The following is a 54,774-nucleotide window of genomic DNA, read 5'->3' as shown; positions in this document are numbered from 1 at the left end:
CAAAGCGGGGTTCAGCGTGATGGAGCCGCGCGGAGAGCAACTGCCCCAGTACCGCTTCATCTTCAGAAGCTTTACCGGGGGCGGGACGGAAACCCACGGCAGATTGGCCGCCAGCCGCGCCGTCCTGACGTTGAAGTACGAAAGCGCCCGCTGGCGGTACCACCGCTGGAGAAGAAGCCGGACATCATCTGCGTCATCAGATGCGGCTGTCACTTCGAGCCTGCCGGCGACCAAGCGGACCGAACGGCGGGAGTTTGGCTCTACAAGGACCTTCAGCTTGTGGCGGCGACCGAGATAGAAGTGCGTCTCGCCGCTGCAATAGTCGCGGGGTAGTGCGTGCCGACGGAAGTCCTCAAATCGCTCAATGTGGTCCATGATCCACCGTGCACGCTTTTGGACGCCTGCCCGGATCTCGGTCTCCGGAGTACCGACCGGAGCTTCGACCACCAGCGTGCCCGTAGGCTCCACATGGATGCGAAGCCTGGCCGTCAGCCCCGGGTTATCCCTCACATCGTAGTCAGCGGACCTGGCACCATAGCGCAGCGTCAACCGCATCAACCGACGTCCCGGGTGAGCCCCGCCCGCGTCACCTCGACAACCTGATCGGTGATCGCTCGCGCCAGATCGAGGCCGGTCAGGGAGAACAGCCTCGGCAGAACCGCCTTGCGGATTGCGGCTTCAACGCTTGCAGGGTTGAGCGAGTTTTCCGCGACAGCGGTTTGGACGATGTGGTCGATGTCGACGGCGGCGGTGGTGAAGCTATCAACGTCTGGGCCAAGCGCGAGACCGTCGCCAACAGCGAGCCGGATGATGCCAAAATAGGCCGTGGCGTGGCGGTTGCCGTTTAGAGCGCTTGGCGTCCCATCCACCTTCCTCTGGCCGACCTGTTCCTCAACATCCTTGAAAAGCGCGTACTGTTTGAGGGGGTGGTCGAACAGGGCTGACGCCTCTGCGATGGCGGCCTTCAGCAGTTCTGAGAAGTGCCGTTGCGCAAACGGATCGTCGACCAGATCCTGCTCGATGGTGCGCGTCAGCCGGGTGCGGATGATGTCAGTCTCGTTGCGGGTCTTTTCCTCACTCCACTCCGCCGGCGCAATCTCCTTCGCCAACTCGTTGACGACCAGCACGTTGCCGTCGGAGGCGACGTCCTCGCCGATGACATACCGATCGACGATCTTGCGGATCTGGTCCTCGTAGGCGCTAAAATCGACGGTCTCGTGGGCATCCTGCTTCGCCATCCGACGCAGGTTGGAGAAGAATTTCAGGTCCCGCTTGTAGGTCGCGATCTGGGCCTCCGAGAACGCCCCATCCTCGAAGAATGACCGGGTCGCCAGGGCGGTCCGAAGCGCCATGCCAAACGCGGTCAACGCCTCGTAGAAGTCTTCACGGACCTTCTGATGGACGTCGGTGGAATGTCCCGCCTTGTCTGCCGCGTGCCTTGGCACCAGCACCTGCCGGTACTGCTCGATGTCACTTCGGTTGCGCACGCTGGCGAAGATCGCCCAGAGCGCATCGTGAAGCGCAGGCAGCTTTTTGTATTCGGTGCTGACGTTGGCGTAGAGGTCTTCGATGTCTTCGATGTCGAACCCGCCCTGGGTCTGATCGGCCAAAGTTTGGTACTCGGTGAGCGCCGAATCCAGCTCCTTCAGGATGCCGCGATAGTCGATCAGAAGCCCGAACTTCTTCTGCTCGTGCAGGCGGTTCACCCGGGCGATCGCCTGGATCAGATTGTGCTGTTTGAGCGGCTTGTCGATGTAGAGCACTGCGTTGCGTGGCTCGTCGAACCCGGTCAGAAGCTTGTCGACAACGATAAGCAGATCGGGCCGACCCTCGGTCGAGAAGTCCTCAATCATCTGGCGCTCGTAGGCCTCGGCGTCGCCGGGCACGTTGTCCTTCCACCACTGAAGCACCTCCGGCAGGTCGGCCTCATCCACCTCCTCGTGACCCTCGCGGGTGTCGGGCGAGGAAATGATGATGGCGCTGCTGACGAGGCCGGTCGCGTCGAGAGCCTTCTTGTAGCGGATCGCCGACAGCTTGCTGTCTGTCGCAATCTGCCCCTTCAGGCCCAGATCCAGATCCTTGAAGTTGGTCTTGAAGTGGACGGCGATGTCCCAGGCGATCAGGTCAATCCGGTTCCCTGACCCGTACACCGGCCCCTTCTTCCCGTATTTCGCCTTCAAGTCACTCTGCTGCTTCTCCGAAAGGCCGAGCGTAATTTTCTCGAACCAGTTGTCGATCGCTGCGTCGTTGATATCCAGAACCGGCCGTCGCTCTTCGTACAGCAGGGGCGTCACAGCGCCGTCACTTACGGCGTCGCGCATGGTGTAGGCGTGAATGATGCGCCCGAACTTTCCGGCGGTTTTGTCGTCCTTGAGCAACGGGGTCCCAGTGAAGGCCACATAGCTGGCGTTGGGAAGCGCCTGACGCATCCGCTCGTGGTTCTCGCCGCCCTGGCTTCGGTGTCCCTCGTCGACCAACACGATCATGTCGGGGCTGGCGTTGTGGCATTCCGGGAGCTTCGAGGCGCTCGCGAACTTGTTGATGATGGTAAAGATGATCCGCTCGGTTCCCTTGCCGATGCGGCGGGCGAGATCGCGGCCGGACGAGGCCTTGGCCTTGGCGCCCTCCTTGTCGGCCAGCCCGGAGCCGAAGGCGCCACCGGTCAGGAAGTTGCCGGCCAGTTGCTTTTCCAGATCGCGCCGGTCGGTCACCACGACGATCCGGCAGTTCTTCAGCGCCTGATCGAGGATCAGCGCCTTGCACAGCAGCACCATCGTGAAGCTCTTGCCGGAGCCGGTGGTGTGCCAGATGACGCCGCCCTCACGACCGCCATCGGGGCGCTGGGTACGAACCCGTTCCAGCAGCGCCTTGATCCCGAAATACTGCTGGTGACGGGCGGCGATCTTCCCGGCCTTCCGGTCGAACAGCATGAAGGACCGGGTGAAGTCGAGCAGGCGTTCAGGCGAGCATAGGCTGATCAACAGCCGGTCCTGACCCGTGACTTCCTGCTCCTCACTCCACAGGCTGACGAAGTGGGCTTTCACGTCCGAGAGCCTGTCGCGCAGCAGGGCGTCGCGGGGATCTGTCTCCAGCGCCTGGTTCTTGATCCGCTTGAAGTGGGCCTCGTCCAGAACCTCCTCGCGCCAGCGCCCCCAGAACTTCTTCGGCGTCCGGGTCGTGGCGTACCGTCCGTCCGTCATGCCGATGGACAGCAGCAGCTGGGCATAGGCGAACAGGCGTGGGATCTCGTCCTGACCCTGGTTTCGGATCATCTGGCTGATGCCTTCATCAACCATCGCTTTGTTCGGGTTTCCGCTGTCGGGCCGCTTGGCCTCGATGACCAGCAGGGGAATGCCGTTGACGTAACCAACGATGTCCGGCCGCCGTGTGTGGACGCCGCCTGTGGCCAGCAGCTCCACTTCCTCAGTGGCCGTGAAACGGTTGGCCAGAGGGTGCTGCCAGTCGATGATGGGCACCGTTACGCTGTGGCGCTTGCCGTCAACGAACTCGGTGACCGTCACACCCAGGGTCAGGGCGTTGTAGAGGCGCTCATTGGCGGTCAGCAGGCCTTCGTTCAGGGCCGGTGAGGCCAGTTCCCGCACGATCTGGTCGATGGCGTTGGTCGACAGCGGATAGGTCTTGCCCTTGTAGTCGAATGTCCGCGCACGCAGCTCTTCGACGAGCACGGGCAGGAGCAGTACGCCCTGATTGCCGCCTCGCGCCGCTATGCACTCGGCCGGGGACATGTAGCCCCATCCCATCGCGATTAGAGTCGCGAGGGCGGGCACGTGGGAAGAGTAGATCTCCGCAGTGTCGGGGGCGCGGTTCATGGAGCCCCCCAGACATTGGCGGAAGCAGCGTCGTAGAAGGCCACTTCGAGAGGATAAGCAGCGGTACGGAGCCGGGTGAGCGCATTGGCCCGCGCCATAATGCGCTGGCTGTCGGGCAAGTTTTCATCGCCATAGATGCCGACGTAGAGCTTGGGGAATCGGCCTCGGCCGATGCGGGTCAGGATGTGGTCGTCGTTTTCCGCCAGTGAGTGGCCGTAGATGAAGAGACAGTGCGTTCCGACTTTGACGTTGGCCGTAAACTGCTTGAAGCCCTGATACAGGTAGGCGTTGTGCCGGATCTTCGCCTTCTTCTGCGCGCTCGTACCCTCCGCTACGAATAGCGGATAGGCATCGGCTGCGATCGCCTCACGGGCTTGCTCGATCAGCCGTACCTGCTTTCGAACCCACGTGTACTTCTTCAGCTCTGAGCCGGAATCGAAGAGGTGGAGCGCCCCGTGCAGGAAGTGAACTTTCGCGTCGTGGGCTCCGGTTTCACCTTGCCAGACCACGTAGTCGGCGTCGGGATCGTCCTCGTCGTTCCCGAAACCGTCGTTCGTTACGAGCGCTACTGGGTCTCCGAACGGCATGTCGTCGTGCATCAGCGTCCAGTAGAGGAGGAGATCGTAGTTGAGGGTGAAGATTTGCCCGGCCTTCGGCCCCGCCAAGAAGTGAGCGAGGAAGCGACGGCAAGCCCAGAACCGCTGGTCAGCTATGTCAGACGGGATGTTGGGATGGTTGCCGGCGATCGTTTGAACGAGAACTTCCTTCAACGCAGCGGCATGCTCCAGCATCTTCGCCGCCGCAGCTGCGCCATGGGGGTCATAGGACGGAAGGATGCGCGCGGCGTTTTCAAGCGCGCGAATGGCGGCCTCAAAATCCTGCGTTGCCAAGGCTTGGAAGACCGCTTGAACCTCTGGGATATGTAAGAAGTCCGCCTGGGCGTAAAGCGAGCCATAGTGGAAGATGTCAGCTCGGCAGGCGATGCTGAATCCGTTGCCGAGGAGCAAGTGACGCTTGGCGAACCGCTCAGAGTCGGTGATCGCCTGTTCGAAGGTCATGAGAGGCATCAGGCAGCCTCGCCTTCGGTAAGCTCAACCCGCCGCTTGCCGGTCAGCAGCTGTTGCATCAGGGAAGCCTTCTCTTTGCGAAGGGCGTCGCACTGGTTGATCAGCATCTGTTCCGCGCGTTCGGCATTGTTGATGACGGCAGCAATGGCGACCTGTTCATCACGGCCGGGTGTGTGGAGCGAGGTGTCGAAGAAGTCGACGACGCTGACATTCAGCAGCCCGTGGTTGCGAGCGCCCTCCTGAGCGATGGCCGCGACTTCGCGGTTGAACATGCCGGCCTCGAAGTAATGCCGCATGAAGTCGTGGTCATAGTTCGCGCTCGCCAAGCGGAAGCAGATGTAGAGGCTGGACACGATGCCCCGATCATAGCGCTCGAGCGGCTTAAAAGCACCGAGCGGATATCCGTCGGAATAGCTCTTGTTGTACGCGAAATCGCCAAGCCTAAGCAGGGTATAGCCCCGGACGTCGTCGCTCGCGACAACCTTGTTGAAGTAGTCAGTCTGACTGACAAGCCCGTGCTGAGCTGAGATGGTCAGAACATTCGTGTCGCCCACGTCGTTCTTGTCGCGTACCCGGTTGAAGGCGTCGGAAAACTTGGTCCAGCTCCAGTCATCGGCAAATCCCGGCAGGCGGGTATGGCCGGTTAACAGCGTCTGCATGAGCGCCCTCTTCTGCTCGCGGGCGTTGGCGACAAGAGCTTCAACCGTCTCGATGGCTTCGTCCCAGGTGGACAGGATGTCAGCGATCCGTCGCTGCTCATGCAGTGGCGGGCACAGGATTTCGACCTTCCGCAGGTCGTCCAGCGTGATCTCCACGAAGGTACTTCCCTTTGTGGCCGCATTGATCAGCCTCTGTGTCGATGCGCCAGCGATCTGTTGCCGAACAAACTCTGAACTATGTTCCTTCGACACCGCGATCCGGGCAGTCCCTTGGGTCAAGTTTGCTTCCCGCAAGTCAGGGGGCACGACACTAGTCGCGCCCGTGTTCCCCCGCAGGGAGATCACGATGTTGCCAGGGACAACTTTCGACCTGCCAAATTTGGCGTGGATTGCCAGACTCGTCCTTTGAAGTCCCTCCGGGGCTATCCTGCCGCCGACATCAGAGCTCTTCAGGTACGGCACGCCGTTTGGATCGTGCGGTCCGGCTTGTACAATCCCGTAGACGATTTTCTCCGATGCCACGTCACGCAGCGGAAGTGAACGCCACCCGTCGGGGAGGCCTGGCTCTTTAGAAGGCGGGCTCACGACTTGCCCCCCTTCGCCAGTTTCGGCCGGCCCGCCTCGATAGCCTTCGCCTTGCCAATCGCTTCCACGAAGTGCTGCTCCACCACGCTGGGCGCGTTGATGGCGCGGGCGTGCCAGGCGTCGTACTCGGCATCGACCTTTTTGGCGGCGACCTTCGCTTGGATCCTGCCGGCACCAGCCAGCAGGGGGTGGTCGCCGAGCTTGAGGAAGTCGTCGAGCTTGGTGATCCAATCGACCATGTGCATGGGCTTGCGGTTCTTCGCCATGGCCTCGGCGAATTCCAGGAAGGCGACGGTGATGCGGTTCAGCGTCTCCATCTCCTCGGGCTCTAGGTAGTTCTTGGCCACCTGGGCATCGACGCGGGTTGGGAGTTGCCCGCGGCTCTCGCCGGGCCAGCTGGTGATGCCCATCATTGGCTTGGAAGCGTCGGCCCGGGCCATCTTCGTTTCAGCCGCAGTCTGGCCGTGCGCCGCGTGGTGCATCTTATTCTGCACCGTCTGGAAAAACTGCTGGCTGGTCTCCGCCTTGGGGTCGTAGTCCGCCGCGGTCGCGTAGATGTCGAGGACCTTCTTGTAGAACAGCTTCTCCGACGCCCGGATGTCCCGGATGCGGGCCAACAGCTCTTCGAAATAGTCGGTCTCTGGGTCCTTCAGCCGGGCGTCATCCATGACGAAGCCCTTGACCAGATACTCACTCAGGGCGGCGGCCGCCCAGCGACGGAATTGAGCGCCGCGTAGCGAGCGCACGCGAAAGCCGATCGCCATGATCATAGACAGGCTGTAGTGCGCGATCCGCCGAGACACCTCCCGGGTGCCCTCAGTTCGAACCTGTAAGTAATCGTTACAAGTTGCCGCTTCCTCCAGCTCGCCGTCCTCATAGATCGCGCGGATGTGCTGTGTGATCGCCTGCGGCGTCACTTGGAACAGCTCCGCGATCTCCGCCTGGCTGAGCCAGACGTTGCCGTCACGGGCCTGAAGGCGGATGACCGTGACGCCATCCTCCGTCTGGTACTGGATGATCTCGCCGGCCATCAGTAGCCGAGCTCCGTGAGGTAACCGTCCATCTTCCGCTCAAGCTCGGCCAGCTCTTCCTTGAGCCGAAGTCGTTCGGCGCGTACGGCGACGAGATCGATCTCGACCTCCTCCTCGAAGGTGTCGACATACCGGGGGATGTTGAGGTTCCACTCGTTGCCGGCGATCTCTTCCGGCGTGGCAAGGTGGGCGTACTTCGGCACGGAGACCCGCGCCTTGTAAGTGTTCACGATCTTGCGGACGTTGCTGTCCTCGCCTTCGACCGTCAGCTGGTTCTGGTTCTTACCCGCCTTGAACTCGCGCGAGGCGTCGATGAAGAGCACGTTCCGGTCCGACTTGGCCTTGCGCAGGATCAGGATCGCGGCAGGGATGCCCGTGCCGTAGAACAGCTTTTCGGGCAGGCCGATCACGGCTTCGAGCAGGTTCTCTTCGATTAGCTTGCGGCGGATCGCACCTTCGGCGGCGGCCCGGAAGAGAACGCCATGCGGCACCACGACGGCCATGCGGCCGGTCCGGGGCTTCATGGTCTCCACCATGTGCAGGATGAAGGCGTAATCGGCCTTGGTGCGCGGCGGCAGCCCGCGCCGGAACCGACCGAAACGATCGCTCCCAGCAGCCTCATGGCCCCACTTGTCCAGACTGAACGGCGGGTTCGCCACCACCACGTCGAAGTGCTTCAGCGTGTCGTCGCTGTCGAGGAGCTTGGGATTGCGAAGGGTGTCGCCCCACTCGATTCGGTGGTTGTCCTCGCCGTGCAGGAACATGTTCATCTTGGCGAGGGCCCAAGTGCTGCCGATCGATTCTTGGCCGTAGAGGGCGTATTTCTTCGACCCGTGCTTTGCCTGAACGCGGCGCCCACACTTCATCAGCAGCGAGCCGGAGCCACAGGCGGGATCACAGGCTTCTTCACCTTCGGCCATGTCCATAATGTCCGCCATCAGCTCGGACACCTCGGGCGGCGTGTAGAACTCGCCGGCCTTGCGACCCGCATCCGACGCAAAGTTCTTGATCAGGAACTCATAGGCGTTGCCGATGATGTCGAGCGTACCGATGCGCGACGGGCGCATGTTCAGCTCGGGCTTGGCGAAATCCTCCAGCAGGTGGCGGAGCAGGTCGTTCTTCTGCTTCTCCTCGCCCAACTTGTTCGAGTTGAAGCTGATGTCCTGGAACACATCACGCAGCTTGCCGATGTTGGCGTCCTCGATCGCGTGGAGCGCCTTGTCGATCCGCTCGCCGTTACCGGGTTCGTGCCTCCGGTCATGAAGGGCGTAGAAGCTCGCCCCTTCCGGCAGGACGAAGCGCTCGCTCCGCATCAGCTCGGTGATGAGCTCCGGCGCGTCGCCATACTCCGTCTCGTACTTGTCGTAGTGATCCTTCCAGACGTCACTGATGTACTTCAGGAACAGGAGGGTGAGGACGTAGTCCTTGTAGATATCGGGCGAGACGGTGCCCCGAAATGTATCGCAGGCGGCCCAAACGGCCTTGTTGACTTCGTCCTGGGTGATGGCGTCGGCCATTGGCTTTAATCCTCGATGCTGTGGTGTAGCGCGGCGGCAAGCGCGTTCATTTGGTGTTGGCGGTTTTCGATCAGGGCGGAGAGCTGGCGCTTCTCGCGCGCGGCACCCTCCGCGAAGGCGACGATCGCGACCTGACGGGCCAGCGACGGGACCACGATCTCCAGTCGCTCAATCACCTCGCGGCGGATATTCAGGATGTGCGAACCTGTCGCCTCGCGCTTGAGGTATTCCTGCGCCGTAGTCTGGTTGATCTGCCAAGCCAGAAACCCAGGGTCGATTTCGCGGGCCCGGAGACGCAAGACGAAAAAGTGCGGCGAGCAAACCGCCGGCAGTGGCACCTCCCCCAAGGCGACCGCATAGGTGCGAGCACCTCGGGTAGAAAATATCACATCGCCTTGGCCGAGAAAGTCGACACGCCTTGCGGGCGGCAGCTCCACTTTGGAGACGCCTGCCCAATCAATCCCGGCCTCCGGATCGACGTTTCGCATCTGGATGACGCCAACGTCTCCAGCAGGGAGCTCATCGACGCTCTTTCTCAAAGGGTGGCCGGCCGCAATTTCAGCCACCTCAACTAATACCGATTTTTGTGCAGCATGCGCTTTCATGCCACAAAAATGGATCGACAGCCGCCGAATGTCGAACACTTTTGGTGCATCATCGCGATTGATGCAATCACGACCGGTCCGGCTGGTGGAGACAGCGTTCGTTTCGCAGGCACCCGCCCCCCAGTGAATTCCGGATCAGCGGGCCGAGCCGCAGTGTGCAGCCCAGTCTGACATGACGATACGTCGTCGATTCAAAGCATCACCGCGTCGGTAGGACTGTTCTGTCTCATTTCCGATAACGTGCGCCAGGCACTCCTCTGCCAGCTCGCGCGGATGAGAGGTCTCGTTGCCGACCCAATCGCGGAAGGAGCTGCGGAACCCGTGCGGCGTCCCCCTCACACCCATTCGCTCCATGAGCTTCTTGAAGGTCATGTTGGAGAGCGGTCGACCTTCTTTTTCACCGGGGAAGATCAGCGTGTCCGCCTCAGCCCCGTACACCTCCCGAAGGGCCAGAAGGATCTCAAGACATGCCTCAGGCAGCGGCACACGGTGAACGCGTCCGGCCTTCATGTGCGTGTCGGAAATGGTCCAGATCGCCTTGCTCAGATCAACCTCTGACCACTTCGCCTTGCGAACATTTCCTGGCCGGCTGGCGGTGAGCACGGAAAACTGCAGCGCACGCGCTGCAGTACTAGTCTGGCTGCGCAACCGCTCCATGAAGACTGGAACGTCGGCGTAGGGCATCGCCTCATGGTGGCGCGTCGTCAGCACGGGTCGAGGTAGCAGAAGGTCGAGATGACCCTTCCAGCGCGCAGGGTTTTCGCCTGTTCGATGCCCGCTGGCCTTGGCCGCATCCAGCACCTTTTCGATGTAGCCGCGCGCGACTTCCGCCGAGCTCTGCTTATCGATCCAGATGGGTTTCAGGGCCGCCACGACGTCCTGCGTGCCAACGGCATTCACCGGTAAGGGCCCAAGGGCTTTGGCGTAACCAAGCAGCGCCCGGGTCCAACGGGCATGGCTCTTGTCCGAACGGACCGAGGCTTTGCTGGCCTGAATCCACTCTTCGGCCGCTTCTTGAAATGTGGGCACATCCCTCTGGTTCTGGCGGGCCGCGATCGGGTCAATTCCCTCGCCTAGAAGACGTCGCGCCTCACTCGCCAACTCTCTGGCTCGCTTCAGCTCCACCCGATGGATCGAGCCGAGCCCCATCTCCCGGGATCTGCCTGGCCCGGGCTGGCCCGGCCGCCTCCACCGAAACATAAACACCCAGCGCTTGGCTCCACTGGGATCGACAACCAAATAGAGGTTCTGGCCGTCGCTGTAGCGTCCTGGATCCTTGACAGACGCGACCGTGCGGGCCGTAAGCTTGTTCGCACCGCCTTTCATCTGACCGACCTTTCACCCGCGAGCCCTAGCAGCTTGCACCCTAGCATTTACCCTAACAGGCGTCACGGTTTCAGTGGAATGAGACCGAACATCTGCGGACATTGAAGACGGAATTATTCCTTTCTTTCAACGCTCGACCGACCGATAACGAACCTGCCCGAATAGGCTTACGCCGCATGTCGGGTGCGCCAGTCAATCCGGGTTTCCAGACCCGCCCTTCCAGACGGACCGTCCAGATGAACGATGAGGCCGAACTGCCCGCGGGGATGCCCGTCGGCCGGGTAATCGCCATGCCGGCGGACACCAACCCCGAGGGCGACATCTTCGGCGGCTGGCTGCTGGCGCACATGGACCTGTCGGGGGCCACGCCCGCGTTCGAGCGGGCCCAGGGGCGCTGCGTGACCATCGCCCTGGACGGGATGGTGTTCCACAAGCCGGTGTCGGTGGGCGACGAGGTGTCCATCTATGCCGAGATCGTCTCGACCGGACGCAGCTCGATCCGGGTGCGGGTCGAGGCGTGGAAGCGGCCCCGCAACCAGGCCCATGCCCGGTCGGAACGGGTCACCGAGGGCGTCTTCACCTATGTCGCCATCGGCGATGACCTGCGGCCGCGGCCCTTGCCCCCGGTCGCGGTCTGACCCTGGAGGTGGCGTTCGAAGTCCATGCTGTGATGCAGGACGCGGACGATCAGAAGGGGCCGGGGCGTCGGTCGGTAGAAGATGACGTGCGCCTGCTGGCGTATGCGGCGCAGACCCGGCGACAGCTCGTGGGCGCTCTGGCCGAGCAAGGGATTGTCTGCAATCGAGTTCAGACAGGCTTGCAGCTGATCGCGGTAGCGCCGGGCCTGCTCGATGCCAAAGGTGGAAATCGTGTAGTCGGCGATGTCTGCCAGATCGCTGGCGGCGCGGTGGCTGATCCGCAGATCAGCCACGGGAAGCGGCATGCCGTTTCTCTGCGGCAGTCCAGATGTCGTCGAGCGAGGCGTCGCTGACGCCGCTGTCGAGACCTTCGGCAATGGCCTGTTTCAGGGCCGACAGACGGTTCCGGCCTTCCTGATCGCGGCGGATGAGATCGCGAACGTATTCGCTGTCATTGGTGAAGGCGCCACGCGCGACCTCGGCCTTGATCCAGGCGTCCTGGCTGTCGCTCAGGGTGATGGTTTTCCGGACGGTGGCCATGGGATGTCCTCGAAGCTGATCATCATACTATTGGTGCAGGGCGGCCTTCACGCAAGCCGGCGAAGGGGCGCGACACCCGGAAATCTTGACCTTTCGGGGTATCGAGCCTACCTCGACCCCATGGCCATCCGACGTATCCTGACCATCGACAATGCCGCTGATCTGGCGGTTCTGAAGCGCGTGTCCGAGCCGGTCGAGGGGCCGGTCACCGATGAGCTTCGCACCCTGATGGATGACATGCTCGAGACCATGTACGCCGCGCCGGGCATCGGCCTGGCCGCCGTGCAGATCGGCGACCTGCGCCGGGTGATCGTCATGGATCTGGCCGACAAGCCGGACGTGGCCGAGGACGCCGGGGACGCCGACCGCAAGAATCCCCGCTTTTTCGTCAATCCGGAGATCCTGTGGACCTCTGACGAGACGGCTCCGTACGAGGAGGGCTGCCTGTCGGTGCCGGAGTATTTCGACGAGGTCCAGCGCCCGGCCCGCGCCCGTATCCGGTATCTCGACTACAATGGCGAGACCGTCGAGGAAGAGGTCGACGGCCTCTATGCCGTCTGCATCCAGCACGAGATGGACCACCTGAACGGGGTGCTGTTCATCGACCATCTGTCACGGCTGAAGCGCGAGCGGGCTGTGGCCAAGGTCAAGAAGCTCGCCCGGATGGCTGCCTGATGACCCGACGCGCCCCGAAACGCACCCCGAAACGCACCCCCCTGAAGCGCTCGCGGGACCGGATCGTCGATCCCAGCGGACGGCGCCGCCTGACCCGGTCGGAGAAGATCGGCATCGGCAGTGTCGCGACCCTGCTGGCCGTGGGCGCGCTGGGCGTGATCGCGGGCGTCATCATCGACCGGCTGCTGGACTTTGACGACACGCTCGACACCGGTGGCGAGTGGGACGAGGGCGGCGGCGTCTTCACGCGCTGGGATTGATCACACTCCCCGGTCTGCCGCTCCCGTCGGCTCCCCGTCTGGCTCACCCGAGGTAATTTTTCATGCGTCTGGCCTTCATGGGAACGCCCGCGTTCGCCGTGCCCTCGCTGGCCGAACTGGTCGCATCGGGCCATGAGGTGGTGGCGGTCTATTCGCAGCCGCCGAAGCCGCGCGGGCGGGGCATGAAGCTGACCCCCTCCCCCGTCCAGGCGTTCGCCGAGACCCTGGGCCTGCCGGTCTTTACCCCCGAAAGCATGAAGGCGGCCGAGGCCATCGAGACGTTCCGCAGCCTCGATCTGGATGCCGCCTGCGTGGTCGCCTACGGTCAGATCCTGAAGCCCGGGGTGCTGGAGGCGCCGCCGCTGGGCTGTCTGAACCTGCACGGGTCGCTGCTGCCGCGCTGGCGCGGGGCCGCGCCGATCCAGCGGGCGATCATGGCGGGCGACGCCCGGACCGGCGTGCAGATCATGCAGATGTCCGAGGGGCTGGACGAGGGGCCGGTGCTGCTGTCCGAGACGGTGGCGATCAGCCCGCGCGACACGGCGGCCAGCCTGTCGGAGCGGATGGCCCACATCGGGGCGGGCCTGTGGCCCCGGGCGCTGGCGGCGCTGGAACGCGGCGGCGGGCAGCCGGTCGAACAGGTCGGCGAGCCCACCTATGCGAAGAAGATCAGTCCGACCGAGGCGCGCATCAACTGGACCCGGTCAGCGCGCGAAGTGGATGCCCATATCCGCGGCCTGTCGCCCTTCCCCGGGGCCTGGTTCGAGGTCGACAGCGACGAGGGGCCGGTGCGGATCAAGGCGATGATGTCCGGTCTGGCCGATGGGTCGGGCCCGGCGGGCACGGTGCTGGATGACGCCCTGACGATCGCCTGCGGGGATGGCGCGGTGCGACTGGAGCGGGTGCAGCGCCCGGGCAAGGCGGCCCAGAACGCGGAGGAGATGCTGCGCGGTTTCGCCATTCCGGCAGGAACGGTCCTCCCCTCAGGCAGCGAGCCGCCGCGCGGCGAGCGGTAGGGGAGAAACACCATGCCGCGCTACCGGCTGACGGTGGAATACGACGGGTCGGGCTATTGCGGCTTTCAGGCCCAGGCCGATCTGCCGACCGTGCAGGGGACGCTGGAGCGCGCCATTCTGGCCTTCAGCGGAGAAGCCGTCAGGATCGCGGCGGCCGGGCGGACGGACACCGGCGTCCATGCCACGGCCCAGACGGTGCATGTCGACCTGACGCGCGACTGGCCGGCGCAGACGGTCATGAACGCCATGAACGCCCATATGGCGGAGGAGCCGGTGGCGGTGCTGGCATGCCGGCCTGTGTCGGACGACTGGCATGCGCGGTTCTCGGCGACGGGGCGGGGCTATCTGTACCGGATCCTGAACCGCCCGGCCCCGCCGGCGCTGGACCGCGGGCGGGTCTGGCATGTGCGCAAACCCCTGGATGCAGAGGCCATGCAGGCGGCGGCGCAGGCGCTGGTCGGCCTGCACGACTTTACGACCTTCCGGGATGTGAACTGCCAGTCGGCCTCGCCGCTCAAGACCCTGGACGTGGCGCGGGTCACACGGGTCGGCGAGGAGGTGCATCTGGTGTTTGCGGCGCGCAGCTTCCTGCACCGGCAGGTGCGCTCGATGACCGGCACGCTGGTGCAGGTCGGGCTGGACCGCTGGGCCGTCGAGGATGTGGCGCGGGTGCTGGCGGCGCGCGACAGGGCCGCCTGCGGGCCCGTGGCCCCGGCCGAGGGATTGTACCTCGACCGGGTCGACTATGAGGTCGAGGGTTAGTTCTTGGCGTCTTCGGCGCTGTTGGTGACGGCGCCGCCGACCGCTTCGACATCGCGACCGATGCCGGAGATGGTGTTGCAGGCCGAAACGGCGAGGGCCGAGGCGATGAGGGCGAGGGTGATGATCTTGCGCATGGTCAAGCTCCGTTATTGCCAAGCTCAAACGCCGATCTGCACGGCGGGTTGCACGCCCTGGCGATGGTCAAGACAGGCTGTGATCTGCTAGCAGCAGGGGCATGAGTCAAAGCCCCCATACCGCCCGTACAAGCGCCGCCCACCGGCTGGTCCAGACCCTGGTCGCCAACGGCATCGACACCGTCTTCTGCGTGCCCGGCGAAAGCTATCTGGCGGTGCTGGATGCGCTGGCCGATGTGCGTGACCAGATCCGGGTCATCACCTGTCGACACGAGGCGGGCGCCGCCAATATGGCCGAGGCCTATGGCAAGCTGACCGGCAAGCCCGGCGTCTGCATGGTCACGCGCGGGCCGGGCGCGACCCATGCGTCGATTGGCGTGCATACAGCGCATCAGGACTCCACGCCGATGATCCTGTTCGTCGGCCAGATCGCCCTGACCGACCGGGGGCGCGGGGCGTTTCAGGAGGTCGACTATCGCGAGGTGTTCGGCGGGCTGGCCAAATGGGCGACCGAGATCGAGACCCCGGAACGCACCGTCGAAATCGTCGAGCGCGGCATCGCCACGGCGCTGCAGGGGCGGATGGGACCGGTGGTCATCGCCCTGCCCGAGGATATCCTGCATGACGACGGCGGACCGGCGCCCGTCCGACCCGTCACCCCGGCGCGCGCGGCTCTGGACCCCGCCACCCTGCGCGAGATCGAGAGCCGGCTGGCCAAGGCGGAACGGCCGCTGCTGATCGTCGGCGGCTCAGGCTGGACCGACGAGGCGGCCCATGCGCTGGCGGCCTGGTCCGAGGCGCTGGGCCTGCCGATCTCCGGCTCGTTCCGGCGGAAGGACATCATCGCCAACGACCGTCCCAACTATGCGGGCGATCTGGGGCTGGGCTGCAATCCCAAGCTGATGGCGCGGGCCCGTGAGGCCGACCTGATCATCGCCATCGGGGCCCGGCTGGGCGAGAACCCGACCCAGGGCTACACCCTGTTCGACCGCGACCACACGGCCCGGGTGCTGGTGCACATCCATCCGGGGCCCGAGGAGCTGGGCCGCGTCTGGCCGACGCTGACGTCCGCCGTGGCCGACAACAGTCTGGCGGCGCTGGCCCTGTCGCAACTGGAGCCGGGCCGCACCTGGCATGATCAGGGCGAGACCGCCCACAGCGACTTCGAGGCCTTCTCGACCCCGGTCGAGGTGACCGGCGCAGTCAATATGAGCCTGTGCATGAAGCATCTGGGCGAGGTCATGCCCGCCGATGCCATCGTCACCAACGGGGCCGGGAACTTTGCCGCCTGGCTGCATCGCTTCTATCGCCACCGGGCGTGTCGGACCCAGCTGGCGCCGACGTCAGGCGCCATGGGCTATGGCTGGCCGGCAGCGCTGGCGGCCAAGGCCGTCCATCCCGACCGCGAGGTGGTCTGCGTGGCGGGCGACGGCGACTTCATGATGACTGGTCAGGAGATGGCCACCGCCGTCCAGCACGGCCTGAACCCCGTGGTGATCGTGGTCGACAACTCGACCTATGGCACCATCCGCATGCACCAGGAGGGCCATTATCCGGGCGCCGAACGGGTGATCGCCACCGACCTGAAGAACCCCGACTTCGTCAAATGGGCCGAGGCCTTCGGCGCCTTTGGCATCCGTTGCGAGACCACCGAAGATTTCGCCGGCGCCCTGCAGACCGCCCGCGAGACTGCACGGGCCCGTCAGGTTCCGGCACTGGTCCATCTGATCACCTCGGCCGAGGACATTGCGCCGAACCGCACCATCAGCGGGATGCGAAAGGGATAGGATGAGGATCGCGCTCGCCGCATTCGCCTGCCTGATCTCCCCCGCGGGTGGGTGCGCGAGCATTACCGGATCGGTCTTCTCTGACGCGGATCGATGCGCCGCCATCTCAGAGGTTGCGAAGAGCCAGTACGAATTTGGTCTGGATAGACCTCTGCCGCTCTATAGCGAGAGCTACGGAACCACATGCGACTGGGAGAGCCATGGCTTGGCCACGCGTATTATTGGATATGAGGATTTGGACGCATGGGAGGGCTTGTTCGTATTCGAAAAGCCTCGACAGGAAGGCGACGTAATGGTCGTCAGGGCTGTCTATAGCGGTCCTCACCTTTACGCTCGACAATGCAGGGTGCGCCGTGACGGGGAGGGGTGGCGCCTCGTCCGTGAGTGCCCGATTGAGGAATATCGCCATTGATCCACTCAACTGTCCTGATACTCGCCCTGGGCACCGCCGTCGCCCTGTCAGGCTGCGCGACCACCCCCGCCCCCGAGATCCCCTCGAGCGGCGGGACCGGTGACGACTGCGCCGTGATCGCGGCGGTGGCGAAGGAGCACTATGGCTTCAACACCACCGACCGGCTGCCGCCTCCGGTGAAGTTCGATCCGGGCTTTGATCCGCAGTGCGACTGGAGCCACTTTGGTCTGGCGTTCGAGCCCTATGACGAACAGGCCGGCGGCGATCCGCGGGAGCGGCAGAAATGGGTCAGCTTTGGCCGGCCGATCTATGACGGACGCGGCGCGTCGATCCGGAGCGGGATCATGCACGGCCCGCTGGCCGGTATGGGCGTGCGCTGCAGGGTGATCTCGGGCTTTGCCGGCTGGACCGTCGGCGAATGCGAACAGACCTGGGTGTCGTGAGCGTCGTGCCCTGGCCCGTCACCGTCCTGACCATGTTTCCGGAAGCGTTTCCGGGGCCGCTCGGCGTGTCGCTGATCGGCACGGCGTGGCGCGAGCGCGGGCTCTGGAGCCTCGAAACGGTTGACATCCGGGCCTTTAGCGACGATAGGCGCGGCTTCCTGGACGACACCCCTGCGGGTGGCGGCCCCGGAGCTGTGCTGAAGGCCGATGTGGTCGCCCGGGCTCTCGACAGTCTGGATGGCCCCAAACGACCCCTTCTGTACATGAGCGCCCGGGGGCGGCCCCTGACCCAGGCGCGGGTGAAGGACTGGGCCACGGCCGACGGTCTCGTCGTGCTGTGCGGCCGGTTCGAGGGGGTGGACCAGCGGGTGCTTGACGCGCGCGGGTTCGAGGAGGTCGCGGTCGGCGACGCGGTCCTTGCCGGTGGCGAGGCGGCGGCAATGGTGGCGATCGAGGCGTGCGTAAGACTGTTGCCCGGCGTCCTCGGCCAGGCGGCCAGTCTGGAGAGTGAGAGTTTCGAGGACGGGCTTCTGGAGCATCCGCAGTACACGCGACCGCGGACGTTCGAGGGGCACGACATTCCCGAGGTCCTGCTGTCGGGTGACCATCAAAAGGTCGCACGGTGGCGCGAGGAACAGCGGGAGCAGACGACCCGCGAGCGACGGCCCGACCTGTGGGCGGCGTTTGCGGACAAGACCCCCCCGCGAGGCTGATCGTCTCGCCAACTGACAGCTAAAGGGCGCAAAAGCCCGACGGAGAGTGACATGAACATCGTCCAGCAGCTTGCTGCCGAAGAAAAAGCCCGCCTGCTTGAAGCCCGCGAGATCCCGGTTTTCCAGCCCGGCGACACCCTGCGCGTCAATGTGCGGATCAAGGAAGGCGAGCGCGAGCGCGTCCAGGCCTTTGAAGGCGTCTGCATCGCCCGCTCGGGTGGCGGCGTGAACGAGACCTTCACGGTCCGCAAGATCAGCTTCGGCGAGGGCGTGGAACGGAAATTCCCGATCCTGTCCCCGAACATCGAATCCATCGAGGTCAAGCGCCGCGGTATCGTGCGCCGGGCCAAGCTCTATTACCTGCGCGACCGTCGCGGCAAGTCGGCCCGGATCGCCGAGCGCCAGACCGTCCGTCCGACCAAGGGCGTCGCCGTTCCGGAAACCGGCAAGGCCGAGGCCCCGGAAACCGAAGCGTAAGATTGAAGTCCGCAAGGACAGGAAAGGCCCCGGAGCGATCCGGGGCCTTTTTGCTGTCCGGGCCTGACACAATCTGACAGGGCGGGTGCGCGACTTGTTGAACGTCGTCCCGCCTGTACGCCCTATTATCTGATCAGCATCACCAATGACGCCCTGGTCTTTGTCGCTGGCGGCACGGTGCAAAAGTCCGGCAATTTTGCCACCATTACAGTGATCACGGGCAGCAGCCCGGCGACATTGGCCGACACCGGTTTCGCGCGACTGGACATGGCGTACCGGTTCGACTGTCAGGCCGGAACCTACAAGACGCCCCTGTTCGCCGCCTATGACGCCGACGGCAACTTCGTGGGCGCGGTCAACGATGACAGCGAGCCCTGGGAAGCCGTGAATCCGGAGGCCACTGCCGGCGTGATCCTGGCGCTGGCCTGCAACGGCATGGTGCCGGAGGACAGTGAGCTGGCCGGGACACCGCAGGGGATCGTGAGCGACTATCGCGACTTCATTTCGCAACAGTAGGCCTGGGCGATGCGGGAAGGTGACCGAACCTGACGCCGAGCGCCTTCCCCCTGTCGGATTTCGAAAAGCCGGGTTATGAATTCGGCCAGACGCCTGTTCAGGAGATCATCATGCGCCTCGCCATCGCCATTGCTGCCGGTACACTGGCGGCCACCACCCTCGGGATCGCGGGCGCCCACGCCCAGTCGGCTCCGCCCTTTTCGGCCCCCTATTACATCGTTGACGCCGATACCGATGCCCTGACGATCGCCTCGGGCGGTTCGGTGCGCAAGTCGGGCGATACGGCCAGCATCACCATCATCATGGGCGCCACGCCCGACGAGGTGGCCCAGAGCGGTATTGCCCGCCTCGACATGGTCTATGAGTTCAACTGTGCGAACTCGACCTACCGGACCCCGGGCGCCGCCGGCTATGATGTGAGCGGCGGCTTCATGGGCGCGATCGACGACGACTCGCCGTGGGAGGCGGTCGCCGAGAACAGCAACAATGGCACCTTCATGGGTATCGCCTGCAACGGGATCATCCCCGAAGACAGCGAGGTCAACATGGACCCCAATGACGTGATCGCCGCCTATCGCGAGTGGGTGGTCGACCAGTAAGTCACCGACTGGCCAGACAAGGGGCTCCGGTTCGCGCCGGAGCCCTTTTTCGTGGCTGCTGACACCTAGCCCGCCATCGGCTGATCGTTCGGGGGCAGCAGATGATCCTCTCGGTCGCCCGGGTGTGGATCGATCATCTCGAAGCCACTGCGGATCACCTCGCGCACCGGCTCGCCAAGGTCGGGATCGTTGAGCGCGGCCTCCCAGGTATCGACCAGCCAGGCCTCGCCGTTGCGGATCGATCCTTCGAGGGTATCGTCGTCGCGCAGCAGGGCGTGCTTCACGTCCATGAAGGCGCGGTGGGCCTTGCCCAGCAGGGTCCCGCCTTCGTCGGGCGCACCGCCGAGATCTTGCGCAGCGCTTCGCAGCCGATCAACCAGCTCGGTGCGATGATCGGCGCAGCGGCCATAGACGGCGGCTCGCTCGGGATCGCGGCTGTCGCGGGCGGCGTCCCGATAGCCGGCGGCACTGTCGCGGGTTACCTCGATCAGGCGGTTGAGCACGCCGAGGTCGTGCGAAGGATCCTGTGAGATATCCAGTCGGGCCATGGTGACCTCCTGTTTCTGCATCTCTCCCCGCAGGAGAAATGCCGGGACGGCCCCAAGGGTTGCGGCCCCGCAGAGCGATCAGAGGGCGGTGCGGAGCGACCAGAGTTCGGGGAAGCAGCGGCGCTTCAGCGTTTCGGTCAAATAGCCGACGCCATCGGTGCCGCCGGTGCCGGTCTTGCGGCCGATGATGCGCTCGACGGTCACGACGTGCTTGTGCCGCCAGGTGAGCAGGGCGTCGTCGATGTCAACCAGCTTTTCCGCCAGCTGGTAGAGCGGCCAGTAGCGTTCGGGCTCACGATAGACCGCCAGCCAGGCGGCCTCGACCGCCGGATGGGGCGCGTACGGGGCGCTGATGTCGCGCTCCAGCACCTCGGGCGGCAGGTCGAAGCCGGCGCGGGCCAGCTGGTGCAGGGCGTCGTCATAGAGGCTGGGGGCCTCGATCGCCGCCTTGAGCGCGGCATGGGCCTCGGGCCGGTCCTCGTGCCAGGCCAGAAAGCGGGCGTCCTTGAGGCCCAGCATGGCCTCGACCCGGCGGAACTGGTCGCTCTGGAAGCCGGAGCTGGTGCCCAGCACGCCGCGGAAGCGCAGATAGTCGGCCGGCGTCAGGGTGGCCAGGATATCCCAGCTCTGGGTCATGACCGCCTGGATACGGCTGATCCGGGCCATGCTCTTGTAGGCGGGGACCAGATCACCCGCGCGCACCAGAAGCTGGGCCAGCGCCAGCTCGTGCAGGATCTGCTTGAGCCACAGTTCCTTGGTCTGATGGATGATGACGAACAGCATTTCGTCATGCTGGTCCGACAGCGGGTGCTGGCACGCCAGCAGGTCATCCAGCGCCAGATAGCCGGCATAGGTGATGGGGCGGGTCATGCCGCCCTCACGGCTGGCCGAAGCCGAACTCCGAGGCGGTCTCCGGCAGGGCCGCCTGACGCAGCGGGGTCGCGCTGGAGAGGGGCTCCTTGTAGACGAATCCGTAGATCGGATAGACGCTCGAGCCGAGGTCGTTGATCGGGGCGTACCAGACCTTGACCGCGCTCCAGTCCCCGTTGGCCGAGACGTCCACGACGGTGACGTTCTCCTCGATCTTGCCGCGGCTGCCGCCCCAGTTGGCGTGGGTGACGCGGATGACGCGATCGGTCAGAACTTCGGAGACCATGGCGACGTGACCGCGGGTCATGCGGCCGTGGGGCTGGAAGACCAGAACCGCGCCGGTCTCGGGCTGATTGCCGGTGCGGAAGCGCTCGGTCCCCTGACGCCACCAGGTCCAGGCGTCACCGTAGATATCGATGCCGGACGCGAGCCGCGCGAAGGTTACACACTGCCAGTAGACATCCTGGGCCCGTCCGGGAGTGACGGTGATTAGGCTGGTTCCAAGAACAAGGGCAACCAAGAGGGCGGAGACGCGTTTCAGCATGCGGATTGCTCTGCGCTGTTGAGACTGCTTCGGCCTATACGATAGTTTTCGAGCCCTGAAACCCCTCGACAGGGGAATTCGCTGTGGGCGGAAGGGCGCGCTTGTGGCCCGGTCGCCGGGCGCGCAGCCAGCCGCGCGCCGGCTTTTCCACCAGATGGTAGGTGACGGCGGCCACGACCGGCACGCTCAGGACCAGCGCAATCCAGACGGGGAAGGCCAGTCCGGCATCGCCGCTGCCGGTCAGGCGGGCGGCCAGATTGACGGTCACCAGCTTGACCGGAATGCAGACCATATAGACCGAATAGCTGATCTCGCCGAGGTAGACGGCCGGGGCCGAGGCCATGACCCCTGCGCGGCTGTTCGGCAGGGCGGCGAGGCCCAGGATCATCAGGCCGGCCCCCAGAACGATCACGGCGTCGGGCGCGCCGAGGGCAGCGGCCGCCATGAGGCCGAGGGCCGCGACGCCGGCCAGAAGGCCGGGCCGGGTGATCGGGCCGCGACGGTAGATCAGGTACAGGGCGCACCCGTAGGCGAAGCACGGCACGATCCGGAGCGCGCCCCAGCGGATGGTGGCCTGGGTCAGGGGGAAGCCGGCGAGGGCCTCGAACGCCAGATAGATGGCCGGGATGAAGGCAGCGGTCGCGGAGAGGGCGATCCACGGGCGGTGCCGCATGCGCCAGGCGGCCGCGGCAAAGACCGGGAAGGCCAGATAGGCGAACCACTCGGCCGAAATCGACCAGGAGGGGTGGTTGAAGGCGGCCTCGGGCGACAGGCCCCAGGCGTGGACCATGGCCAGGTTGGCGGGAAGCGAGGCCCAGTCGAGCATGTTGGCGTTGAGCGACATGCCGGCGACCGTGGCCGCCAGCCCCAGCGCGATCACGCCGAACAGGGTGAAGAGATGCAGCGGATAGACCCGCGCCAGCCGCGCCCAGAGGAAGCCGCCGTAGTCCGAGCGCTTCGTGCCGAACGCCTCGAGGTAGACGTGGCACAGGATGAAGCCCGACAGGACGAAGAACACCTCGACCCCCAGATAGCCCTTGGCCACGGCATGGGGCAGGACGCCGACATTGAGGTCGGGCCAGAAGGCATAGACGACCACCCATGCCGCCGCGAGGAAACGCAGCGCCGTGAGCGGGCGGATGTCGGCCGGGGCATGGAGGACAGGCGGTGTCGCGGTCATGACCGCAACCCTGCCATACCGTCGATGTGGGAACCGTTAAGAGGCGGGATCGGCCGGCGCGTCGATGACCCGTCCGGACTCGCCGACCGTCTCGATCGCCGAGGTCGAGGCCGCGCAGCCGTTCAGGGTTTCATCCCCGACCTGCAGGCGGGCGGTCAGGGGATAGGTGCGGTCGCTCATGCCGTCCGAACATTCGGTGGCCATCAGGGTCAGGGTCATCGCACCCCCGTCCGGCGTCGTGCCCTGCCAGGTGGCGACGGTGCCCATCACTTCGGGGCCGTCGTGGGTCGCGCGACGCTCGGGCCGGTCGACCCCCGAATAAAGCAGCTCATTGGCGGTGACATCGACGCCCCAGAAGGGCTCGGTGCCGAGCGCGCGGAGCGGCTGGTCCAGATTGACGCCGCCCAGTTCCACGGGAGGGGGAGGCTCCGCCGGGGCCGGCGCCTCGGTCTCGGACGAGCAGGCGGCGAGGGCCAGAACGGCCAGCGAGGACAGGATCAGACGCATCAGACAACTCCCGGACGGATTTGGTCGCCATGCCAACGCGATCCGGTCGCCCGGGTCAAGCACGGCGACGCACTCTCGGTAATCCGCGATTTCCGGTGTAGGGTTAACGCCGTCATGCGAAAGGACCGGTCATGAAGATCCTGCGTATCCTGCTTGTTCTGGCGGTACTGGCCTATGCGGGCTGGCTGGCCTGGCCCTTCCTGTCGCCCTTCCTCGAGGGCGCGGGCATGGACACGGCCGCGACCCGGGCCGGGGCCGAGGCCCAGGTCGGTATGGACCTGCCGGTGATCGCGCTGTGGGTCGGCGCGGTCGTCCTGTACCTGGTGGCCGCAGGCCTGCTGGGATCCGGCAATCCCCGAGCGGCCGTCGCCTATTTCCTCGGCTTCCTGGCCGATGCTGTCCTGCGCCTCGCCATCGACCGCGGCGGCTTCGGAAGCGGCAGCGAAATGGGCGGCAAGGTCGATCCGAATTCGCCGATGGCCCAGTCGACCATCACCGAGGGCGGCCCGGCGGCAGCCCCCGGCGGGCTGGGCGCGGATCTGGGCGTCGACCCGACCTGGCTGGTGCTGGGCGCGCTGGTGCTGCTGGGCATACTGATCGTCGTGGTCAGCCGGACACGACGGCGCAAACGTGTGCCGGGACAGCTTTCGGTCTGAGCCGACCATCCCCACATCGGTCTTGACGGTTGATTCCCGCGACAGGCGCGCTAGAGCGGGGGCCGACCGATCCGGCGCGGCCCTCCCCTGTTCCGCGCCGCGCCCCTGACCCGACCGAGGAACCCCATGGCCCAGGCATCCCAATCCGACACCGCCTATGACGTCGTCATCATCGGTGGAGGCCCGGGGGGCTATAATGCCGCCATCCGCGCCGGGCAGCTGGGGCTGAAGGCCGCCTGCATCGAGATGCGCGACACCCTGGGCGGGACCTGCCTGAATGTCGGCTGCATGCCCTCCAAGGCCCTGCTGCACGCCTCGGAACTGTATGAGGCGGCCGGGCGCGAGTTTGCCGGTCTGGGCATCGAGGTGTCGCCCAAGCTGAACCTCGACCAGATGATGAAGCAGAAGCAGGAGAGCGTGACCGCCCTGACCAAGGGCATCGAATTCCTGTTCAAGAAGAACAAGGTCGACTGGATCAAGGGCCGCGGCCGGCTGAAGGGCAAGGGCGTGGTCGAGGTTGAGGCCGCCGACGGCACGACCACCACCCTGAACACCGCCAATGTGGTGATCGCCACGGGTTCGGAGCCCACCCCCCTGCCCGGCGTGGCCTTCGAAGCCGGGAAGGTGATCGACTCCACCGGGGCGCTGGCGCTCGACAAGGTGCCCGAGAAGCTGATCGTGGTCGGCGCCGGGATCATCGGCCTGGAGCTGGGCTCGGTCTGGCGGCGTCTGGGCGCCGAGGTGACCGTGGTGGAATATCTGGACCGCATCACCCCGGGCGTGGACAGCGATGTCGCCACTGCCTTCCAGCGCGTGCTGACCAAGCAGGGCATGAAGTTCAAGCTGGGCGCCAAGGTCACGGGTGCCAAGACCTCGAAGTCCGGCGTCGAGCTGACGGTGGAACCGGCCAAGGGCGGCGAGGCCGAGACTCTCAAGGGCGATGTGGTGCTGGTCGCCATCGGGCGGCGCCCCTACACCGAAGGTCTGGGCCTGGAAACGGTCGGCCTGTCGACCGACAAGCGCGGCTTCCTCGACAACGACCACTTCAGGACCGGCACCGACGGCATCTGGGTGATCGGCGATGTGACCCACGGCCCGATGCTGGCCCACAAGGCCGAGGAGGACGCGGTCGCGGCCATCGAGACCATCGCCGGCAAGGCCGGGCACGTGGACTACAATCTGGTGCCGGGCGTGGTCTACACCAGCCCGGAAGTGGCCTGGATCGGCCAGACCGAGGACCAGCTGAAGGCCGCGGGCGTCGCCTACAAGGTCGGGAAATTCCCGTTCACCGCCAACAGCCGCGCCAAGATCAACCACGAGACTGATGGCTATGCCAAGGTGCTGGCGGACGCCGAAACCGACAAGGTGCTGGGCGTCCACATCCTGGGCCCGCAGGCCGGTGAGATGATCCACGAGGCCGCCATGTGCATGGCGTTCGGCGGATCGTCGGAGGACATCGCCCGCACCTGTCACGCCCACCCGACCCGCTCGGAAGCCGTCCGTCAGGCGGCCATGGGCGTGGAAGGCTGGACGATGCAGTCCTAGCGAACGGACAGCGGCGGCCTGAGCCCGCTCAGGGTCATGCGTCTGCGGCCGTAATCCAGTTCGACCCGCCGGAAACGGTAGAGGATGTCAGCCCCGATCAGCAGGGCCGGGGCGGCGATCAGGTCCAGCGCCTCAAAGGCGTGCAGATCGGCGAACAACAGGGTCGTGGGGCCGAGGTCGCGATTGGCGATCTCCAGTCCCTGCACCTCGCGTTCGCGGGCGGTCAGGACCTGACCGGTGACGCCATAGACCTCGATATCGCGACCCGGCTGTTGGGCGCGCCCGGCGCTGAGCGCGTCCAGCAAAGCCAGATTACCGATTGAATACTGGGCGCCGGTGTCGATGAAGGCCGACAGGTTCACCCCGCCGGCGCGCGCTGTCGGCAGGATCAGCTGGCCGAACCGCCCGATCTCGGCGCGCACCCCCTCGCGGGTCAGGCGTGACGGCGAGGCAAAGGCGGGACTGCCCTCGAACACATCGGTGCCGGACGGCCGCATCGAGACCCGCCGCCGGGCCAGATCGAGGCTGATCCGGTAGCGCGACAGGACATCCAGCCCCAGCAGGCCATCGGCGGCCAGCAACTCGCGGCTGACCACCGGGCAGATCAGATCATTGATCCTGCGGCCTGCGAAATCGAGGTGCGCCAGCCGCACGGTCGGCAGGACCTCGGCCGAGGTGATGGCGTGGACCAGAACCGGCGGCCCTTCCGGCAGGGCGAGCTCGCGCGCGACCGTATCGGCCAGCACAGTCCGGCCCGCGCCGGTGTCCAGCACCAGCGGATAGCGGCCACGCCTGTTCAGCTCGACCTCGGCCGCCACCCGCGTCAGGATGTTGGTCAGCAGCCGGGGTTCGGGATCCTGCGCCGCGCGTGCGGGACCCGCCAACGCCAGCCCTGCCGCCGACACGATCAGGGTCCGCCGATCCAGACCGGTCACCCTTGCCTCCCTGTGCTCGCCCGATCTGACGCCGGGCTGGCCGGGACCCTACCCCCTCGGGTGGGCGGATGAATAGACACCCATCAGGCGGGCGGCATCGACGGCGGTGTATTTCTGGGTGGTCGACAGGCTGGCGTGGCCCAGCAGGTCCTGCAGGCTGCGCAGGTCCGCTCCAGCGCCCAGCAGGTGGGTGGCGAAGCTGTGGCGGAGCGCGTGGGGCGTGGTGCTCTCGGGCAGGCCGAGGCGGCGGCGCAGGGTCTGGACGGCCGCCTGCACCTGACGGGGGCTGAGCTTGCCGCCGCGTCGGGCGAGGAACAGGGCGCGGTCGGGGCCCTCGGTCCATGGCCGAAGATGACGATAGGCGGCGACGGCCTCGGCTACCGGGGGCAGGACGGGCACGATGCGGGTCTTGGACCCCTTGCCGGTGATGCGCAGGGTCTCGCCCAGGGGGACATCGGCATCAGTCAGGCCGAGGGCCTCGGAAATCCGCAGTCCACAGCCGTACAGCAGCATCAGCACAGCCCGGTCGCGGGCGGCCTCCCACGGCGGGATTTCGGGATCGTCACCGGTGGCCGTCATCAGGTCGAGCGCCTGATCGACCTTGAGCGCGCGTGGCAGGGTGGCCTTGATGCGGGGGCCCCGGACGAGGGCCAGCTCGGGCGCCTCAACCCCCAGGCGGCGCTCCAGAAAGCCGTGAAAGGCGCGGATGGCCGACAGGGCCTGACTGAGCGAGCGGCCTGACAGGGGATGCGGACCTGATCGGCGCTCGGCCAGATGGGCGCGCAGGTCCGAGGCACGAACCCGTCCCAGATCTGCAATGCGAACCTCTCCACCGAAATGGCCGGACAGGAAGGCCAGATAGCGCCGCCCGGCATGGCCATAGGCCTCCAGCGTGCGGGGCGACAGGCGGCGCTCGTGCGCGAGATGGTGCAGCCAGGCGTCGAGGGCCGCCCCGGCGGGCGCGGTCAGCTGAGGATCGGCCATCGCTCGGCCATGCGCTCGATCACCCGGGTCAGGAAGGCCGCCAGTTCGCAGCCCATGTCGGGGGTGAAGCCCTCGGGATCGGGCGAGCCGAAGGCGCAGAGCGCCGGACGCGCCGCCCCGTTCGGTCCGACGTGCGGGGCCATGCGGACAAGGGCGATCGAGCGGACCTCGTCCTCGGCGGCCCCGAACAGGCCCAGTCCCTGGCCGCCCATGCCCAGCCGGTGCAGGCCATTGCGGCCCAGCAGGCCGTCGACGCCGCCGGGCTCGAGCGCGCGCCAGCCGAAGGGGATGCCGCCGGGCTTTTCGAGAACGATCGAGGCACCGGCCAGTCCGAAGCGGGCCTGGGCCGCGGCATCCAGACGGCGCGCCAGATCGGAGGGGTTGCGGGCCTCCATCAGGTCGAGGACGGCGACGTGGGTCTGGGCCTGGGCGGCGAAATTGGCGCGGGCGACGGCCTCAATTGCCTTGCGGGCCCCGGCCTCGCGCGCGGCGACGGCCTCGACCCGCGACAGGGCGGCCGCGCCGAAGTCCACGACATTGGGGCCATGCGGGCGCAGACCCAGTTCCTGCAGCAGGGCGCGATCGCCCGCCACGGTTTCGGCATGCCCCTGCAGCCAGGCGCGGACCTCGGGCCAGCGCAGGCCCTCGTCATCGGCAGCGTCGTCGAACAGGTCGGCGGTCTCGGTCACGGTCGGCCCCGGTTGGCGCGCCGGCCGGGCAAGGCGACGCGCCGTCTTACAGAATGCTCTGGCCGGTCTTGCCCCAGTCGGCCAGGAAGGCATCAAGCCCCTTGTCGGTTAACGGGTGCTTGACCAGCGCCTTGAAGGTGTCGGCCGGCAGGGTCGCCGCATCGGCCCCCGCAAGCGCCGCCGCCGAGACGTGGCGGGGGTTGCGCAGCGAGGCGGCCAGCACCTCGGTCTCGAATCCGTGGATGTCATAGAGGGTGCGGATTTCCTCGAGCAGGCCGATGCCGTCGGCGCCGTGGTCCTCAAGGCGACCCACGAAGGGCGAGATGAAGCTGGCGCCGGCCTTGGCCGCCAGCATGGCCTGGGCCGCCGAGAAGCAGAGGGTCACATTGGTGCGGATGCCCTTGTCCGCAAAGGCCCGCGTGGCGCGGAGGCCATCCCAGGTCAGCGGCAGTTTGACCACCACATTGGAGGCGATGCCGGCCAGCTTCTCACCCTCCTTGACCATGGTCTCGAAGTCGGTCGCGACGGCCTCGGCCGAAATGGGCCCCTCGACGAGGGCGCAAATCTCGGCAATGACCTCAGCGATGTTGCGACCCGACTTTGCGATCAGGGACGGATTGGTGGTGACGCCATCGACCATGCCCGTGGGCAGCATGTCCTTGATGACGGCGACGTCGGCGGTATCGAGAAACAGTTTCATGTGGGCGGTTCTAGACCAGTGGGTCGGGCGGTGAAAGTCGCCTCGGTCCTGATTCCCCTGCCGGTCGACGAGGCCTTTGACTATGTCGTGCCCGACGACATGGCCGTGGCGCGCGGCCAGCTGGTGACCGTGCCGCTGGGGCCGCGCCGGATCACGGGCGTGGTGTCCGAGGTCCGGGAGGTTCCGGCCACCAACCGGCGGCTGAAGCCGGTGGCAGGCGTGCTGGACCTGTCGCCCCTGCCCCCGGCGACGCTGGACTTTCTGGAGTGGGCCGCGCGCTGGACCCTGTCGCCGCCCGGCGAGATGGCGGCCCTGGCGCTGAAGGCCCTGCGGCATGCGCCGCCGAAGCCGCCCATGCAGTTGATCCGCGTGGCCGGAAAGGCGCCCGTGCGGCTGACCCCCTCGCGGGCGGCCGTGCTGCAGGCGCTCGACGACGGGCCGGCGGTGTCCAGCGCCGCGGAACTGGGCCGCATGGCCGGCGTATCGGCCGGGGTGGTCAAGGGATTGGTGGACGAGGGGGTGATCACGGTCCGGCCGGCGGAGCGCGCGGCCCCCTTCCCCGCCCCCGACCCGCACCATGCCCCGGTCAGTCTGAACCCGGATCAGGCCGAGGCCTCGCGGCAGATCGGCGAGGCGGCGGTGGCCGGACAGTTCGCCGCCTTCCTGCTGGACGGGGTGACGGGCTCGGGCAAGACCGAGGCCTATCTGGAAGCCGTGGGACAGTTGCTGGAGGTCCAGCCTGACGCCCAGGTGCTGATCCTGCTGCCCGAGATCGCCCTGACCCAGGCGGTGATTTCGCGGATCGCCGCGCGGTTCGGGGCGGCGCCGGCGGAATGGCATTCAGGTCTGACGGGACCGCGACGGCGACAGGTCTGGGATGCAGTGGCCGCAGGCGATTGCCGGATCGTGGTGGGTGCGCGCTCGGCCCTGTTCCTGCCGTTTCCGAACCTGCGGCTGCTGGTCGTCGATGAGGAGCACGACGCCTCGTACAAGCAGGAAGACGGCCTGATCTATCAGGGGCGGGATCTGGCCGTGGCGCGGGCCCGGTTCGAGAGCGCCGCCGTGGTGCTGGCCTCGGCCACGCCGTCGCTGGAGACCCTCGGCAATGCGCGACAGGGGCGGTACCGCGAACTGAGGCTGACGGCGCGACACGGAACGGCGGTGCTGCCCGACATCGCGCTCGTGGACCTGCGCGCCGATCCGCCCGAGCCGCAGACCTGGCTGAGCCCGCCCTTGCGCACCGCCATGGCCGAAACACTGGAGCGGGGCGAGCAGACCCTGCTGTTCTTGAACCGGCGGGGCTATGCGCCGGTGGTGCTGTGCCGGGCCTGCGGACACCGGATGACGGCGCCGGACACGGATTCCTGGCTGGTCGAACACCGCTATACCGGGCGGCTGGTCTGTCACCTGACCGGCTTTTCCATGCCCAAGCCCGAGACCTGTCCGTCGTGCGGAGCGAAGGACAGTCTGGTGCCGGTCGGCCCCGGGGTCGAACGTGTCGAGGAGGAGGTCCGCAGCCTGTTCCCCGACGCGCGTACGGCCATCTTCTCGTCCGACACCACGCCGGACGGGCGGTCGGCCCGCGAACTGGTCGAGGCGATGGAGCGGGGCGAGATCGACATTCTGGTGGCCACCCAGGCGGCGGCCAAGGGGCACAACTTTCCCAACCTCACCCTCGTCGGTGTGGTCGATGCCGATCTGGGGCTGAGAGGCGGTGACCTGCGCGCCGCCGAGCGCACCTTCCAGCTGCTGATGCAGGCCACGGGCCGGGCCGGACGGGCCGAGCGGCCGGGCCGCGCCCTGCTGCAGACCTGGACGCCCGAGCATCCGGTGCTGCAGGCGCTGGCGGCGGGGGACCGGGACAGCTTCCTTGCGACCGAATCCGAAGAGCGCCGGATGGCCGCCCTGCCCCCGTTCGGGCGGCTGGCGGCGCTGATCCTGTCGGGCGACAAGGCGGATGCCGTCGAAAAGGCCGCCCAGCTGCTGGCCGGAGCCATCCCCAATGCCGAGCGGCTGGAGGTCTATGGCCCGGCCGATGCGCCGCTGGCGCTGGTGCGGGGTCGCCGCCGGAAGCGCCTGCTGGTCCGGGCCGACCGGGATGTCGACATCCAGGCCTTTCTCAGAGCGTGGCTGTCGCGCGTGAAACTGCCGTCCTCGGTGAGGCTGGCGGTCGACGTCGACCCCTACAGCTTCCTCTAGCTCTTGCGGTCCGCCTCGGCGGCGGCACGGGCCTCGGCAACGACGGCGCGCTGTTCGGCAGCGGTCGCCTCGGCCCGGGCGCGGGCGGCATCCTCGGCCGCAGAGCGTTTGGCCTCGGAGCCCCGCGACAGCATGTTCAGCGCCTCGACCCCGGCCGAGAAGGCCATGGCCGCATAGATGTAGCCCTTGGGCACATGGAAGCCGAAGCCGTCGGCGATCAGCACCATGCCGATCATCAGCAGGAAGCCCAGCGCCAGCATAACGACCGTCGGGTTCTTGTTGATGAAGTTGGCCAGCGGATCGGCGGCCAGCAGCATGACGGTGACCGCCACCAGCACGGCCACGACCATGATGGGCAGGTGCTCGGTCATGCCGACCGCGGTCAGGATGGAGTCGATCGAGAAGACCAGGTCCAGCAGGATGATCTGGAAGATGGCGGCGCCGGCGTTCGAGATGACGACGTCCTTGGCGTTGCCCTTCTTGTCCAGCATGTCGTGGCTGGGGGCCGGGTCAACCGTGTGGTGGATTTCCTTGGTCGCCTTCCACATCAGGAACAGGCCGCCCGCGATCAGGATGAGGTCCTTCCACGAGAACTCATTGCCGAACACCGTGATGACCGGCTGAACCAGACCGACCAGCCAGGCGATGATCGACAGCAGGCCCAGTCGCATGACCAGGGCCAGACCGATGCCGATCCGGCGCACGCGCGACCGCTGATGTTCGGGCAGCTTGTTCGACAGGATCGAGATGAAGATCAGATTGTCGATCCCCAGCACCACCTCCATGACGATCAGGGTCACGAGGGCCGCCCAGGCCGCAGGGTCCGAGAGAAGGGGCGTAATGCTGTCGAGCATGAACAAGATCCGGTTGATGGGTACAGGCGATCTATAGAGGCTCGCCCGGCTGCGACAAGGCGTCAGTGTGTGGCGCACCGCCTCGGTTGCGGGGGGGAAAGGCCCGTGCTATCAGGCGCCCGGCTGAACCGGGACCTCTGTCGAAAGACGGGGCCCCGTTGTGCTTTCTTCAAGCATTTCGAGCCTTTGATCGGGGTGATCCGTCACCGCCGGTTGCGACCCAAACGCTTTTTGATCGCGGACCTTGACGAGTGGCTGACGATTTCAGGACTACGACTGTCGGCGCACGCTACGCGCAGGCCCTTTTTGACCTCGCTGACGAAGGTCAGGCGCTGGATGCCGTTCGCGCCGACCTGAAGTCGCTGCGCAAGGCCTGGGGCGAGAGCGCGGACCTGCGCCGCCTGGCCACATCGCCGGTGATCAGCGATGAAGACCAGGTCAAGGGCCTGACCGCCATCGCCGACAAGGCCGGCTTCAACGGCCTGACCCGCAAATTCCTCGGCCTGCTGGCCCAGAACGGCCGCTCGGCTGACCTGACGGCCGTGATCGCGGGCTTCGACAAACTGTATGCCATCCGCACCGGACTGGTGTCGGCCGAGGTCGTTTCGGCCGCGCCGCTGGACGCGGCCCAGATGAACGCCATCAAGGCCTCGCTGCGCAAGGCGCTCGGCAAGGACCCCGAACTTGAAGCCCGCGTCGATCCGTCGCTGCTGGGCGGACTGAAGGTCAAGGTGGGCTCGCGTCTGTACGACGCCTCGCTGAAGACCAAGCTGGACCAGATGAAATTCGCCCTCAAGCGGGCCGGATAGGCCGAACAGCCCACCGCCCCGCCTACTGATTGCCCGCCCCTCACGACTGAACGCTAAGCCAAGAAGAGCCCCCCAATGGACATCCGCGCCGCCGAGATTTCGGCCATCCTCAAGTCGCAGATCGCCGCTTTCGGCGTGGAAGCCGATGTTTCGGACGTCGGCCAGGTGCTGTCGGTCGGTGACGGCATCGCCCGCATCCACGGTCTGGACAATGTCCAGGCCGGCGAGATGATCGAATTCCCCAAGGCCGGCGTGAAGGGCATGGCCCTGAACCTGGAAGTCGACAACGTCGGCGCGGTTATCTTCGGCCAGGACAATGAAATCGCCGAGGGCGACGAGGTTCGCCGCCTGGGCGAGATCGTGGACGTGCCGGTCGGCAAGGGTCTGCTGGGCCGCGTCGTGAACCCGCTGGGCGAGCCGATCGACGGCAAGGGCCCGATCCAGTTCACCGAGCGTCGCCGCGTGGACGTGAAGGCCCCGGGCATCATCCCCCGCAAGTCGGTGCACGAGCCGATGCAGACCGGCCTCAAGGCCATCGACACCCTGATCCCGGTCGGCCGTGGCCAGCGCGAGCTGATCATCGGTGACCGTCAGGTCGGCAAGACCGCGGTGGCCGTCGACACCATCCTCAACCAGAAGAACGTCAACGCCAACGCGGCGTCGGAAGGCGAGAAGCTCTACTGCATCTACGTCGCCATCGGCCAGAAGCGTTCGACCGTCGCCCAGATCGTGAAGACGCTCGAGGAGCGCGGCGCCCTGGACTACACCATCGTCGTGGCCGCCACGGCGTCCGAGCCGGCCCCGCTGCAGTTCCTGGCGCCGTTCGCCGGTACCGCCATGGGCGAGTTCTTCCGCGACAACGGCATGCACGCCCTGATCGTTTACGATGACCTGTCGAAGCAGGCCGTCGCCTATCGCCAGATGTCGCTGCTGCTGCGCCGTCCGCCGGGCCGTGAAGCCTATCCGGGCGACGTCTTCTATCTGCACAGCCGCCTGCTGGAGCGTTCGGCCAAGCTGAACGGCGACTACGGCTCGGGCTCGATGACCGCCCTGCCGATCATCGAAACCCAGGCGAACGACGTGTCGGCCTACATCCCGACGAACGTGATCTCCATCACCGATGGCCAGATCTTCCTGGAATCGGACCTGTTCTACCAGGGCATCCGCCCGGCCGTGAACGTCGGCATCTCGGTGTCGCGCGTGGGCTCCTCGGCCCAGATCAAGGCGATGAAGCAGGTGGCCGGGTCCATCAAGGGCGAGCTGGCCCAGTACCGGGAAATGGCGGCCTTCGCCAAGTTCGGTTCGGACCTCGACGCCTCGACCCAGAAGCTGCTGGCCCGCGGTGCGCGCCTGACCGAGCTGCTGAAGCAGCCGCAATACTCGCCGCTGGCGGTCGAGGAGCAGGTCGTCTCCATCTATGCCGGTACGCGCGGCTATCTGGACGGTATCGCCGTGTCGGACGTCGGTCGCTTCGAGCGCGAGCTGCTGGCGCGCATGCATTCCAAGCACGCCGGCATTCTGGACGCCATCCGCACCAAGAAGGCCCTGTCGCCGGAGCTGGAAGCCGAACTGAAGGACGCCATCGAATCCTTCGCCAAGACCTTCGCCTGATCGCCGCCACAGCTAGGAGCTAGAGGAACGCCGAATGGCCAGCCTCAAGGAAATGCGCAATCGGATCGGAAGCGTGAAGTCCACGCAGAAGATCACGAAAGCCCTGAACATGGTCGCGGCGGCCAAGCTGAAGCGTGCCCAGGACCAGGCCGAGAGTGCCCGTCCCTATGCGCAGAAGATGGCCTCGGTGATCGCCAATCTGGCGGCCGGCGTGTCGGGTGACGACGCGCCGAAGCTGCTGGCCGGCACCGGCGCCGAGCAGAAGCACCTGATCGTCGTCGCCACCGGTGACAAGGGTCTGGCCGGCGGGTTCAACTCGAACGTCATCCGCGCCGCGCGCGAGCGCATCAACACCCTGATCAAGGGTGGCAAGGATGTGCGCATCATCGCCGTTGGCCGTAAGTCGCGGGACGGCCTGGCCCGTCTGTACGGCGACAAGCTGGTCCATACCTTCGAGATGAGCGACCACAAGGTCATCGGCCTGCCCGCCGCCGAGCCCATCGCCGACATGATCGCCGAGGAGTTCGAGGCCGGACGCGCCGACGTCGTGACCCTGTTCTACAGCCGCTTCCAGTCGGTCATCAGCCAGGTGCCGACGCCCAAGAAGCTGATCCCGGCCGAGGTTGCCGAGGATGCGCCGCCGGTCAATCTGAACGGCGCCGTCTATGAGTATGAGCCGTCCGAGGAGGAAATCCTCGAGACCCTCCTGCCGCGCAACATCACCACCCAGATCCTGGCCGCGCTGTACGAGAACCAGGCCAGCTTCTTCGGGGCCCAGATGGGCGCCATGGACAATGCCACGCGCAACGCCGGCGACCTGATCAACAGCCTGACCCTGCAGTACAACCGCAAACGCCAGGCCCAGATCACCACCGAACTGATCGAGATCATCGCGGGCGCGGAAGCCCTCTGATCCGCCCCTGAACGCCCCTTCCGACACGGACCGACCCATGACCGACACCACCGCCCCCAAGAAGCCCGCCGCCAAGAAGGCCCCCGCCACGAAGAAGCCGGCCGCCCCGCGCGCCGCTGCCTCCAAGGCCGCCCCGCAGACCTCGACCGCTGCCGCCACGGGCAAGATCGCCCAGGTCATCGGCGCCGTCGTGGACGTTGAGTTCGAAGGCCATCTGCCGGGGATCCTGAACGCGCTGGAAACCCAGAACGTCGACCAGAAGACGGGTGAGCCCTTCACCCTGGTCCTGGAAGTCGCCCAGCACCTGGGTGAGAACATGGTCCGTACCATCGCCATGGACACCACCGAGGGCCTTACCCGCGGCCAGCCGGTGAGCGACACCGGTGGTTCGATCCAGGCCCCGGTCGGCCCGGGCACTCTGGGCCGCATCATGAACGTCGTCGGCGCGCCGATCGACGAGCAGGGTCCGATCCAGACCACCATGTACCGCCCGATCCACCGCGAAGCCCCCAGCTTCGAGGATCAGTCGACCAGCTCGGAAATCCTGGTCACGGGCATCAAGGTCATCGACCTGATGTGCCCCTACACCAAGGGCGGCAAGATCGGCCTGTTCGGCGGCGCCGGCGTCGGCAAGACCGTGACCATGCAGGAGCTGATCAACAACATCGCCAAGGCGTACGGCGGTTATTCGGTTCTGGCCGGCGTGGGTGAGCGTACCCGTGAAGGCAACGACCTGTACCACGAGATGATCGAGTCGAACGTGAACGTCGACCCGACCAAGAACAACGGCTCGACCGAAGGCTCCAAGTGCGCCCTGGTCTACGGCCAGATGAACGAGCCCCCCGGTGCCCGCGCCCGCGTCGCCCTGACCGGTCTGGCCCAGGCCGAGTACTTCCGCGACGAGGAAGGCAAGGACGTGCTGCTGTTCGTCGACAACATCTTCCGCTTCACCCAAGCCGGTTCGGAAGTGTCCGCCCTGCTGGGCCGTATCCCGTCGGCCGTGGGCTATCAGCCGACGCTGGCCACCGAGATGGGCAACCTGCAGGAGCGCATCACCTCGACCAAGAAGGGCTCGATCACCTCGGTCCAGGCCATCTACGTGCCCGCCGACGACCTGACCGACCCGGCGCCCGCGACCTCCTTCGCCCACCTGGACGCGACCACCGTGCTGTCGCGCGACATCGCCGCCCAGGCCATCTTCCCGGCCGTGGACCCGCTGGACTCGACCAGCCGGATCATGGACCCGCTGGTGATCGGCGAGGAGCACTATCAGGTCGCGCGTTCGGTTCAGGAAGTCCTGCAGCAGTACAAGGCCCTGAAGGACATCATCGCCATCCTGGGCATGGACGAGCTGTCGGAAGAGGACAAGCTGGTCGTGGCCCGCGCCCGCAAGATCCAGCGCTTCCTGTCGCAGCCCTTCTTCGTGGCCGAACAGTTCACCGGCTCGCCCGGAAAGTTCGTGTCGCTGGAAGACACCATCCGCAGCTTCAAGGGCATCGTCGCCGGTGAATACGATCACCTGCCCGAAGCCGCCTTCTACATGGTCGGCAACATCGAGGAAGCCGTCGAGAAGGCCCAGAAGCTGGCCGCGGAAGCCGCGTAATCATGGCCGGCAAGCTCTCCTTCTCCCTCGTCTCGCCGGAACGCGAGGTCTTTTCAGGCCTCGTGGACCAGGTGGACGCGCCCGGCGTCGAGGGTGACTTCGGCGTGCTGGCCGACCACGCGCCCTTCATGACGGCCCTGCGCGAAGGCACCGTCACCGTGCTGGACGGCAACAGCCGTCGCCAGTTCGAGGTCGAGGGCGGCTTTGCCGACGTGACCCCGGCCGGCCTGACCATCCTGGCCGAGCGCGCCTCGGAAGTGGCGGCGGGCTGATTCCCGCTTGACGCGTTTCGTCTGAAGAAGCCTTATGGCCGCTTCCGGAAGGAGGCGGCCATTGCGCATTTCAGGTGCCCTGATCCTTGCTCTCATGACGGTCCTGCCGGTTCCGGCGGCTGCCGGACAGGACGCGCCACGCTGCGTCGCAGAACCGCCACAGCCGCCCGCACCTGTCGACTGGTTCCTTCTGTCGTGGGACGGTCAGCCGGACTTGAGACTGCATGTGCAATCCGAACGCTTCTGCGGCCAGGTCGCGGACGCGATCAAGGCAGCCCTTTCCGGGTCTACGTCGCGCCGGGATCGGCGGGCCAGGACTCAGGGCGAGAGCCTGCTGGCCAGGCTTCCTGCGTCGGGAGACCTTTATCTGGACCGTTTCGGCCGCGCGCACCACTTCGTCCGCTCGGAGGACCCCACCCTGACCAGTGCGGAAATCAGCCTCGTGCCGGGCGGGTCCGGAGAAATCTACGCCCGGGTGCGCTATCCTCGCTCGTACGAGGGTGTGCGCAATCTGTACGCCACGCCCACCTCCTCGGTCGCCTTTTTCGACGATCCCAGCGCGTCCGAGGGCATGCGGGCGGTGACCTACGGGCCTGAGACGCCATGAGCCGGATCTTTGCTGGCGTCGCCGGCCTCTCCCTGCTCGCCGCGCTTGGCGGCTGCACCGCGTTGGGAGAACCGGCTCTGGACGCCCAGGGCTGCCGCCCGGCGATGGCGATCTATCAGCCCGGCGTAGGGCCCGGCGGCGGGGGTCAGGTGATCCACATTCCCCGATCCTGCCCCCGGGCCGCCCTCGTGACACCCGAAGAGGCGGTCGCTGCCGCCGTCATCGCCGGGGCGGAAGATGCCCTGCGCGACCGGAGCCAGGACACCCGGCCACCGGTCGAGCGCCCCGACCCGCCGCCGCCCGTCAGCGTCGAAGCGGCCATCCGTAACGGGATCGAGGACTTCTGCGGCTGGTTTTTCAGCGACGCACCCTATTCTATGGATGGGCTGAGGCAGGCTGCGTTTGACGCTGGCTATGCGCCCGGATCGCCGGCGCAGTTCTTTCCTCTGCCCGAGATGCTGCGGGCGCCGTCGTTCAGCTCCCTGGGCTTCACCGCCATCATCGCGGACCGTCTGAGTGACCGTCATGGCGTCGTTGCCTTTGTCAGCTTCCACCATCCGACTTGCCAGATTCAGCTTTATGGCCACGGACCGGAGGGCGATGCGGTGATTGCGCAGCTTGAGGCCGAGGGCTGGCACAAGGCAGGCGCGCCCGTGGAGGGCGGCGGGCTCTCGGCGCAACGCTATTATGGCGGAGATCCGGATCAGCGGCTGACCATGGTGGTGAGCCGGGTGATCGGCGAGGACCCCGACCGGGACGGGGCGTGGCTCGATATGATCATCAATGTCGTACCGGGTGAGGACCCCCAGCGGGGCCTGATGGTCGATCCCGACACTTGATGCTCACGCCCGCTCCCCCACGAGGAGAGGATTGAAAATCACGTGCTCCAGCTCAGACCCAACTGTGAATGCTGCGACCGGGACTTGCCGTTTGACAATGCGGCGGCCCGCATCTGCACCTTCGAATGCACGTTTTGCGCAGATTGCGTGGATGGACCGCTGAAGGGCGTGTGCCCGAACTGCGGCGGCGGCTTCGTCCCACGCCCGATCCGACCAGCGCGGCTGATGGCCAAATACCCGGCGTCGACAAAACGCGTGCTGAAGCCGCAGGGCTGTCAGGCGGCGAACCGGGCGAACGCGGCGCAGACCTCTTCATAGACGGCGCGCTTGAAGGGCACGATCAGGCCGGGCGCTTCGGACAGGTCGGCCCAGCGCCAGGCGTCGAACTCCTGCTCGCCATGGGCCGTCAGGTCGACCTCCGCATCCTGTCCCGTGAACCGGTAGGCGAACCACATCTGCTTCTGGCCGATGTTGCCCCGGCGCTTCATGGGGCCGTTCAGGATTTCGGGCGGGAAGTCATAGGTCAGCCAGTCGTCGGTCTGGCCCAGCCACTCAACCGAGCGGACTCCGGTTTCCTCGAACAGTTCGCGGCGGGCGGCGGCCTCGAGGTCCTCGCCCTTGTCGACGCCCCCTTGCGGGAACTGCCAGTTCCAGGGATCGGGCGTCCCGATGCGGCGGCCAAGCCAGACAAGGCCTTCCGCGTTGAACAGGACGACACCGACATTGGGCCGATAGAGGGACAGGTCGCGCACGCTCACCCGCTGCCTAGCGCCCCGGCCGGCGGGTCATGGCGCTGGCCGGCGCCAGCTGCAGGCCACGGGCCTCAAGCCCGGCCGCCCAGCGGGCCACGGCCTCGACCGTCACCGGATAGCTGAAGCCGGTGCCGAGCGCATCGCCGCGCTGCTTGGCCATGGCCTCGATCGCATTCAGCTGGCCCATGATGGCGACAGGAGTCTGGGTCTCGTCGATCACCCGGTCGGCACTGGCGCGCGACCAGGCGCCGGGCCGGCGGCGTGCCTGGCCGTCGTCGATGAAGGCCAGACCGTGGGTGCGCAGCGTGCCCAGCATGCTGCCGAACGCCGCGTCGGACGTCATGAAGCGGTCGCCCAGATAGTTGGTCACCCCGAAATAGCCGCTGGCCCGGCCCAGCAGCCAGGGCAGCTTGCTGGCGACATCGTCGGGGCCGCCGTCCGCCAGCAGGGTGTAGGGGCCCGGATCGTTGTCGGGATAGCCGGTCGGCTCCATCGGGATTTCGATCATCACCTCGTGGCCGTGCGCGCGGGCCAGGTCGATCCAGGCCTGGAGGTCGTCGGCATAGGGGACGAAGCTGAGGGTGATTTCCGGGGGCAGGCGTTCGATCGCGGCGCGGGTGGTCGTGGCGTTCAGGCCGAGGCCACCGACGATCAGGGCCACGCGCGGCTTGCCGTTCGCCCGGAACGGACGGGCATAGGCCTCGGCCGGGGTGCGTCCGTCGGCGGAGATGACCGGCAGCGGGCCGGCGGGTCCCGGGCGGCTCAGGCCGTCGATGGGGGCGCGCGGCAGGGGCGAGGTGGCGGCCAGACGCGGGGCGGTGATGCCCTCGCCCGAGCCTGAGACGCTGGCGCCGTCGGGCAGGGTGATGACGGCCTCGGTGCCGAGCGTGTCGGGGTCGGCGCCCAGATCCAGCCAGGCCGCGTCGGCACCGAGGGTAAAGGCCTCCATGCCGGTCGGCACGCGCTCCACGGCCGCCTCGCGCTTGAGGTCGACACGGGCGGACGGCAGGCCCGCCCGGGGGTCGCCCAGCACCGCGACGAACAGCCCGGCGCTCAGCAGCACCAGCAGCCCGGCCGAGGCGACGGCCACCGGCGGACGACGGAAGAAGGCGATGGCCCGCTTGCGCACGGCGGCGAAATCCATCCGCGGCGGCGGTGTGCCGGCCCGGCGGGCAAGACGCGACTGGCGTTTGGCGAAACTGGACTCAGACATCGGACCCGGTCGGCATCACGGCCCGGCCCGCGAACGCGGTTCAGGCCACCTTGCCCCATGATGCCGGGCGCCGGTTAAGAAAGCCTAACGCCCGATTCACCATGACGGGATCGTGGACCCTTGCCCTATTCCGGGGTGGAGGTGGCCGCCATCTGGGCGGGTTCGGTGCCCGGCGGCGTGACGACGATCCCCTCGGGAGCCGCGGCCAGTTCGGTCAGGTCCCCACCGGCACGCAGCACGTCAAAGGCACGCTCCAGCTGATAGTCCTTGTCGTCGGGATAGTCCTCGCCCGGCGCCTCGACCGGCACGTGGGGGCCCTTGCGCTCGGCGCCGATCGAGGCGTCCAGCGCGGTCGAATAGGCCGCCTCGGAATAGATGAAGTTCGATCGGGCGACGATGCCCGCCTCGGCGAAGGAGCGCGAGACTTCCAGATCCGGCTCGATGCCGATCTTCTGGATGGAGGCGCCCGACGGGGTGTAGTAGCGCGCCGTGGTGATCGACACGGCCCCGTCCTGTCCGCCGCGCATCGGGATGACGGTCTGGACCGATCCCTTGCCGAAGCTGGTCAGGCCGACGATGGTCGCGCGCTGGTGATCCTTGAGCGCGCCAGCGACGATTTCCGACGCCGAGGCCGAGCCGTAGTTGACCAGCACGACGACCGGAAGGCCGTTGGCCAGATCACCGGGACGGGCCGAATAGCGCTCGATCTGCTCGGGGCGACGGCCACGCTGGCTGACGATCTCGCCGCGCTCGAGGAAGGCGTCCGACACGGCGATGGCCGCCGTCAGCAGGCCGCCGCCGTTATTGCGCAGGTCCAGCACATAGCCCTTGATGTTCGGGTTCTCGCCCTGCAGGCGGGCCATGACCTCGTTCAGCTCGCGGCCGGTGTTCTCGTTGAAGGTCGAGATACGGACATAGCCGAAATCGCCCTCGACCCGGCCCGTCACGGACTCGATCTTGATGATCTCGCGCGTCAGGGTGACCTCGAGCGGGTCGGCGCCGTCGCGCAGGAAGGTGACGCGGACGTCCGTGCCCGCCGCCCCGCGCAGTTTCTCGGACACTTCCGACACCGACAGGCCGGCTGCGGTCATGCCCTCGATCGAAGAGATGACATCGCCCGCCTGGACCCCGGCCCGGGCAGCGGGACCGCCGTCCATCGGCGAGATGACCTTCACGAAGCCCCCCTCTGCCGAAATGGTCAGGCCGACGCCGGAATACTGTCCCTCGGTGCGCTCGCGCAGCTCGCCGAAGCCCGCCGGCGCCAGATAGCTGGAGTGGGGGTCGAGCGCCGTCATCATGCCGCTCAGGGCCGCCTCGACCAGCTTCTTGTCGTCGACCGGGACCACATAGGCCTGCTTGACCACCGCCATGACGTCGCCGAACAGCTGGATGGCCTCGAAGGTCGAGTTGTTGCGGGCGTTCTGGGCCATGGCCGCAGCGCCGCCACCCAGAGCCAGGGCCGCACATCCGACAAGCAGCAGTTTACGCATACGTTCGTCTTTCCTTTGGCGGTGACGACGGGAAGGGACCCGAGCGTCCGACATGGGCCTTATCAAATAGTGGAACCCGGGACCAAATCGAGGCGAAACCCCAGCCGGGATATAAAATCTGTGTCACCGGGCCGGGCCTAGTCCAGCCAGGGCGAGGGATCGACCGGCAGTTCCTCGCGGCGCAGTTCCAGCAGGACCGGCAGGGCCTCGCTGCCCTGCCCCAGCCGCTGGCCTGTCTCGACGCGCTGACCGGTAGCGACGTCCAGCGCGCCCAGCCCCGACAGCACGACCCGCCAGCCGGGCCCGGCATCCAGAATGACCACCTGACCCCAGCCTTCCAGCGGACCCGCATGGATGACCTCGGCGGACAGGGGCGCGACCACGGGCTGGCCCGCGGCCCGCCATTGCCAGCCGGTCGATCCGCGCCCGAACCGCTCGACCGGCGCCCCTTCGACGGGCGCCATCAGGCTGTCGCGGCCGGCGGGCAGGCGCAGGGCCGGTGCCTGGTTGACGGCGACGGTCGGGACGCTGGCGCCCGAGGACCGCAGCCGGGCTTCCAGTGCCCTTGCCTCGCGGCCAGCCCGGGCCGCCTCGGCCCGAAGACTGGCCCGCCGCGCGCGATCCGCGGACAGGCGCGCATCCAGACTGGCGCGACGGTCGCCGGTCTGGCTTTCGCTGACGAACAGTTGCTCGCTTTTAAGGGCCAGGGCCCGGCGTTCCGCGACCACGGCATCGCGGCGCCGGTCGGCCTTTTCCACCTGGGCCTCAAGCGGCGCGACCAGCGCCTGCATCAGGACAGCGGCGCGCACCGTGTCGACCGCCTCGTCTGAGGAGACGAGCAGCGGCGGCGGCGGGTGCCGGGTCAGGGTCTGGAGCGCGCCCAGCACCCGTGCCAGCGGCCCCCGGGCGAGGGCCAGGTCCTCGAGGGCCCGGGCCTCGAGCCGACCCGCTGCATCCAGCTGGCGGCGCTGGAGCTGGACGGTCAGGTCGCCCTCGACCGGCTGGCGAGCCAGGGCGGCTTCGGTCGAGGCAATGCGACGATCCAGTGCGGCAACATCGGCCTCCAGCCGCCGCGAGCGGATGACCGCGTCGCGATAGCGGGCCTGAAGCTGGGCGACGGCTTCCGGATCGGCACGGGTCGGGGTCTGGCCCGAGACCGGCCCCCCGACCAGACCGCAGGCCAGCAGGACGATGAGGAGGGCGCGCCACATCGCCCTCAGTCCCGATGATAGGGGGTGCCGGCCAGCAGGGAGGTCGCCCGGTAGATCTGCTCGGCCAGCATGGCGCGGGCCAGGGCGTGGGGCCAGGTCTGGGGCCCGAAGGCCAGGGTCATCGAGGCCGCGTCCCGCACGCTGGCGTCCAGACCGTCGGCGCCACCGATGACAAAGGCCAGATGGCGCTCTCCGCCGTCGCGGATGTCGCGGATCAGCTCGGCGAAGGCCCGGGACGAGAAGGTCCGCCCGCGCTCGTCACAGGCGATCAGGCGCGCCCCGGCCGTGGCCGCCAGCAACGCTGCGGCCTCGGGTATCGGGCCCGACTTTTTCGGTTCGAGATCCACCAGATCACAGGGGCCGAGGCCGATCGCCCGGCCGGTGCGACCCACGCGTTCGGCATAGTCGCTGGCGAGTTCAGCTTCGGGACCCCGCCCCGCGCGGCCAATGGCGACGATCGAGAGTTTCACGAAGGCCGTCCCCGGACCGGCAAGGGATCAGACGCGGGCCGTGCGGTGGGCGGCATCGACCGCCCAGATCTTTTCAATGTTGTAGAAGGTCCGCACCTCGGGCCGGAACAGGTGGACGATGACGTCACCGGCATCGATCAGCACCCAGTCGCAGTGCGGCAGGCCCTCGACCTTGACCCGGCCGAGGCCGTGATCCTTGAGCGTCCGCAGCAGGTGATCGGCAAGCGCGCTGACGTGGCGATGCGAGCGGCCCGAAGCCACGATCATGGTGTCGGACATCGGGCTTTTGCCCTTGAGGTCGATCAGGACGATGTCCTGCGCCTTGTCCTCGTCCAGCTTGGCCAGGAGGGCGTTTTCGAGCGGGGTGCTTCCGGTCGGAAGTTCCGCAGAGTGGGCGCCGGGACTGTCCGGGCCGTCGGTCTCGGCGGAAGGCGTGTCGTCAGCGTGCACGTCGTGCGCGGGCGAGGGGGTCAGCGGAATACTCCAGTCGGTGACAGATCAGGCGCCAGCCTAGCACATCCCGCCGGGGCGGTCACGAGCGGCCGGCCGCCGCACGGATCTCGGTCGACGAGGCCCGGTTGAGCGGCGCCGTCAGATAGACCCAGGCCGGGGCCTCGCGGTCGGCGAGGGTCAGGGCCTCATGGGCGTGGATGCGGTAGCGCCGATAGCGGAGCGCCGCCGGGGCTGAACGGCTCTCCAGCAGGCTTCCGGGGCGGGCGACGACGGCCATCGGCATCAGGGACAACAGATCGGTCCACCCCCGCCAGCGATGGAAGCTGGCCAGATTGTCCGACCCCATCAGCCAGACGAACTTCACGCCCGGATATCGGGCCGTGAGCGCCCGCAATGTGTCGATGGTACGGGTGGTGCCGACGCGGGATTCAAAGTCGGAAATGACCATGTGGCGGGCGCCGTCGCCCCGGTCGGCCCAGTGGCGGGCCGAGGCCATCCGCTCGGCGAGGGGGGCTGTCTCGGTCGAGGACTTGAGCGGATTCTGGGGCGAAACCAGCCAGATGACCCGGTCCAGGCCCAGACGACGCAGGGCCGTCTCGGCCACATGGACATGGCCCTTATGCGCGGGATTGAACGAGCCGCCGAACAGGCCGACCCGCATGCCCGGATAGAGCAGCAGCCCGTCGTTCAGGCCGCCGGGGCGGGGCCCGGAGGTCCGGGGGGCAGGGCCGGCGTGAAAGAAGCTCAAGGACGGGTCTCGGCGGGGCTTATGCTCAGCGCTGCCCTAACATCCCCGTCCCGGCTTGTCTCGACCTGATTGCGAGGCCTGAGTGCTGGTCTCAGGGCCGGGCGTGGCCCTTGCCGCGCACCACATATTTGAAGCTGGTCAGCTGTTCGGCGCCCACCGGGCCGCGCGCGTGCAGTCGGTCGGTGGAAATGCCGATCTCGCCGCCGAAGCCGAACTCGCCGCCGTCGGCATACTGGGTCGAGGCATTGGCCAGCACGATGCCGGCGTCCGCCTGGGACAGGAAGCGCTCGATCACCGCATCGTCGGAGGCGACGATCGCCTCGGTGTGGCCCGAGCCGTAGCGGGCGATGTGCTCGAGCGCGCCGCCGACGCCGTCGACCAGTTTCACGGCCATGATGGCGGCCAGATATTCGGTGGGCCAGTCGGCCTCAGTGGCCTCGGTCGCGTCGGGGATGATCTTGCGGGCGGCAGGGTCGGCGCGCAGCTCACAGCCGGCCCCGGTCAGGGCCTCGGCAATGCCGGGCAGCAGTTTCTCGGCCCCGGCCTTGTCGACCAGCAGGGTCTCGGCGGCCCCGCAGACCGACACGCGGCGCATCTTGGCGTTCAGCACCACCTCGCGCGCCATGTCCGGATCGGCACTGGCGTCGACATAGACGTGATTGACGCCCTCGAGGTGGCCGAGGACGGCGACGCGCGCCTCGGTCTGCACACGCTCGACCAGCGAGCGGCCGCCCCGCGGGATGAGCAGGTCGATGGACCCGTCCAGGCCTTGCAGGATGTGACCGACCGCCGCGCGATCGCGGGTGGTGACGATCTGCACGCACTCCTGCGGCAGGCCGGCGTGCTTCAGCCCTTCGGCAAGGGCGGCGTGAATGGCGAGGTTCGAGCGCAGGCATTCCGAGCCGCCACGCAGGATCACCGCATTGCCGGCGCGCACGGCCAGGGCCGCAGCGTCGGCCGTCACATTGGGGCGGCTTTCATAGATGATGGCCAGCACGCCGATCGGCGTGCGCACCCGGGCGATGTCGAGCCCGTTGTCAGGCGTCCAGCGGGCCGTTTCGATGCCGACGGGGTCGGGAATGGCCGCGATCTTCTCCAGAGCCTCGATCACCCCGCCCAGACGTTTTTCGTCGAGCGCCAGCCGGTCCATCATGGCAGAGGCCATGCCCTTGGCCCTGGCGGCCTCGAGGTCCACCGCATTGGCCTCCAGCACCTCGGCGGAGCGGGCCTTGAGCGCCTTGGCCATCCCGGCGATGGCGCGTGTCCGCGTCTCGGCCGAGGCGAGGCCCAGCTCGCGCGCTGCGGCGCGGGCCTTTCGGCCCAGAGCCAGCATCTCGGCTTCGAGGGTGGATCCGGTGGATGTGTCGGGTGCGATCTCCGCAGTCTGGGTCATGGTCATTCCTTTAAGGTCGGTCCGTCTCCGTCAGTTTCAACCCCTGAGGGGCGGTTCGGGCTTCGTCAGCGCAAGGCCAGGTCGTCGGCGTGGATCACCACCGGACCGCCGGGATAGCCCAGCGCGGCCTTGATGTCCGGGGATCTGAGGCCGGCAATCTTCGTCACATCGGAGGCGTCGTAGCGCACGAGGCCACGGCCGATCTCGGCCCCCGTATCGTCGAACACCTCGACCGGATCGCCCTTGCCGAAATTGCCGTCGACCGCGACGACACCGGCGGCCAGCAGGGACTTGCCGCGCCCCAGCGCCTTCAGGCAGCCGCTGTCGACCACGATCTGGCCGCGCGTGGCCAGCGAGCCGCCGATCCACTGCTTGTAGGCGGCCCGCACCGTGGTCGAGGGCGCGATGAGGGTGCAGCGACGGCCTTCCTCGATGTGCTGCGAGCCGCGCTTCTTCGAGCGGCCGGCCGCGATCAGGGTGGCACACCCGGCCTCGCCCGCGATCCGGGCGGCCATCAGCTTGGTCGCCATGCCACCGGTGCCGACACCGGCGGCGGCGTTGGCGCCGGTCGCCATGGCCTCGATCTCGGGGGTCAGCTCGGCGATGAAGGGGATGTGTTCCGCATCCGGATTCTGGCGCGGGTCGGCGGTATAGACCCCGTCCACGTCGGACAGCAGGATCAAAAGGTCCGCGCCGATCAGCTGGGCCACGCGGGCCGCCAGACGGTCGTTGTCGCCATAGCGGATCTGCTCGGTCACGATGGTGTCGTTCTCGTTGACGATCGGGACTGCGCCCATGTCCAGCAGGGCACCGACCGTGGCGCGCGCGTTCAGCCAGCGGCGGCGGACCTCGGTATCGTCGCGGGTCAGCAGGATCTGGGCGGTGACGATGTCATAGGGGTCGAACACCGACTCCCAGGCATGCATCAGCATGGATTGACCGGCGGCGGCCGAGGCCTGTTTCTTTTCCAGGCCCCCGCCCCTCGCCCGCGAGCCGAGGCGTCGACGCCCCAACGCGACGGCACCGGACGAGACCACCAGAACCTGTTTGCCCTCCTCGCGCCAGTCGGCGATGTCGGCGGCCAGGCCCTTCAGACGCGCCATGTCCACCGTATTGGACTTGCGGTCCACCAGCAGGGCGGAGCCGATCTTCAGAACAATACGGTCAGCGGCGGCAATCGTCTTGGCGGCCTGAAGCGGCCGTTTGCGGGTCAAGGTGTCCATTCCTCCGTCGTGGGCGACACCCCGTCCTCCGAAAGGGCGTCCTCGTCCTCGATCTCGCCACGCGTCCGGCGGACTTCAGCCCAGGCCGCGCGCAGCAGTTCGGGCACGCCCTCTCCGGACACGCCCGACACGAGGAACGGCTCATATCCCAGAACGGTTGCAAGCTCTGCCGTTTTCTCGGCGCGCAGCTCTTCGGACAGGGCGTCGATCTTGTTCAGGGCCACCAGTTCGGTCTTGTCAGCCAGCCCTTCGCCGTAAGCCTCGAGCTCATTGCGGATGGTGCGGTACGCGCCCGCCACATCGTCCTGGGTGCCGTCGATCAGGTGGATCAGGCTGGCCGAGCGCTCGACGTGGCCGAGGAAGCGCGTGCCCAGCCCCGCGCCTTCGCTCGCCCCCTCGATCAGGCCCGGAATGTCGGCGATGACGAACCGCTCGCTGGGGCTGAGATCGACCACGCCCAGGTTGGGCGTCAGGGTGGTGAACGGATAATCGGCGATCTTGGGTTTGGCCGCGGACGCCGCCGACAGGAAGGTCGACTTGCCGGCATTGGGCAGGCCCGCCAGCCCGACATCGGCGATCAGTTTCAGCCGCAGCCAGATCCAGCGCTCGCCGCCCTCCTGGCCCGGATTGGCGTGGCGCGGAGCCTGGTTGACCGGGCCCTTGAAGCGCACATTGCCCCAGCCGCCATTGCCGCCGCGCAGCAGGCGCTCGCGCATGCCGACCGTATCCATGTCGAGCAGGACGGTTTCCTTGTCCTCGTCCAGCACCTGGGTGCCGACGGGCACCTTGAGCACCACATCCTCGCCCTTGCCGCCGTGCATCTGGCGCCCCTGGCCGTGATGGCCGGTCTGGGCCTTGAAATGCTGCTGGTAGCGATAGTCGATCAGGGTGTTCAGCCCCTCGACCGCCTCGATCCAGACGTCGCCGCCGCGCCCGCCGTCTCCGCCGTCGGGGCCCCCGTTCGGGATGAATTTCTCGCGCCGGAACGAGACGGAACCCGCCCCGCCGTTGCCCGCGCGGATGTAGATCTTGGCCTGATCGAGGAACTTCATGCCCGGCTTATGGCCCATGAGGGCGGCAAATTACAGGCGTCTTTAAGCGGATCGAAAGCCGCAGCCTGCAGGATGGGCGGCGAAATCACGGGGGATCAGAATGATCTCGACCATCACAGGCCTGCTCCCGGCTCCGCCGAGGCTGATGCCGACGTCGAAGGCGGAAGCGCCCCCGCGCGCGCCGAAGACACCCGACGCGACGGAGGGGGCCGGGGACGCCCCTGCCCTGCAGCCCGCCTCGCAGAAGGCCCAGGCCCGCGACCTGGCGTACAAGCGGCTGGAGCGGGTCAAGGCGCGCATGGACGCGCTGAAGCTGATGATCAAGATCGATCCGCGCACCGCCCTGAAGCTGGCGGGCGAAATCGCGTGCGAGATGAAGGCGGCGGTCAAGGCCTACGCCGAGGCGGGCGGACGCAATGTCTCGGCCGGGGATCTGGCCCTGATACGCCGACAGGCCGCCGATGCCATCGCGGCCCGCGACGCGTCCGCCGAGGCAGGCCTTGATACGACCGGCATGGATTCACAGATCAAGGCGCTGGAGGCCCGTGAGGCCGACGCCTTCTCGGATCATGCCTTCTTCGATGAGGTCCGGCAGATCGTGCGCGGCCTGAAGAAGGCCCGCGAGGATGTGCGGAGCGAGTCCATCCAGTCCATCCATCCTCCGACCGAGGAGGACTGGAAGCGGGCGGATCGCGATCAGGCCGAGCTGGAGCGCGAGATCGACAGGGCCGCGTCCGGCCCCGCCGTCTCGATCCGGGCGTGAATCCATCGAACGCGTCTATCAACGCAAATAGTCAGTTCTACCGCCCGCCAACACAGTCTATCCAAGCGGGCGTACTATGAGCATGACGCCAAAACCAATATAAGAAACGCTGCCATTATGAAGGCGCGCCGCCAGAAGCTGGCTGAGCGCAGGACGATAGCAGATTCGTTGATATAACGATAATACAATAAGCGAATGACACAAGAATTAACATGCCGTTTGTCTCCGACACATCAGGAATAAACGAGAATGCGTCACCCCACAGCGAAGCCGTGATGACCTTAATGAGGATCAGAAAAAGAACTAGGATGGTTCCGATATTCAATGCATCGCCGAGCCATTGACCGGTTCCGGAGCGTACGCTTCTATTCTTACGTACGAAATGAAAAATTGTGGCGCCCACCGCAGAAACGACAAATACTGCCGCATCAACGCCAGCCACGCCCGATATCACTAAATGTGTGTTATCTGCAGTCATATCGTCCAACCCAGATTCCAGATTCTGTGGTTAAACGTTTCGCTAGGCAAATTGATAATTCAGTCTAGCGAGAGTTTCCGCTTTTCGCTCAACAACGCGGCCAATAAGCCAGCGACCAAGGGCCCACTAACTTCCAGAACTGCTACGATTCTCGCTACAATGGAAGCGGGCAGCGCAAGCGCCGCGAAAGCTGGGGCCGCGATAGGGATCAAAGAGCCCAACGCAGCAGCGACAAGGAAGGTGGTAGCGAGAAATGCCTTTACGGTACCCTCGTGCCGCATGATTCTCTCACGATTAAGCATTTCTAAATTAGAGTACTACATTGGTTAACGCAATGTTAGTGACAATTTTGCATCATTAGCTTGCGCTTGAATCGCGGGATCGAGAGAGCAGGGTCGCGAACAGCTCTGTCGAGCCCAAAGTTTCCGCTCGGCCTGATCGCGATCCTCCCTTGTCCAGTCCCTTTGGTCCGAGGTGGATGGGTTGCGTAAGCTCGTTAGTCCCATCCTCGCGGGCTCCCTCGGACTGCGCACGGTTTGCTGGACGCGCCCCCCCCTATTTGCCCCAGACGCCGTAGGGGTCGGACCACTCCATGCCCATGGCCTCGGCCACGGCGGGATAGGTGATCTGGCCGCCCAGCACATTGAGGCCGCGCGCCAGGTGCGGGTCCTTCTTGAGCGCGTCGAGGCCATGATCGGCCAGCGCCAGGCCGAACGGCAGGGTGGCGTTGTTCAGGGCTTCCGAAGAGGTGCGCGGCGCGGCGCCCGGCATATTGGCGACGCAGTAGTGGACCACGCCGTCGATCTCATAGGTCGGGTCCTCGTGGGTGGTCGGCTTCGAGGTCTCGAAGCAGCCGCCCTGGTCGATGGCGACGTCAACCAGCACCGACCCGTTCTTCATCTGCTTCAGGTGCTCACGCTTGACCAGCTTGGGCGCGGCGGCCCCGTGCACCAGAACCGCGCCGATGACGACGTCGGCCTTCATGATCTCTTCCTCGATGGCGTTGATCGAGGAGTAGCGGGTGATGACCCGACCGTCGGTCAGTTCGTCGATCTCGCGCATGCGGGGGATGGAGCGTTCCAGCACCACGACCTCGGCGCCCAGGCCCAAAGCCATGCGGGCCGAGTTGAAGCCGACCACGCCGCCGCCCAGCACCGCCACGCGGGCCGGGGCCACGCCGGGCACGCCGCAGAACAGCAGGCCCATGCCGCCGTTGTGCTTCAGCAGGGTCTCGGCCGCCGAGAAGACGGCGATCCGGCCGGCCACTTCCGACATCGGCGCCAGCAGCGGCAGGCCACCGTTACGGTCGGTGACGGTCTCATAGGCGATGGCCGCACATTTCGAGGCCAGCAGGCCCTTGGTCTGCTCGGGATCGGGCGCCAGGTGGAGATAGGTGTAGAGGATCTGGTCCTCGCGCAGCATCTCCCACTCGACCTTCTGGGGCTCCTTGACCTTCACGATCATGTCGCTGTCGGCAAAGACAGTCGCGGCGTCGGGGGCGATCTTCGCGCCCGCCAGCTTGTACTCGGCATCGGGGAAGCCCGCGCCCTCGCCGGCCCCGGTCTGGACCAGAACCGAGTGGCCATGGGCCACATATTCGCGCACCGCCGTCGGCGTCAGGCCGATCCGGTGCTCGTTCTTCTTGATCTCCTTGGGGACGCCTACGCGCATGACGGTTTCCTCTGCTGGGCGGCGATGGCCGGGCCGGTGTCGGGTCGCAATCTAGCGAGGGGCGCGGCGCAGGTTCCTGTTCATTTTGCGAAGTGAACAGCGTAAAGTCGCAGAACCTTGCGCGAGGAGCGACCTTGAAGACTGTTTCCGCCGTCACCCTGGATGCCATTGATCGCAAGATGCTGCGCGCCCTGCAGGAGAATGGCCGCATCTCGAACGCCGATCTGGCGCGGACGGTGAACCTGTCCGAGAGCGCGTGTCTCAGGCGCCTTCGCGCGCTCGAGACCGCCGGCGTCATCAGCCGCTACGCCGCCATCATCAATGAGCGCGCCGTGGGCCTGCCGATCAGCGTGTTCGTCACCGTCACCCTCTCGTCCCAGGCCGAAAGCGCCCTGACCGCCTTCGAGACCGCCGTGGCCACCGTGCCAGAGGTGGTCGAATGCTATCTGATGACCGGCGGCTCGGACTATCTGCTGCGGCTGGTGGTGCGCGACGTCGACGATCTGGAGCGGGTCCACTCGCATGAACTGACCCGCATCCCCGGCGTCACCCGCGTCTCGTCCAGCGTCGCCATGCGGACGGTGGTCAAGCGCGGCGCGCTGCCGGTCTAGCCCAGCTTCAGCGTCAGGGTCTTGATGTCCAGATAGTCGTCGATGCCATGGGTCGAGCCCTCGCGGCCGTAGCCAGACTGTTTGACGCCGCCGAACGGGGCGACCGGGGTCGACATCAGGCCGGTGTTGATGCCGCACATGCCCGCCTCGATCCGCCGGCCGATGCGAATGGCCCGGTCGAGGTCACGTGTGAACAGATAGGAGGCGAGGCCCAGGTCGCTGTCGTTCGCTTTGTCCAGCACCTCGTCCTCGCTGTCGAAGGCGAACACGGGCACCAGCGGGCCAAAGGTCTCTTCCTCGCGGAACAGGGTGTCGTCGCCGCCGAAGGTGACGGTCGGCGTATAGAACCGCCCGCCCAGTGCGTGACGTTCACCCCCGGTCAGCACCTCGCCGCCTGCGGCCTTCACCTTGTTCAGATGGTCCTCGACCTTGTCGACGCCCTTGTCCTCGATCAGCGGACCGACCTTGACGCCGTCATCGAAGGCATTGCCGACCTTGAGCTTTGACACCTCGGCCGCCAGCCTGTCGGCGTAGTCCCGCGCCACGGATCGTTCGACATAGACCCGGTTCGGACAGACACAGGTCTGGCCGGAATTGCGGAACTTGCCCTTGATGGTCTCGGCCACGGCCTGATCCAGATCGGCGTCGGCGAACACGATCAGGGGGGCGGCGCCACCCAGCTCCATCGACACGCGCTTCAGGGTGGGCGCGCACTGCTCGGCCAGCTTGCGGCCGACGGGGGTCGAGCCGGTGAAGCTGAGCTTGCGGATCACGGGCGAGCTCGTCAGCACGCCGCCGACCGTCGCGGCATCGCCGGTGACGAGGTTCAGCACGCCATCGGGCAGGCCCGCCTGTTGCGCCAGTTCGACCAAGGCTATGGCGGTAAAGGGCGTCTGGCTGGCCGGCTTGACCACGGCGGTGCAGCCGGCGGCAAAGGCGGGGCCCAGCTTGCGCGTCAGCATGGCGGCCGGGAAATTCCACGGCGTGATCAGGGCACAGGGACCCACGGCCTTGCGGAAGGTCAGGATGACATGGCCCAGCGGGCTGTCCTGGGTCTCGCCGATCATACGCTCGGCCTCGCCGGCGAACCACTTCAGAAAGCCGTTGGCGTAGGCGACCTCGCCCTTTGCCTCTTCCAGCGGCTTGCCGTTCTCCAGCGCCATCAGCCCGGCCAGTCCCTCGGCGTTCTCGTCGATCAGCCGGGCCCATTCGCGCAGGAAGGCCGCGCGTTCGTCCGGGCGCTTGCCGGACCAGCCCTCAAAGGCGCGGTCGGCGGCATCGATGGCCTGCTGCGTTTGGGCCTCGCCCAGATCGGGCACGGTGCCCAGACTCTCGCCGGTCGCCGGATCATCCACCGCAATGGTCTTGCTGCCCGTCACCGCCTTGCCGTCGATCAGGGCATGCTCACGCAGCAGTTTCAGACCGGCGTCACGGGCGGAATGGGACATGACAGGACCTTTCAGGCGGGGAGAAATATGGGCAGGGAACGCGTCAGTCGCCGATGGTATCCAGATCGCGCCCCCGCGTTTCCGGCAGCCAGATGAGGCTGACGACCACGGCGATCAGGGTGAAGGCGACCGAGTACCACAGGCCGAAATAGATATTCCCGGACCAGGCCACCAGAGCAAAGCTGGCCGCCGGCAGAAGCCCCCCGACCCAGCCGGTGCCGATATTGTACGGCAGGCTCATGGCCGTATAGCGGACCCGGGTCGGGAACAGCTCAACCAGCGCCGCAGCCTGCGGCCCGTAGAGCGCCGTCGCCGCCACCATGAAGATCATCAGAATTCCGAATACGGCCGGAAGATTGACGCGTGCCGGATCGGCCCGCTCGGGATAGCCCGCCTCGAGCAGGGCCGCCTTGATGCGGGCCTCAACGTCCGTCCGGGCGGCACTGAGCGCCGCATCGTCCATCTGGCCGCCCTCGACCGAGGCGACCCGCGTCCCGCCGACCTGCACGACAGCCGAGGTTCCGGCGGGCGCCGCGACGTTGTCATAGCTGACCCCGGCGTTCGAGAGCACAGCCTTGGCGATGTCGCAGCTGCTGGAAAAGGCCGCCTTGCCCACCGGGTCGAACTGGACCGCGCAGGTGGCCGGGTCCGCCACCACCGTGACCGGCGCCCGGGCCTGTGCCTCGGCCAGCGCCGGGTTGGCCGCTCGCGTCAGGGCGTGGAAACCGGGGAAGAAGGCGACGAGCGCCAGGATCATGCCGAACAGCATGACCGGCTTGCGCCCCACCCGGTCCGACAGCCAGGCGAAGAACACATACATCAATGCCGATGCCACGGTGATCGCCAGCACCAGTTGATCGACCGTTGCCACATCGACCCGCAGCACCCGCTCCATGAAGAAGCGCGTGTAGAAATAGCCGCAGTACCAGACCGCCCCTTGGGCGATCATGATGCCGAACAGGGCGATGAGCACGAAGCGCCCGTTCTTCCAGGTGGCGAACGCTTCGCGATACGGCGCGCGATGCGCAGCCCCCTCCGCCTCCATGCGGACATAGGCGGGGCTCTCGTTCAGCTTCATCCGGATCCACAGGGACACCGCCAGCAGCAGGGCCGACAGGAGGAAGGGAATACGCCAGCCCCAGGCATCGAAAGCCTCACTACCGACGACCGCGCGCGTGATCAGAATCACGCTGAGGGCGCCGATCAGGCCGAGGGCGGCGGTGGTCTGGATCCAGCCTGTCATCAGGCCGCGCCGCTCGCGCGGGGCATGCTCGGCCACATAGATGGCCGCCCCGCCGTACTCTCCGCCCAGCGCAAACCCCTGCAGCACGCGCATCAGGA

59 protein-coding genes (2 of these 59 running past the window's edge) are annotated in these 54,774 nt (G+C 66.7%); 24 read left to right on the top strand and 35 right to left on the bottom strand.

What is annotated here, in order from left to right:
- The 8 genes from J7346_RS07285 to J7346_RS07250 form a co-directional block, all read right to left on the bottom strand.
- Positions 1-555, bottom strand: partial view of a SprT family zinc-dependent metalloprotease gene (locus J7346_RS07285; protein WP_209119229.1) — the 5' portion only. It extends 171 nt beyond the left edge of the window; the window shows 555 of its 726 coding nt (coding positions 1-555); the start codon lies at positions 553-555; its stop codon lies off the left edge, out of view.
- Entirely contained in the window at positions 555-3,830 is a 3,276-nt protein-coding gene (locus J7346_RS07280) for an HsdR family type I site-specific deoxyribonuclease (RefSeq protein WP_209119227.1), read from the bottom strand. The genes J7346_RS07285 and J7346_RS07280 overlap by 1 nt, the downstream gene beginning before the upstream one ends.
- Complete coding sequence (locus tag J7346_RS07275; RefSeq protein WP_209119225.1) at positions 3,827-4,888, bottom strand: DUF4917 family protein; 1,062 nt, start codon at positions 4,886-4,888, stop codon at positions 3,827-3,829. Before J7346_RS07275 ends, J7346_RS07280 begins: the two co-directional genes overlap by 4 nt.
- An 8-nt stretch (positions 4,889-4,896) precedes the next feature.
- Positions 4,897-6,078: a restriction endonuclease subunit S gene (locus tag J7346_RS07270; protein ID WP_348521474.1), complete on the bottom strand. Its 1,182-nt coding sequence runs from the start codon at positions 6,076-6,078 to the stop codon at positions 4,897-4,899.
- Between the two features lie 59 nt (positions 6,079-6,137).
- Positions 6,138-7,172, bottom strand: a complete 1,035-nt coding sequence (locus J7346_RS07265; RefSeq protein WP_209119221.1) for a virulence RhuM family protein — start codon at positions 7,170-7,172, stop codon at positions 6,138-6,140.
- Positions 7,172-8,689, bottom strand: coding sequence for a type I restriction-modification system subunit M (locus tag J7346_RS07260; protein WP_209119219.1), 1,518 nt, complete (start codon positions 8,687-8,689; stop codon positions 7,172-7,174). Before J7346_RS07260 ends, J7346_RS07265 begins: the two co-directional genes overlap by 1 nt.
- Positions 8,690-8,694: 5 nt before the next feature.
- Positions 8,695-9,333 (bottom strand): restriction endonuclease subunit S, encoded by a 639-nt coding sequence (locus J7346_RS07255; RefSeq protein ID WP_209119217.1) that lies wholly within the window; start codon positions 9,331-9,333, stop codon positions 8,695-8,697.
- Between the two features lie 96 nt (positions 9,334-9,429).
- Positions 9,430-10,620 carry a site-specific integrase gene (locus J7346_RS07250; protein WP_209119215.1) on the bottom strand — a complete coding sequence of 397 codons (1,191 nt, stop codon included), beginning with the start codon at positions 10,618-10,620 and terminating at the stop codon, positions 9,430-9,432.
- Positions 10,621-10,856: 236 nt separating this feature from the next.
- Here J7346_RS07250 and J7346_RS07245 point away from each other — a divergent pair, with 236 nt between their 5' ends.
- Positions 10,857-11,258: an acyl-CoA thioesterase gene (locus J7346_RS07245; protein ID WP_209119213.1), complete on the top strand. Its 402-nt coding sequence runs from the start codon at positions 10,857-10,859 to the stop codon at positions 11,256-11,258.
- Here J7346_RS07245 and J7346_RS07240 read toward each other — a convergent pair.
- Both J7346_RS07240 and J7346_RS07235 read right to left on the bottom strand, forming a co-directional pair.
- Entirely contained in the window at positions 11,201-11,563 is a 363-nt protein-coding gene (locus J7346_RS07240; protein WP_209119212.1) for a type II toxin-antitoxin system RelE/ParE family toxin, read from the bottom strand. The two genes, J7346_RS07245 and J7346_RS07240, sit on opposite strands and share 58 nt — an antisense overlap.
- A complete protein-coding gene (locus tag J7346_RS07235; protein ID WP_209119210.1) occupies positions 11,544-11,798 on the bottom strand; it encodes a type II toxin-antitoxin system ParD family antitoxin in 255 nt (84 codons plus the stop codon). Before J7346_RS07235 ends, J7346_RS07240 begins: the two co-directional genes overlap by 20 nt.
- A gap of 120 nt (positions 11,799-11,918) precedes the next feature.
- Between J7346_RS07235 and def the strand changes: the two genes are divergently transcribed.
- From def to truA, 4 genes are all read left to right on the top strand, one after another.
- Positions 11,919-12,473, top strand: coding sequence for a peptide deformylase (gene def / locus J7346_RS07230; protein WP_209119208.1), 555 nt, complete (start codon positions 11,919-11,921; stop codon positions 12,471-12,473).
- Positions 12,473-12,733, top strand: coding sequence for a hypothetical protein (locus J7346_RS07225; RefSeq protein ID WP_245157708.1), 261 nt, complete (start codon positions 12,473-12,475; stop codon positions 12,731-12,733). Before def ends, J7346_RS07225 begins: the two co-directional genes overlap by 1 nt.
- A gap of 62 nt (positions 12,734-12,795) precedes the next feature.
- On the top strand, positions 12,796-13,749 hold the full coding sequence (fmt, locus tag J7346_RS07220; protein ID WP_209119206.1) for a methionyl-tRNA formyltransferase: 954 nt from the start codon (positions 12,796-12,798) through the stop codon (positions 13,747-13,749).
- A 12-nt stretch (positions 13,750-13,761) separates the two neighbouring features.
- Positions 13,762-14,511, top strand: a complete 750-nt coding sequence (truA, locus tag J7346_RS07215) for a tRNA pseudouridine(38-40) synthase TruA (protein WP_209119205.1) — start codon at positions 13,762-13,764, stop codon at positions 14,509-14,511.
- Here the strand turns inward: truA and J7346_RS07210 are convergent.
- On the bottom strand, positions 14,508-14,645 hold the full coding sequence (locus J7346_RS07210; protein WP_209119203.1) for an entericidin A/B family lipoprotein: 138 nt from the start codon (positions 14,643-14,645) through the stop codon (positions 14,508-14,510). The two genes, truA and J7346_RS07210, sit on opposite strands and share 4 nt — an antisense overlap.
- A 101-nt stretch (positions 14,646-14,746) precedes the next feature.
- Here J7346_RS07210 and J7346_RS07205 point away from each other — a divergent pair, with 101 nt between their 5' ends.
- The 6 genes from J7346_RS07205 to J7346_RS07180 all read left to right on the top strand — a co-directional run bounded on the left by J7346_RS07205 (position 14,747) and on the right by J7346_RS07180 (position 19,592).
- Entirely contained in the window at positions 14,747-16,432 is a 1,686-nt protein-coding gene (locus J7346_RS07205; RefSeq protein WP_209119201.1) for a thiamine pyrophosphate-binding protein, read from the top strand.
- Positions 16,433-16,840: 408 nt separating this feature from the next.
- Entirely contained in the window at positions 16,841-17,287 is a 447-nt protein-coding gene (locus tag J7346_RS07200; RefSeq protein WP_209119199.1) for a hypothetical protein, read from the top strand.
- Positions 17,288-17,292: 5 nt separating this feature from the next.
- On the top strand, positions 17,293-18,000 hold the full coding sequence (gene trmD / locus J7346_RS07195; protein ID WP_209119291.1) for a tRNA (guanosine(37)-N1)-methyltransferase TrmD: 708 nt from the start codon (positions 17,293-17,295) through the stop codon (positions 17,998-18,000).
- 51 nt (positions 18,001-18,051) lie between these two features.
- Complete coding sequence (gene rplS / locus J7346_RS07190) at positions 18,052-18,477, top strand: 50S ribosomal protein L19 (protein ID WP_209119197.1); 426 nt, start codon at positions 18,052-18,054, stop codon at positions 18,475-18,477.
- Between the two features lie 63 nt (positions 18,478-18,540).
- Positions 18,541-18,993 carry a surface-adhesin E family protein gene (locus tag J7346_RS07185; RefSeq protein WP_348521473.1) on the top strand — a complete coding sequence of 151 codons (453 nt, stop codon included), beginning with the start codon at positions 18,541-18,543 and terminating at the stop codon, positions 18,991-18,993.
- A 110-nt stretch (positions 18,994-19,103) separates the two neighbouring features.
- The gene (locus tag J7346_RS07180) at positions 19,104-19,592 is read left to right on the top strand and encodes a surface-adhesin E family protein (protein ID WP_209119193.1); all 489 of its coding nucleotides are present in this window, start codon (positions 19,104-19,106) and stop codon (positions 19,590-19,592) included.
- 65 nt (positions 19,593-19,657) lie between these two features.
- Here the strand turns inward: J7346_RS07180 and J7346_RS07175 are convergent, their stop codons facing one another.
- From J7346_RS07175 to J7346_RS07155, 5 genes are all read right to left on the bottom strand, one after another.
- Positions 19,658-20,140: a PA2169 family four-helix-bundle protein gene (locus tag J7346_RS07175; RefSeq protein WP_209119191.1), complete on the bottom strand. Its 483-nt coding sequence runs from the start codon at positions 20,138-20,140 to the stop codon at positions 19,658-19,660.
- Positions 20,141-20,218: 78 nt separating this feature from the next.
- Positions 20,219-21,010 (bottom strand): tryptophan 2,3-dioxygenase, encoded by a 792-nt coding sequence (locus tag J7346_RS07170; RefSeq protein WP_209119190.1) that lies wholly within the window; start codon positions 21,008-21,010, stop codon positions 20,219-20,221.
- A gap of 7 nt (positions 21,011-21,017) precedes the next feature.
- Entirely contained in the window at positions 21,018-21,554 is a 537-nt protein-coding gene (locus J7346_RS07165) for a CHAP domain-containing protein (RefSeq protein WP_209119188.1), read from the bottom strand.
- Between the two features lie 34 nt (positions 21,555-21,588).
- Positions 21,589-22,734 carry an acyltransferase gene (locus J7346_RS07160; RefSeq protein ID WP_209119186.1) on the bottom strand — a complete coding sequence of 382 codons (1,146 nt, stop codon included), beginning with the start codon at positions 22,732-22,734 and terminating at the stop codon, positions 21,589-21,591.
- Positions 22,735-22,770: 36 nt separating this feature from the next.
- A complete protein-coding gene (locus J7346_RS07155) occupies positions 22,771-23,241 on the bottom strand; it encodes a hypothetical protein (protein ID WP_209119184.1) in 471 nt (156 codons plus the stop codon).
- A gap of 131 nt (positions 23,242-23,372) precedes the next feature.
- On the opposite strand from J7346_RS07155, the gene J7346_RS07150 reads away from it, so the two are divergent.
- Positions 23,373-23,897 carry a hypothetical protein gene (locus tag J7346_RS07150; protein WP_209119182.1) on the top strand — a complete coding sequence of 175 codons (525 nt, stop codon included), beginning with the start codon at positions 23,373-23,375 and terminating at the stop codon, positions 23,895-23,897.
- Positions 23,898-24,023: 126 nt separating this feature from the next.
- Complete coding sequence (gene lpdA / locus J7346_RS07145; RefSeq protein ID WP_209119180.1) at positions 24,024-25,442, top strand: dihydrolipoyl dehydrogenase; 1,419 nt, start codon at positions 24,024-24,026, stop codon at positions 25,440-25,442.
- Here the strand turns inward: lpdA and J7346_RS07140 are convergent.
- The 4 genes from J7346_RS07140 to fsa are packed head-to-tail and all read right to left on the bottom strand — an operon-like array spanning position 25,439 to position 28,750.
- A complete protein-coding gene (locus J7346_RS07140; RefSeq protein WP_209119178.1) occupies positions 25,439-26,377 on the bottom strand; it encodes a retroviral-like aspartic protease family protein in 939 nt (312 codons plus the stop codon). The genes lpdA and J7346_RS07140 overlap by 4 nt on opposite strands.
- Positions 26,378-26,425: 48 nt before the next feature.
- The gene (locus tag J7346_RS07135) at positions 26,426-27,361 is read right to left on the bottom strand and encodes a tyrosine recombinase XerC (protein ID WP_209119176.1); all 936 of its coding nucleotides are present in this window, start codon (positions 27,359-27,361) and stop codon (positions 26,426-26,428) included.
- Positions 27,343-28,050 carry a DUF484 family protein gene (locus J7346_RS07130; protein WP_348521469.1) on the bottom strand — a complete coding sequence of 236 codons (708 nt, stop codon included), beginning with the start codon at positions 28,048-28,050 and terminating at the stop codon, positions 27,343-27,345. Before J7346_RS07130 ends, J7346_RS07135 begins: the two co-directional genes overlap by 19 nt.
- 46 nt (positions 28,051-28,096) lie before the next feature.
- On the bottom strand, positions 28,097-28,750 hold the full coding sequence (fsa, locus tag J7346_RS07125) for a fructose-6-phosphate aldolase (protein ID WP_209119173.1): 654 nt from the start codon (positions 28,748-28,750) through the stop codon (positions 28,097-28,099).
- Positions 28,751-28,780: 30 nt separating this feature from the next.
- Between fsa and J7346_RS07120 the strand changes: the two genes are divergently transcribed.
- Positions 28,781-30,949: a primosomal protein N' gene (locus J7346_RS07120; protein WP_209119172.1), complete on the top strand. Its 2,169-nt coding sequence runs from the start codon at positions 28,781-28,783 to the stop codon at positions 30,947-30,949.
- Here the strand turns inward: J7346_RS07120 and J7346_RS07115 are convergent.
- Positions 30,946-31,803 carry a TerC family protein gene (locus J7346_RS07115; protein WP_209119170.1) on the bottom strand — a complete coding sequence of 286 codons (858 nt, stop codon included), beginning with the start codon at positions 31,801-31,803 and terminating at the stop codon, positions 30,946-30,948. The two genes, J7346_RS07120 and J7346_RS07115, sit on opposite strands and share 4 nt — an antisense overlap.
- A gap of 251 nt (positions 31,804-32,054) precedes the next feature.
- Here J7346_RS07115 and J7346_RS07110 point away from each other — a divergent pair, with 251 nt between their 5' ends.
- From J7346_RS07110 to J7346_RS07075, 8 genes are all read left to right on the top strand, one after another.
- Positions 32,055-32,612, top strand: coding sequence for a F0F1 ATP synthase subunit delta (locus J7346_RS07110; protein ID WP_209119168.1), 558 nt, complete (start codon positions 32,055-32,057; stop codon positions 32,610-32,612).
- Between the two features lie 75 nt (positions 32,613-32,687).
- Entirely contained in the window at positions 32,688-34,223 is a 1,536-nt protein-coding gene (gene atpA, locus J7346_RS07105) for a F0F1 ATP synthase subunit alpha (protein ID WP_209119166.1), read from the top strand.
- A gap of 34 nt (positions 34,224-34,257) precedes the next feature.
- Complete coding sequence (locus tag J7346_RS07100; protein ID WP_209119164.1) at positions 34,258-35,136, top strand: F0F1 ATP synthase subunit gamma; 879 nt, start codon at positions 34,258-34,260, stop codon at positions 35,134-35,136.
- Positions 35,137-35,173: 37 nt separating this feature from the next.
- Positions 35,174-36,739, top strand: a complete 1,566-nt coding sequence (gene atpD, locus J7346_RS07095; RefSeq protein ID WP_209119162.1) for a F0F1 ATP synthase subunit beta — start codon at positions 35,174-35,176, stop codon at positions 36,737-36,739.
- A gap of 2 nt (positions 36,740-36,741) precedes the next feature.
- Positions 36,742-37,011: an ATP synthase F1 subunit epsilon gene (locus tag J7346_RS07090; protein ID WP_209119160.1), complete on the top strand. Its 270-nt coding sequence runs from the start codon at positions 36,742-36,744 to the stop codon at positions 37,009-37,011.
- 61 nt (positions 37,012-37,072) lie between these two features.
- Positions 37,073-37,618: a hypothetical protein gene (locus J7346_RS07085; protein WP_209119158.1), complete on the top strand. Its 546-nt coding sequence runs from the start codon at positions 37,073-37,075 to the stop codon at positions 37,616-37,618.
- On the top strand, positions 37,615-38,457 hold the full coding sequence (locus J7346_RS07080) for a hypothetical protein (protein ID WP_209119156.1): 843 nt from the start codon (positions 37,615-37,617) through the stop codon (positions 38,455-38,457). Before J7346_RS07085 ends, J7346_RS07080 begins: the two co-directional genes overlap by 4 nt.
- Before the next feature lie 42 nt (positions 38,458-38,499).
- A complete protein-coding gene (locus J7346_RS07075) occupies positions 38,500-38,775 on the top strand; it encodes a DUF1272 domain-containing protein (protein ID WP_209119154.1) in 276 nt (91 codons plus the stop codon).
- On the opposite strand, the gene J7346_RS07070 is transcribed toward J7346_RS07075, so the two are convergent.
- From J7346_RS07070 to obgE, 10 genes are all read right to left on the bottom strand, one after another.
- Positions 38,733-39,215 carry an RNA pyrophosphohydrolase gene (locus J7346_RS07070; protein ID WP_348521468.1) on the bottom strand — a complete coding sequence of 161 codons (483 nt, stop codon included), beginning with the start codon at positions 39,213-39,215 and terminating at the stop codon, positions 38,733-38,735. The genes J7346_RS07075 and J7346_RS07070 overlap by 43 nt on opposite strands.
- A gap of 7 nt (positions 39,216-39,222) precedes the next feature.
- Entirely contained in the window at positions 39,223-40,422 is a 1,200-nt protein-coding gene (locus J7346_RS07065; protein ID WP_209119150.1) for a divergent polysaccharide deacetylase family protein, read from the bottom strand.
- Between the two features lie 125 nt (positions 40,423-40,547).
- Positions 40,548-41,912 carry a S41 family peptidase gene (locus tag J7346_RS07060; RefSeq protein ID WP_209119149.1) on the bottom strand — a complete coding sequence of 455 codons (1,365 nt, stop codon included), beginning with the start codon at positions 41,910-41,912 and terminating at the stop codon, positions 40,548-40,550.
- 137 nt (positions 41,913-42,049) lie between these two features.
- Positions 42,050-43,123: a peptidoglycan DD-metalloendopeptidase family protein gene (locus J7346_RS07055; protein WP_209119147.1), complete on the bottom strand. Its 1,074-nt coding sequence runs from the start codon at positions 43,121-43,123 to the stop codon at positions 42,050-42,052.
- A gap of 5 nt (positions 43,124-43,128) precedes the next feature.
- On the bottom strand, positions 43,129-43,593 hold the full coding sequence (rlmH, locus tag J7346_RS07050; protein WP_209119145.1) for a 23S rRNA (pseudouridine(1915)-N(3))-methyltransferase RlmH: 465 nt from the start codon (positions 43,591-43,593) through the stop codon (positions 43,129-43,131).
- 27 nt (positions 43,594-43,620) lie between these two features.
- Positions 43,621-44,043, bottom strand: a complete 423-nt coding sequence (gene rsfS, locus J7346_RS07045) for a ribosome silencing factor (RefSeq protein WP_209119144.1) — start codon at positions 44,041-44,043, stop codon at positions 43,621-43,623.
- Between the two features lie 82 nt (positions 44,044-44,125).
- Positions 44,126-44,794, bottom strand: a complete 669-nt coding sequence (locus J7346_RS07040; RefSeq protein WP_245157706.1) for a nicotinate-nucleotide adenylyltransferase — start codon at positions 44,792-44,794, stop codon at positions 44,126-44,128.
- Positions 44,795-44,885: 91 nt separating this feature from the next.
- Positions 44,886-46,187: a glutamate-5-semialdehyde dehydrogenase gene (locus J7346_RS07035; RefSeq protein ID WP_245157705.1), complete on the bottom strand. Its 1,302-nt coding sequence runs from the start codon at positions 46,185-46,187 to the stop codon at positions 44,886-44,888.
- 65 nt (positions 46,188-46,252) lie between these two features.
- Positions 46,253-47,410, bottom strand: coding sequence for a glutamate 5-kinase (gene proB / locus J7346_RS07030; protein ID WP_209119142.1), 1,158 nt, complete (start codon positions 47,408-47,410; stop codon positions 46,253-46,255).
- Positions 47,398-48,462: a GTPase ObgE gene (gene obgE / locus J7346_RS07025; RefSeq protein WP_209119140.1), complete on the bottom strand. Its 1,065-nt coding sequence runs from the start codon at positions 48,460-48,462 to the stop codon at positions 47,398-47,400. Before obgE ends, proB begins: the two co-directional genes overlap by 13 nt.
- A 100-nt stretch (positions 48,463-48,562) precedes the next feature.
- Here obgE and J7346_RS07020 point away from each other — a divergent pair, with 100 nt between their 5' ends.
- Entirely contained in the window at positions 48,563-49,225 is a 663-nt protein-coding gene (locus J7346_RS07020; protein ID WP_209119139.1) for a hypothetical protein, read from the top strand.
- A gap of 115 nt (positions 49,226-49,340) precedes the next feature.
- Here J7346_RS07020 and J7346_RS07015 read toward each other — a convergent pair whose 3' ends face one another.
- Both J7346_RS07015 and ald read right to left on the bottom strand, forming a co-directional pair.
- A complete protein-coding gene (locus J7346_RS07015) occupies positions 49,341-49,703 on the bottom strand; it encodes a hypothetical protein (RefSeq protein ID WP_209119137.1) in 363 nt (120 codons plus the stop codon).
- Positions 49,704-50,258: 555 nt separating this feature from the next.
- Positions 50,259-51,374 carry an alanine dehydrogenase gene (ald, locus tag J7346_RS07010; RefSeq protein ID WP_209119135.1) on the bottom strand — a complete coding sequence of 372 codons (1,116 nt, stop codon included), beginning with the start codon at positions 51,372-51,374 and terminating at the stop codon, positions 50,259-50,261.
- Between the two features lie 134 nt (positions 51,375-51,508).
- Here ald and J7346_RS07005 point away from each other — a divergent pair, with 134 nt between their 5' ends.
- Positions 51,509-51,985: an Lrp/AsnC family transcriptional regulator gene (locus J7346_RS07005; protein ID WP_209119133.1), complete on the top strand. Its 477-nt coding sequence runs from the start codon at positions 51,509-51,511 to the stop codon at positions 51,983-51,985.
- Here the strand turns inward: J7346_RS07005 and J7346_RS07000 are convergent.
- Complete coding sequence (locus tag J7346_RS07000) at positions 51,982-53,433, bottom strand: NAD-dependent succinate-semialdehyde dehydrogenase (RefSeq protein ID WP_209119131.1); 1,452 nt, start codon at positions 53,431-53,433, stop codon at positions 51,982-51,984. The genes J7346_RS07005 and J7346_RS07000 overlap by 4 nt on opposite strands.
- 43 nt (positions 53,434-53,476) lie before the next feature.
- Positions 53,477-54,774, bottom strand: the 3' portion of a protein-coding gene (locus tag J7346_RS06995; RefSeq protein ID WP_209119129.1) for an MFS transporter. Its footprint extends 376 nt past the window's final position; only the last 1,298 of its 1,674 coding nucleotides appear in the window; the start codon falls outside the window, past its right edge; it ends in the stop codon at positions 53,477-53,479.

It is taken from the genome of Brevundimonas sp. A19_0 (assembly GCF_017744255.1).
Taxonomy (GTDB): domain Bacteria; phylum Pseudomonadota; class Alphaproteobacteria; order Caulobacterales; family Caulobacteraceae; genus Brevundimonas.
This window is presented reverse-complemented; position numbering and strand designations above follow the sequence as displayed.

Bases quoted from the DNA above. Each gene is read 5' to 3' on its own strand.
- J7346_RS07280 (WP_209119227.1), bottom strand. From the start codon at position 3,830: ATGAACCGCGCCCCCGACACTGCGGAGATCTACTCTTCCCACGTGCCC.
- J7346_RS07275 (WP_209119225.1), bottom strand. From the start codon at position 4,888: ATGACCTTCGAACAGGCGATCACCGACTCTGAGCGGTTCGCCAAGCGT.
- J7346_RS07265 (WP_209119221.1), bottom strand. From the start codon at position 7,172: ATGGCCGGCGAGATCATCCAGTACCAGACGGAGGATGGCGTCACGGTC.
- J7346_RS07260 (WP_209119219.1), bottom strand. From the start codon at position 8,689: ATGGCCGACGCCATCACCCAGGACGAAGTCAACAAGGCCGTTTGGGCC.
- J7346_RS07250 (WP_209119215.1), bottom strand. From the start codon at position 10,620: ATGAAAGGCGGTGCGAACAAGCTTACGGCCCGCACGGTCGCGTCTGTC.
- J7346_RS07245 (WP_209119213.1), top strand. From the start codon at position 10,857: ATGAACGATGAGGCCGAACTGCCCGCGGGGATGCCCGTCGGCCGGGTA.
- J7346_RS07240 (WP_209119212.1), bottom strand. From the start codon at position 11,563: ATGCCGCTTCCCGTGGCTGATCTGCGGATCAGCCACCGCGCCGCCAGC.
- J7346_RS07235 (WP_209119210.1), bottom strand. From the start codon at position 11,798: ATGGCCACCGTCCGGAAAACCATCACCCTGAGCGACAGCCAGGACGCC.
- def (WP_209119208.1), top strand. From the start codon at position 11,919: ATGGCCATCCGACGTATCCTGACCATCGACAATGCCGCTGATCTGGCG.
- J7346_RS07225 (WP_245157708.1), top strand. From the start codon at position 12,473: ATGACCCGACGCGCCCCGAAACGCACCCCGAAACGCACCCCCCTGAAG.
- fmt (WP_209119206.1), top strand. From the start codon at position 12,796: ATGCGTCTGGCCTTCATGGGAACGCCCGCGTTCGCCGTGCCCTCGCTG.
- truA (WP_209119205.1), top strand. From the start codon at position 13,762: ATGCCGCGCTACCGGCTGACGGTGGAATACGACGGGTCGGGCTATTGC.
- J7346_RS07210 (WP_209119203.1), bottom strand. From the start codon at position 14,645: ATGCGCAAGATCATCACCCTCGCCCTCATCGCCTCGGCCCTCGCCGTT.
- J7346_RS07205 (WP_209119201.1), top strand. From the start codon at position 14,747: ATGAGTCAAAGCCCCCATACCGCCCGTACAAGCGCCGCCCACCGGCTG.
- rplS (WP_209119197.1), top strand. From the start codon at position 18,052: ATGAACATCGTCCAGCAGCTTGCTGCCGAAGAAAAAGCCCGCCTGCTT.
- J7346_RS07180 (WP_209119193.1), top strand. From the start codon at position 19,104: ATGCGCCTCGCCATCGCCATTGCTGCCGGTACACTGGCGGCCACCACC.
- J7346_RS07175 (WP_209119191.1), bottom strand. From the start codon at position 20,140: ATGGCCCGACTGGATATCTCACAGGATCCTTCGCACGACCTCGGCGTG.
- J7346_RS07170 (WP_209119190.1), bottom strand. From the start codon at position 21,010: ATGACCCGCCCCATCACCTATGCCGGCTATCTGGCGCTGGATGACCTG.
- J7346_RS07165 (WP_209119188.1), bottom strand. From the start codon at position 21,554: ATGCTGAAACGCGTCTCCGCCCTCTTGGTTGCCCTTGTTCTTGGAACC.
- J7346_RS07160 (WP_209119186.1), bottom strand. From the start codon at position 22,734: ATGACCGCGACACCGCCTGTCCTCCATGCCCCGGCCGACATCCGCCCG.
- J7346_RS07155 (WP_209119184.1), bottom strand. From the start codon at position 23,241: ATGCGTCTGATCCTGTCCTCGCTGGCCGTTCTGGCCCTCGCCGCCTGC.
- J7346_RS07150 (WP_209119182.1), top strand. From the start codon at position 23,373: ATGAAGATCCTGCGTATCCTGCTTGTTCTGGCGGTACTGGCCTATGCG.
- lpdA (WP_209119180.1), top strand. From the start codon at position 24,024: ATGGCCCAGGCATCCCAATCCGACACCGCCTATGACGTCGTCATCATC.
- J7346_RS07135 (WP_209119176.1), bottom strand. From the start codon at position 27,361: ATGGCCGATCCTCAGCTGACCGCGCCCGCCGGGGCGGCCCTCGACGCC.
- fsa (WP_209119173.1), bottom strand. From the start codon at position 28,750: ATGAAACTGTTTCTCGATACCGCCGACGTCGCCGTCATCAAGGACATG.
- J7346_RS07115 (WP_209119170.1), bottom strand. From the start codon at position 31,803: ATGCTCGACAGCATTACGCCCCTTCTCTCGGACCCTGCGGCCTGGGCG.
- atpA (WP_209119166.1), top strand. From the start codon at position 32,688: ATGGACATCCGCGCCGCCGAGATTTCGGCCATCCTCAAGTCGCAGATC.
- J7346_RS07100 (WP_209119164.1), top strand. From the start codon at position 34,258: ATGGCCAGCCTCAAGGAAATGCGCAATCGGATCGGAAGCGTGAAGTCC.
- atpD (WP_209119162.1), top strand. From the start codon at position 35,174: ATGACCGACACCACCGCCCCCAAGAAGCCCGCCGCCAAGAAGGCCCCC.
- J7346_RS07090 (WP_209119160.1), top strand. From the start codon at position 36,742: ATGGCCGGCAAGCTCTCCTTCTCCCTCGTCTCGCCGGAACGCGAGGTC.
- J7346_RS07080 (WP_209119156.1), top strand. From the start codon at position 37,615: ATGAGCCGGATCTTTGCTGGCGTCGCCGGCCTCTCCCTGCTCGCCGCG.
- J7346_RS07065 (WP_209119150.1), bottom strand. From the start codon at position 40,422: ATGTCTGAGTCCAGTTTCGCCAAACGCCAGTCGCGTCTTGCCCGCCGG.
- J7346_RS07060 (WP_209119149.1), bottom strand. From the start codon at position 41,912: ATGCGTAAACTGCTGCTTGTCGGATGTGCGGCCCTGGCTCTGGGTGGC.
- J7346_RS07055 (WP_209119147.1), bottom strand. From the start codon at position 43,123: ATGTGGCGCGCCCTCCTCATCGTCCTGCTGGCCTGCGGTCTGGTCGGG.
- J7346_RS07035 (WP_245157705.1), bottom strand. From the start codon at position 46,187: ATGACCCAGACTGCGGAGATCGCACCCGACACATCCACCGGATCCACC.
- proB (WP_209119142.1), bottom strand. From the start codon at position 47,410: ATGGACACCTTGACCCGCAAACGGCCGCTTCAGGCCGCCAAGACGATT.
- obgE (WP_209119140.1), bottom strand. From the start codon at position 48,462: ATGAAGTTCCTCGATCAGGCCAAGATCTACATCCGCGCGGGCAACGGC.
- J7346_RS07020 (WP_209119139.1), top strand. From the start codon at position 48,563: ATGATCTCGACCATCACAGGCCTGCTCCCGGCTCCGCCGAGGCTGATG.
- J7346_RS07015 (WP_209119137.1), bottom strand. From the start codon at position 49,703: ATGACTGCAGATAACACACATTTAGTGATATCGGGCGTGGCTGGCGTT.
- ald (WP_209119135.1), bottom strand. From the start codon at position 51,374: ATGCGCGTAGGCGTCCCCAAGGAGATCAAGAAGAACGAGCACCGGATC.
- J7346_RS07000 (WP_209119131.1), bottom strand. From the start codon at position 53,433: ATGTCCCATTCCGCCCGTGACGCCGGTCTGAAACTGCTGCGTGAGCAT.